The sequence below is a fragment of the Bacillus sp. SJZ110 genome, assembly GCF_006715455.1.
Lineage (GTDB): Bacteria > Bacillota > Bacilli > Bacillales > Bacillaceae > Bacillus > Bacillus subtilis.
In genome coordinates this window covers 230686-288356 of record NZ_VFNF01000006.1, presented here as the reverse complement: position 1 = coordinate 288356, position 57671 = coordinate 230686, and the positions used below count along the sequence as shown (strand labels likewise).

General features: G+C 45.0%; 54 protein-coding genes and 2 riboswitches (2 of these 56 only partly in view). Of the genes, 40 read left to right on the top strand and 14 right to left on the bottom strand.

What is annotated here, in order from left to right; translation table 11 throughout:
* A protein-coding gene (locus FB592_RS17705; protein ID WP_141949901.1) for a TPM domain-containing protein crosses the window boundary here: on the top strand, nucleotides 1-507 show its 3' portion. The gene continues 258 nt to the left of window position 1, outside the view; 507 of the gene's 765 nt are visible here — the last part of the coding sequence; its start codon lies beyond the left edge, outside the window; the stop codon is at nucleotides 505-507.
* Between the two features lie 30 nt (nucleotides 508-537).
* Entirely contained in the window at nucleotides 538-1509 is a 972-nt protein-coding gene (locus tag FB592_RS17700) for an SPFH domain-containing protein (RefSeq protein WP_077671595.1), read from the top strand.
* 46 nt (nucleotides 1510-1555) lie between these two features.
* Here FB592_RS17700 and FB592_RS17695 read toward each other — a convergent pair whose 3' ends face one another.
* The gene (locus FB592_RS17695; RefSeq protein WP_077671596.1) at nucleotides 1556-2581 is read right to left on the bottom strand and encodes a potassium channel family protein; all 1026 of its coding nucleotides are present in this window, start codon (nucleotides 2579-2581) and stop codon (nucleotides 1556-1558) included.
* A gap of 577 nt (nucleotides 2582-3158) precedes the next feature.
* Between FB592_RS17695 and iolT the strand changes: the two genes are divergently transcribed.
* On the top strand, nucleotides 3159-4580 hold the full coding sequence (iolT, locus tag FB592_RS17690; protein ID WP_085186965.1) for a myo-inositol transporter IolT: 1422 nt from the start codon (nucleotides 3159-3161) through the stop codon (nucleotides 4578-4580).
* 47 nt (nucleotides 4581-4627) lie between these two features.
* Here iolT and bdhA read toward each other — a convergent pair whose 3' ends face one another.
* Nucleotides 4628-5668 (bottom strand): (R,R)-butanediol dehydrogenase, encoded by a 1041-nt coding sequence (gene bdhA, locus FB592_RS17685; RefSeq protein ID WP_141949898.1) that lies wholly within the window; start codon nucleotides 5666-5668, stop codon nucleotides 4628-4630.
* A gap of 437 nt (nucleotides 5669-6105) precedes the next feature.
* On the opposite strand from bdhA, the gene walM reads away from it, so the two are divergent.
* Both walM and FB592_RS17675 read left to right on the top strand, forming a co-directional pair.
* Nucleotides 6106-6477, top strand: a complete 372-nt coding sequence (gene walM, locus FB592_RS17680; protein WP_003234013.1) for a cell wall metabolism protein WalM — start codon at nucleotides 6106-6108, stop codon at nucleotides 6475-6477.
* Between the two features lie 65 nt (nucleotides 6478-6542).
* Nucleotides 6543-7589 (top strand): PD40 domain-containing protein, encoded by a 1047-nt coding sequence (locus FB592_RS17675; RefSeq protein WP_141949896.1) that lies wholly within the window; start codon nucleotides 6543-6545, stop codon nucleotides 7587-7589.
* Nucleotides 7590-7622: 33 nt separating this feature from the next.
* Here FB592_RS17675 and FB592_RS17670 read toward each other — a convergent pair whose 3' ends face one another.
* The 7 genes from FB592_RS17670 to FB592_RS17640 form a co-directional block, all read right to left on the bottom strand.
* On the bottom strand, nucleotides 7623-7781 hold the full coding sequence (locus FB592_RS17670) for a hypothetical protein (protein ID WP_015382979.1): 159 nt from the start codon (nucleotides 7779-7781) through the stop codon (nucleotides 7623-7625).
* Nucleotides 7782-7970: 189 nt separating this feature from the next.
* Entirely contained in the window at nucleotides 7971-8180 is a 210-nt protein-coding gene (locus tag FB592_RS17665; protein WP_003234008.1) for a cold-shock protein, read from the bottom strand.
* Between the two features lie 82 nt (nucleotides 8181-8262).
* Nucleotides 8263-9078, bottom strand: coding sequence for an alpha/beta fold hydrolase (locus tag FB592_RS17660; protein WP_141949894.1), 816 nt, complete (start codon nucleotides 9076-9078; stop codon nucleotides 8263-8265).
* A 12-nt stretch (nucleotides 9079-9090) separates the two neighbouring features.
* Nucleotides 9091-10077 carry a DUF4003 domain-containing protein gene (locus FB592_RS17655; protein ID WP_049140829.1) on the bottom strand — a complete coding sequence of 329 codons (987 nt, stop codon included), beginning with the start codon at nucleotides 10075-10077 and terminating at the stop codon, nucleotides 9091-9093.
* Nucleotides 10078-10175: 98 nt separating this feature from the next.
* Entirely contained in the window at nucleotides 10176-11717 is a 1542-nt protein-coding gene (gene cotA, locus FB592_RS17650; RefSeq protein ID WP_029317398.1) for an outer spore coat copper-dependent laccase CotA, read from the bottom strand.
* Between the two features lie 151 nt (nucleotides 11718-11868).
* The gene (gabP, locus tag FB592_RS17645; RefSeq protein WP_014479049.1) at nucleotides 11869-13278 is read right to left on the bottom strand and encodes a GABA permease; all 1410 of its coding nucleotides are present in this window, start codon (nucleotides 13276-13278) and stop codon (nucleotides 11869-11871) included.
* A gap of 37 nt (nucleotides 13279-13315) precedes the next feature.
* Nucleotides 13316-13603, bottom strand: a complete 288-nt coding sequence (locus tag FB592_RS17640) for a hypothetical protein (protein ID WP_032726737.1) — start codon at nucleotides 13601-13603, stop codon at nucleotides 13316-13318.
* Nucleotides 13604-13676: 73 nt separating this feature from the next.
* Between FB592_RS17640 and mneS the strand changes: the two genes are divergently transcribed.
* The 24 genes from mneS to purD all read left to right on the top strand — a co-directional run bounded on the left by mneS (nucleotide 13677) and on the right by purD (nucleotide 40027).
* On the top strand, nucleotides 13677-14549 hold the full coding sequence (gene mneS / locus FB592_RS17635; protein WP_015382984.1) for a manganese transporter MneS: 873 nt from the start codon (nucleotides 13677-13679) through the stop codon (nucleotides 14547-14549).
* Between the two features lie 150 nt (nucleotides 14550-14699).
* Nucleotides 14700-15662, top strand: coding sequence for an AAA family ATPase (locus FB592_RS17630; RefSeq protein ID WP_069837334.1), 963 nt, complete (start codon nucleotides 14700-14702; stop codon nucleotides 15660-15662).
* Nucleotides 15662-16858, top strand: coding sequence for a DUF58 domain-containing protein (locus FB592_RS17625; RefSeq protein ID WP_141949892.1), 1197 nt, complete (start codon nucleotides 15662-15664; stop codon nucleotides 16856-16858). Before FB592_RS17630 ends, FB592_RS17625 begins: the two co-directional genes overlap by 1 nt.
* A gap of 21 nt (nucleotides 16859-16879) precedes the next feature.
* Nucleotides 16880-19093: a DUF4129 domain-containing transglutaminase family protein gene (locus FB592_RS17620; protein ID WP_141949889.1), complete on the top strand. Its 2214-nt coding sequence runs from the start codon at nucleotides 16880-16882 to the stop codon at nucleotides 19091-19093.
* A 162-nt stretch (nucleotides 19094-19255) separates the two neighbouring features.
* Nucleotides 19256-20797, top strand: a complete 1542-nt coding sequence (guaA, locus tag FB592_RS17615; protein ID WP_003233970.1) for a glutamine-hydrolyzing GMP synthase — start codon at nucleotides 19256-19258, stop codon at nucleotides 20795-20797.
* Between the two features lie 110 nt (nucleotides 20798-20907).
* Nucleotides 20908-21441 (top strand): sigma-70 family RNA polymerase sigma factor, encoded by a 534-nt coding sequence (locus tag FB592_RS17610; protein ID WP_017695646.1) that lies wholly within the window; start codon nucleotides 20908-20910, stop codon nucleotides 21439-21441.
* Entirely contained in the window at nucleotides 21423-22889 is a 1467-nt protein-coding gene (locus FB592_RS17605; protein WP_141949887.1) for a DUF4179 domain-containing protein, read from the top strand. Before FB592_RS17610 ends, FB592_RS17605 begins: the two co-directional genes overlap by 19 nt.
* A gap of 147 nt (nucleotides 22890-23036) precedes the next feature.
* Nucleotides 23037-23138: riboswitch (purine riboswitch) on the top strand.
* Between the two features lie 135 nt (nucleotides 23139-23273).
* On the top strand, nucleotides 23274-24596 hold the full coding sequence (pbuG, locus tag FB592_RS17600; protein ID WP_038827726.1) for a hypoxanthine/guanine permease PbuG: 1323 nt from the start codon (nucleotides 23274-23276) through the stop codon (nucleotides 24594-24596).
* 210 nt (nucleotides 24597-24806) lie between these two features.
* Entirely contained in the window at nucleotides 24807-25610 is an 804-nt protein-coding gene (locus FB592_RS17595) for a hypothetical protein (protein ID WP_070548651.1), read from the top strand.
* A gap of 158 nt (nucleotides 25611-25768) precedes the next feature.
* Nucleotides 25769-25936 (top strand): Fur-regulated basic protein FbpA, encoded by a 168-nt coding sequence (locus FB592_RS17590; RefSeq protein ID WP_003244066.1) that lies wholly within the window; start codon nucleotides 25769-25771, stop codon nucleotides 25934-25936.
* 213 nt (nucleotides 25937-26149) lie between these two features.
* Nucleotides 26150-26704: a DUF2179 domain-containing protein gene (locus tag FB592_RS17585; protein WP_015482896.1), complete on the top strand. Its 555-nt coding sequence runs from the start codon at nucleotides 26150-26152 to the stop codon at nucleotides 26702-26704.
* Entirely contained in the window at nucleotides 26704-26901 is a 198-nt protein-coding gene (locus FB592_RS17580) for an NETI motif-containing protein (RefSeq protein WP_003219403.1), read from the top strand. Before FB592_RS17585 ends, FB592_RS17580 begins: the two co-directional genes overlap by 1 nt.
* A gap of 79 nt (nucleotides 26902-26980) precedes the next feature.
* Nucleotides 26981-27082: riboswitch (purine riboswitch) on the top strand.
* A 141-nt stretch (nucleotides 27083-27223) separates the two neighbouring features.
* Nucleotides 27224-27712 (top strand): 5-(carboxyamino)imidazole ribonucleotide mutase, encoded by a 489-nt coding sequence (purE, locus tag FB592_RS17575; RefSeq protein ID WP_003244134.1) that lies wholly within the window; start codon nucleotides 27224-27226, stop codon nucleotides 27710-27712.
* Entirely contained in the window at nucleotides 27705-28847 is a 1143-nt protein-coding gene (gene purK, locus FB592_RS17570; RefSeq protein ID WP_141949885.1) for a 5-(carboxyamino)imidazole ribonucleotide synthase, read from the top strand. The genes purE and purK overlap by 8 nt, the downstream gene beginning before the upstream one ends.
* Nucleotides 28844-30139 (top strand): adenylosuccinate lyase, encoded by a 1296-nt coding sequence (gene purB / locus FB592_RS17565; RefSeq protein WP_003233955.1) that lies wholly within the window; start codon nucleotides 28844-28846, stop codon nucleotides 30137-30139. Before purK ends, purB begins: the two co-directional genes overlap by 4 nt.
* Nucleotides 30140-30212: 73 nt before the next feature.
* On the top strand, nucleotides 30213-30938 hold the full coding sequence (purC, locus tag FB592_RS17560) for a phosphoribosylaminoimidazolesuccinocarboxamide synthase (protein ID WP_141949882.1): 726 nt from the start codon (nucleotides 30213-30215) through the stop codon (nucleotides 30936-30938).
* Nucleotides 30931-31185, top strand: a complete 255-nt coding sequence (gene purS / locus FB592_RS17555) for a phosphoribosylformylglycinamidine synthase subunit PurS (RefSeq protein WP_003219409.1) — start codon at nucleotides 30931-30933, stop codon at nucleotides 31183-31185. The genes purC and purS overlap by 8 nt, the downstream gene beginning before the upstream one ends.
* Entirely contained in the window at nucleotides 31182-31865 is a 684-nt protein-coding gene (gene purQ, locus FB592_RS17550) for a phosphoribosylformylglycinamidine synthase subunit PurQ (protein WP_003243954.1), read from the top strand. Before purS ends, purQ begins: the two co-directional genes overlap by 4 nt.
* Nucleotides 31849-34077 carry a phosphoribosylformylglycinamidine synthase subunit PurL gene (gene purL, locus FB592_RS17545; RefSeq protein ID WP_141949879.1) on the top strand — a complete coding sequence of 743 codons (2229 nt, stop codon included), beginning with the start codon at nucleotides 31849-31851 and terminating at the stop codon, nucleotides 34075-34077. Before purQ ends, purL begins: the two co-directional genes overlap by 17 nt.
* Nucleotides 34053-35483 carry an amidophosphoribosyltransferase gene (gene purF, locus FB592_RS17540; RefSeq protein ID WP_003233947.1) on the top strand — a complete coding sequence of 477 codons (1431 nt, stop codon included), beginning with the start codon at nucleotides 34053-34055 and terminating at the stop codon, nucleotides 35481-35483. Before purL ends, purF begins: the two co-directional genes overlap by 25 nt.
* A gap of 100 nt (nucleotides 35484-35583) precedes the next feature.
* The gene (gene purM, locus FB592_RS17535) at nucleotides 35584-36624 is read left to right on the top strand and encodes a phosphoribosylformylglycinamidine cyclo-ligase (RefSeq protein ID WP_021481302.1); all 1041 of its coding nucleotides are present in this window, start codon (nucleotides 35584-35586) and stop codon (nucleotides 36622-36624) included.
* Nucleotides 36621-37208, top strand: coding sequence for a phosphoribosylglycinamide formyltransferase (gene purN, locus FB592_RS17530; RefSeq protein ID WP_021481301.1), 588 nt, complete (start codon nucleotides 36621-36623; stop codon nucleotides 37206-37208). Before purM ends, purN begins: the two co-directional genes overlap by 4 nt.
* Entirely contained in the window at nucleotides 37205-38743 is a 1539-nt protein-coding gene (gene purH / locus FB592_RS17525) for a bifunctional phosphoribosylaminoimidazolecarboxamide formyltransferase/IMP cyclohydrolase (RefSeq protein ID WP_003233940.1), read from the top strand. The genes purN and purH overlap by 4 nt, the downstream gene beginning before the upstream one ends.
* A 15-nt stretch (nucleotides 38744-38758) precedes the next feature.
* Nucleotides 38759-40027: a phosphoribosylamine--glycine ligase gene (gene purD / locus FB592_RS17520; RefSeq protein WP_041851230.1), complete on the top strand. Its 1269-nt coding sequence runs from the start codon at nucleotides 38759-38761 to the stop codon at nucleotides 40025-40027.
* 40 nt (nucleotides 40028-40067) lie between these two features.
* Here the strand turns inward: purD and FB592_RS17515 are convergent, their stop codons facing one another.
* Nucleotides 40068-40487: an Lrp/AsnC family transcriptional regulator gene (locus FB592_RS17515; protein ID WP_015252648.1), complete on the bottom strand. Its 420-nt coding sequence runs from the start codon at nucleotides 40485-40487 to the stop codon at nucleotides 40068-40070.
* 143 nt (nucleotides 40488-40630) lie between these two features.
* Between FB592_RS17515 and FB592_RS17510 the strand changes: the two genes are divergently transcribed.
* A complete protein-coding gene (locus FB592_RS17510; protein ID WP_141949876.1) occupies nucleotides 40631-41905 on the top strand; it encodes an APC family permease in 1275 nt (424 codons plus the stop codon).
* A gap of 14 nt (nucleotides 41906-41919) precedes the next feature.
* On the opposite strand, the gene FB592_RS17505 is transcribed toward FB592_RS17510, so the two are convergent.
* Nucleotides 41920-42147 (bottom strand): YgaP family membrane protein, encoded by a 228-nt coding sequence (locus FB592_RS17505; protein ID WP_003233931.1) that lies wholly within the window; start codon nucleotides 42145-42147, stop codon nucleotides 41920-41922.
* 128 nt (nucleotides 42148-42275) lie between these two features.
* Between FB592_RS17505 and FB592_RS17500 the strand changes: the two genes are divergently transcribed.
* From FB592_RS17500 to FB592_RS17490, 3 genes are read left to right on the top strand one after another with little or no spacing between them, the layout of a single operon-like run.
* A complete protein-coding gene (locus FB592_RS17500) occupies nucleotides 42276-44018 on the top strand; it encodes an adenine deaminase (RefSeq protein ID WP_141949874.1) in 1743 nt (580 codons plus the stop codon).
* A gap of 26 nt (nucleotides 44019-44044) precedes the next feature.
* Complete coding sequence (locus FB592_RS17495) at nucleotides 44045-45040, top strand: DUF3048 domain-containing protein (protein WP_015715446.1); 996 nt, start codon at nucleotides 44045-44047, stop codon at nucleotides 45038-45040.
* A 2-nt stretch (nucleotides 45041-45042) separates the two neighbouring features.
* On the top strand, nucleotides 45043-45357 hold the full coding sequence (locus tag FB592_RS17490; RefSeq protein ID WP_003219429.1) for a YerC/YecD family TrpR-related protein: 315 nt from the start codon (nucleotides 45043-45045) through the stop codon (nucleotides 45355-45357).
* A gap of 37 nt (nucleotides 45358-45394) precedes the next feature.
* Here FB592_RS17490 and FB592_RS17485 read toward each other — a convergent pair whose 3' ends face one another.
* Entirely contained in the window at nucleotides 45395-46972 is a 1578-nt protein-coding gene (locus FB592_RS17485; protein WP_141949872.1) for an FMN-binding glutamate synthase family protein, read from the bottom strand.
* 264 nt (nucleotides 46973-47236) lie between these two features.
* Between FB592_RS17485 and pcrB the strand changes: the two genes are divergently transcribed.
* From pcrB to FB592_RS17460, 5 genes are all read left to right on the top strand, one after another.
* Nucleotides 47237-47923: a heptaprenylglyceryl phosphate synthase gene (pcrB, locus tag FB592_RS17480; protein WP_070548660.1), complete on the top strand. Its 687-nt coding sequence runs from the start codon at nucleotides 47237-47239 to the stop codon at nucleotides 47921-47923.
* Nucleotides 47924-47984: 61 nt separating this feature from the next.
* A complete protein-coding gene (gene pcrA / locus FB592_RS17475) occupies nucleotides 47985-50204 on the top strand; it encodes a DNA helicase PcrA (RefSeq protein ID WP_003233919.1) in 2220 nt (739 codons plus the stop codon).
* Between the two features lie 23 nt (nucleotides 50205-50227).
* Nucleotides 50228-52234: an NAD-dependent DNA ligase LigA gene (gene ligA, locus FB592_RS17470; protein WP_141949869.1), complete on the top strand. Its 2007-nt coding sequence runs from the start codon at nucleotides 50228-50230 to the stop codon at nucleotides 52232-52234.
* A gap of 15 nt (nucleotides 52235-52249) precedes the next feature.
* Entirely contained in the window at nucleotides 52250-53440 is a 1191-nt protein-coding gene (locus FB592_RS17465) for a CamS family sex pheromone protein (RefSeq protein ID WP_141949867.1), read from the top strand.
* A gap of 161 nt (nucleotides 53441-53601) precedes the next feature.
* On the top strand, nucleotides 53602-54612 hold the full coding sequence (locus tag FB592_RS17460) for a phosphotransferase enzyme family protein (RefSeq protein ID WP_141949865.1): 1011 nt from the start codon (nucleotides 53602-53604) through the stop codon (nucleotides 54610-54612).
* Between the two features lie 37 nt (nucleotides 54613-54649).
* Here FB592_RS17460 and FB592_RS17455 read toward each other — a convergent pair whose 3' ends face one another.
* Both FB592_RS17455 and opuE read right to left on the bottom strand, forming a co-directional pair.
* Complete coding sequence (locus tag FB592_RS17455; RefSeq protein ID WP_010886431.1) at nucleotides 54650-55348, bottom strand: MgtC/SapB family protein; 699 nt, start codon at nucleotides 55346-55348, stop codon at nucleotides 54650-54652.
* Between the two features lie 106 nt (nucleotides 55349-55454).
* Entirely contained in the window at nucleotides 55455-56933 is a 1479-nt protein-coding gene (gene opuE, locus FB592_RS17450) for a proline transporter OpuE (protein WP_101501727.1), read from the bottom strand.
* Between the two features lie 413 nt (nucleotides 56934-57346).
* Here opuE and gatC point away from each other — a divergent pair, with 413 nt between their 5' ends.
* A complete protein-coding gene (gene gatC, locus FB592_RS17445) occupies nucleotides 57347-57637 on the top strand; it encodes an Asp-tRNA(Asn)/Glu-tRNA(Gln) amidotransferase subunit GatC (RefSeq protein WP_003219442.1) in 291 nt (96 codons plus the stop codon).
* A 15-nt stretch (nucleotides 57638-57652) separates the two neighbouring features.
* Nucleotides 57653-57671, top strand: the 5' end (the start) of a protein-coding gene (gene gatA / locus FB592_RS17440; RefSeq protein ID WP_003242878.1) for an Asp-tRNA(Asn)/Glu-tRNA(Gln) amidotransferase subunit GatA. The gene runs 1439 nt beyond the window's last position; 19 of the gene's 1458 nt are visible here — the first part of the coding sequence; its start codon is at nucleotides 57653-57655; the stop codon falls past the right edge of the window.

The following is a 57671-nucleotide window of genomic DNA, read 5'->3' as shown; positions in this document are numbered from 1 at the left end:
TATGATCGTTACGGAAAAGGCAGTACAGCTATTCTGACGATTGATATGACAAACAGAGAAGTGTTTATCGCAGGCTTCAAAAAAGCCGAACAGTATTTGGACAACAGCAGGCTCAATAGCATCAGAAATACGATTTCATCTGATTTATCCAATGAAAATTATTTTGAAGCTTTTGAGACATATATTCAGCTTTCCTATAAAGATATGGGCATAAAACCGGGAGTAAACCCCGACAACATATTCTTTACATGGTGGTTTCAGCTGATTGTTGCCATCGCAGTCGGGGGAATTGCGGTTTCAATCATGCTTTATCATGCAGGCGGCAAAGTAACGGTTAATGGAAATACATATATGGATCAGCGTACGTCTGATGTGATTGATCAATACGACACTTATATTAGAACGACTGTAACAAGAGAAAGAAAACCATCAGATAAAGACAGCGGCAGCGATGGCGGTGTTACGAAAGGCGGCACGTCATACAGTGGGAGCCGGGGCAGTTTTTAAATGTAAGAAATAGAGAAAGGGAGAGGCGTAATGTCGTTTTTCAGAAATCAATTAGCGAATGTAGTAGAGTGGGAAGAATTTAGAGATGATATGATTTTTTATAAATGGAACAATCGTGAAATCAAAAAAGGGAGCCGTTTAATCATTCGTCCCGGACAGGATGCTGTCTTTTTGAACAATGGGCGGGTTGAAGGAGTCTTTCAAGATGATGGCGATTATGATATTGAATCAGAAATTATTCCATTCCTTTCAACGTTAAAGGGCTTTAAGTTTGGCTTTAACAGCGGCATGCGAGCTGAGGTGCTGTTTGTCAATACGAAGGAATTTACCGTAAGATGGGGAACAAAACAGGCGATAAATATTCCGGCAGCGGGAATGCCAGGCGGGATGCCCATTCGCGCAAACGGCACATTTAATTTCAAGGTGCAGGACTATATCAGCCTGATTGATAAAATCGCTGGCGTGAAAGATCAATATTTTGTAGAGGATATTAAAACCCGTATCATTTCTATTCTGGATCAGCTTCTCATGAAGTGGATCACAAGAGAAGGGAAAGATATGTTTAATCTTCAAGCAAACGCTTTTGATATTGCCAAGGGAATTCAAGAGGACTTAGATATGCAATTAATAAGCGACGGGATGACGGTCACTGGTTTTCAAATCATGAGCTTTAATTATCCTCAAGAGGTTCAAGATATGATTACAAAGAACGCTTCCTACGGTATGGTTGGGGATGTGAACAGATACCAGCAAATATCAATGACGGATGGAATGGCATCCGGAAAGATGAGCGGAGGCGGAGCGGCTTCGGATATGGCTGGAATGATGATGGGGATGAATATGGCCAATCAGATGATGAACCAAATGAATCAAAATCATCAGGCACAGTCATCAGGCCCACAGTCAACTGGCAGCGGAAGCAAACCGAATTTCTGTCCAAACTGCGGAACAAAAACGGGCGAAGCCAATTTTTGTCCGAATTGCGGCCAGAAGCTTGTGTAAGACTCATACAGTGAAAAGTCCGGAGTGATCAGCGCTCGGGACTTTTTTATTTAGAAGAATAAGCGTTACCTATTGCTTGCTCCTGAACAGGCCATTTTCGAGCACCCGCTTGGATAATTCCCAGCAGCAATTGACGACGTTCCTTTATTGAATTGACGGCAATTTGAAATGTTTGCTTTGATAAAGCCGGTATGCCTGATTGTTGAAGCTTTGAGATGTCTGGTTCCGGCGGCGCTTGTTCTGCAGGATGGATATAGGCAGTATGAACGGTATCCAGATAGTTTTTGATACTTGAGCGCGCTTCTTTGATATGAAGCTGATTCGGCTGATATTGTTCAGGAATTCCGTATTTGAAAATGGTTAGAGCTTCATCCAATACAGCAACAGCTATAATGGATGATTCCTGATGCTGCGTGCTGTGGTAAAAATGAAGGATGGGGAAGGCGTTATGCTGAGCGGTCAGCTTTCCCAGTTCTGATGAGGCAGCGACAAGAAGAAAATCAATGTCGTGAAAATCTTTGCCATTCCATGCATTATGGACGATTTCTGTTCCGTCATGCCCTAGACTTAATACACTTTGGGCAAAGGAGCGTTTTTGATTAACCGCACTCAAGACGGAAATCAAATACGTGACAGAAAACGTGATGGTAAGCAGTCCTTGAGCTGTTTCAATAATCGTGACAAGCTTCCATAGGCCTCCGTTCGGAGCGAGGTCGCCATTTCCTAATGTAAACATGACATAGCCGGAAAAATAAATTCGGTCTGACCAGGAAGCCGGTTCTTTTGATTGAGTTTCCATAAGTGAGTGAGGGTCACTCGAGTAAATCAAAACCCACCCGCCCCAAAATAGACTGATCCATATCACTAACGTCAGGCATAACAGCAGAGGACCAGCCGTACTTAGAACCTTTGCGTGGTCACCGCTGATTTTGCGGCAACCCTTCCACAGCCAGGCAGACAGGCATCTTGTGATCGGGCCTGCACCGCTCTCTAACCATAACGTGGTCCATAAAAAATCAATCATCCCCGCTGTCAATAATAAAAGGCCTGCAATGATATAACCCTCATTCATTTTGGTTGCCTCCCTTAAGTCAGCCTTCTTTTATTTTCTTCTCTATTTCCTTTTATCCTGAGTCTGAAACAATTGAGCGAATGTTTGATTTTACAGAGAAAAATAGGAGGAGTTACCCAACACTTACTCATTTATCGATATGAACAAAAAATCACAGGATTTTTGACTTGAATCACACATTTTCATGAAGAAAAACGTTCGTTTTCCCCTTGAATTGGTGATTTTCCTTTTATAGAGTAAAAAATTTTCAGAAATTTATATTGACTGAAAGCGTTTTTATAATTATGATAATATCAGATATAACAAAAATATAACTATCATATCACTACAATTGAACTATCAAGTGACTAATAAATGCCAAATTAACAAGGCTATGCACAAAGAAATGACCATTGTTCTTTTAGTGAGAAATGAAATCGCTTCCAATGGGACTGACATGCTAAGAAGAAGGGAAGGTTATGAGGTTATTGGATAAAAACATGAACAACTATTTTCTGAAGCCTGCAATGTGAGGAAGGCAGCAGCCCTGGAATAAGTTTTTGACATACGCATTTTGAAAAAGACTGGGGGAAACAGTATGAATAAACAAGGCAATCAAATGTCATTTTTACGTACAATTATTTTAGTCTCCACTTTCGGCGGACTTCTTTTTGGCTATGATACCGGTGTGCTCAATGGAGCTTTGCCGTATATGGGAGAGCCGGATCAGCTTAATCTCAATGCCTTCACAGAGGGTCTTGTCACCAGTTCACTTCTTTTTGGAGCGGCACTGGGTGCTGTGTTTGGCGGCAGGATGTCTGATTTTAACGGGCGCCGCAAAAATATTTTGTTCCTCGCTGTTATATTTTTTATTTCAACGATTGGGTGTACGTTTGCACCAAATGTTACGGTCATGATTATTTCCCGTTTTGTGCTCGGTATTGCGGTTGGGGGTGCATCCGTAACGGTGCCAGCCTATTTAGCAGAGATGTCTCCTATGGAAAGCAGGGGACGGATGGTGACGCAGAACGAATTGATGATTGTATCAGGACAGCTTTTGGCCTTTGTTTTTAATGCGATCCTTGGAACAACAATGGGAGACAACTCCCATGTGTGGAGGTTTATGCTGGTCATTGCGTCACTTCCAGCCTTGTTCCTGTTTTTCGGCATGATCAGAATGCCCGAGAGTCCCCGCTGGCTTGTTTCTAAAGGAAGAAAAGAAGATGCTTTACGTGTATTGAAAAAAATCAGGGATGAAAAACGGGCAGCAGCTGAGCTGCAAGAAATTGAATTCGCTTTCAAAAAAGAAGATCAGCTTGAAAAAGCGACATTTAAAGATCTTTCAGTCCCATGGGTGCGCCGTATTGTGTTTATTGGATTAGGGATTGCGATTGTACAGCAAATTACAGGTGTGAATTCGATAATGTATTATGGGACTGAAATTCTAAGAAATTCCGGTTTCCAAACGGAAGCCGCTTTAATCGGAAATATTGCGAATGGCGTGATTTCGGTATTGGCAACATTCGTCGGAATCTGGCTGCTGGGAAGAGTGGGGCGCCGGCCGATGCTGATGACAGGCTTGATCGGTACGACAACAGCGTTATTGCTAATCGGGATATTCTCACTTGTACTTGAAGGATCTCCGGCACTTCCATATGTAGTCCTGTCATTAACGGTCACATTCCTTGCTTTTCAGCAGGGGGCCATTTCACCAGTGACTTGGCTGATGTTATCTGAAATTTTCCCGCTTCGTCTTCGCGGACTGGGAATGGGTGTCACGGTATTCTGTCTATGGATGGTGAATTTTGCAGTCAGTTTCACGTTTCCGATATTGCTGGCAGCCATTGGGCTGTCCACAACGTTCTTTATCTTCGTTGGATTAGGAATTTGCTCTGTCCTGTTTGTGAAGAGGTTTTTGCCGGAAACGAAAGGGCTTTCGCTTGAGCAGCTGGAGGAAAACTTCCGCGCTTATGATCACGGCGGGGCGAAGAAGGATTCTGGGGCTGAAGTGATTGGATAATTAAAAAAAGAATCCGCACCCGAGTGCGGATTCTTTTTGGTTCCAAATTAGTTAGGTCTGACAAGGATTTTAACTTGGTTTTTCTCTTTTATAAGAGCCCCGAAGCCTTCCTCGATCAAATCATCTAGTACGATTTTTTTCGTTACGAGTTTGTCAGCTGAGAAATAGCCTTCTTTCATTAATGACAGTACAGCCGGGAAGATGTCGCGGTATCCGATAATTCCTTTTACTGAACGTTCTTTGATCACGATATCGTTCGGATGGATTTCAGCACCTTTTTCCCAAATACTGACGATGACGGTTTCACCGGCAATTGTAGTGGACTGGATGGCTTGTCGTAACACCACTGGGACACCAGTGACTTCAAATGCTACGTCAACACCGCCTCCTGTACGTTCTGCAATCTCAGTGACTACATCGTCTGTTTTAGACGGATCAACGATGATCGCGCCAAGCTCCTCAGCTTTTTGCTGGCGTTCAGGAGAAAGCTCAACAGCGTAAATATCAGTTGCACCGGCAGCCTTCAGCGCTTCAATGACAAGAAGTCCGATCGGGCCGCAGCCGAATACAGCCGCTTTGTCGCCTGCTTTGAGTTTGCTTGAGCGGACAGCGTATAGAGCAACTGCAGAAGGTTCAACGAGCGCGCCTTGTTCATATGATAATTCATCAGGAAGTTTGAACAAAAGCTCTTCATCTACAGAGACGTATTCAGAGAAACCGCCGCCTCCGCCGGCTAAGCCGAGGAATCCCATTTGTTCATCAAGGTTGTAGGCGCCTTGGTGGCCGTGTGTAGCAAAAATCGGCTCGACTACGACGCGGTCTCCAACTTTATAATTTTCAACGCCTTCTCCGACTTCGACAACTTCACCGGAGAATTCATGCCCCATTGTGACAGGTGCCGTTTCATTTGTTAATGGGTGCGGTTTGTCAACCGGAATAAAGATCGGGCCGCCCAGATATTCGTGTAAATCACTTCCGCAGATGCCGCACCATTTGACTTTGATCTTTACTTTTCCCGGCTCCGTTTTTGGCTCTTCGATATGTTCAATACGGATATCCTTTTGGTTATGCCATCTTGCTGCCTTCATGGATTACCACTCCTATAGCTTTTGATGTGAGTAATTCCGCACCGGTCAATATGAACTGTTCACAAAATCGCCATTTTTAAAACCAAAAAAGAAATGAAATTTTTATATAATATAATCTACGTTTTTTTGAAAAAAGAAACTTTGAAGAAAAAAGGGTCTCGCACACTCTTTTTTCTTTATATGAGAGTATCAATCGTTTACATAGCTATGAATTTGGTTTGAACAATACGGTAATGGTTCGTTCATATTGAATGCGACAACTACTCTATCAATAATTATAACGCTAATACTGCTATTATAATAGGATAATCTTCCATGGTTTAATTTAACAGAGGTAACTTTTTTGACTTTGTAACATTACTGTAAGGATATTGAAATAAAAAATAGCTGGTTGATCGTGTATAATCTTCCTAGATGTTAACAAACAGGGGGACGAAATGTTGAAGAAAGTCATTTTAGCCGCTTTTATCTTAGTAGGAAGTACTTTGGGAGCTTTTAGTTTTTCATCAGATGCCAGTGCGAAACATGTGAACGGAAATATTACTTGGTATAATGGAGTCGGGAAAAAAGGCTCTTCAGGTAAGAAACTTGGACATTGGGATTGTGCGACCAAAATCGGATTTGATGTTCCTAGAAACGGGACAAAAATCAGAGCTTATGCAAAAGCGAAGCCTAAAAAAGTGATTACGGTTTATAAAAATGATGTTGGCAGAATGCCTAATGCAGTGCTGGATGTTAGCCCTAAAGCGTTTAAAGCGCTTGGATATCCATTAAGCAAAGGTAAAGTAGCGGGGCATTACAGCTATTAATGTACATATATAATCTGGAAAGCAAGAAGTCACATTCTTGCTTTTTCTATTGGTGGAGATAAAAGATGAAAAAAAGAATCATATTATTGTTAGCAGTGATAATAGCGGCAGCTGGCGCGGGGGTTGCGTTTTATGTTGCAAAGGATAAAGGCCATGAGAAGGCTGCTGATGTTTCAGTCAATACCGAAAGCGGTGATGAGCTGCTGGTTTCAATTACAGATACGGATCTGCTGACAAAGTATTATGAAAATGACAAGGTGATCCATGAGGGGAAGCTGACCAGCTATCCGGCATTTGCCTTGGATCAAAAACAGCAGGTGCTCTATTATACGGGCAATAATGAACAGAATGAAATGAGGCTTTTTAAACTGGATCTAAAGTCTAATAAAAAGACGGTGCTTTATAAAGGCGCGGAGAGTGCGGACAGTTTGTTTTTATCAAAGGACCGTTCAACCATCTATTTCCGCTTAGGAAAAGCGGACGAAAGCAATTTTCGGATCGCCGCTTTTGATCTGAAAACGAAAAAGTACAAAAATCTTTATCCTGCCGCTAATGATCAGGATAACACCGTCAGCAGCTTCTTTTATAACCAAAAAAACGATTCATTTGCATTGCTTCATTATTCTGTAGAAGAAGACTACAAGAAAACAGATGAAGCAAACGAAAAGGGTATCGACCCTGAACCGACAACGATTCATTTTGCGGAAGGCCGTCAACATAAATTTAATGAGCTGAAAAGCCTGAACCAATTTATCAGCGATATTGCTGTTTCTGATGATGATAAACGTATTTTATTCACATCATATACGCAAAAAGGAACGGAGCAAACCGCTTCTATTCAAATGCTCAATGCGGATACGAAAAAATATGAAAGCATCATCTCAAATCAGAAATTATTTAAGCTGTTAATTGACGCACAGCCTCAGTTTTCTAAGGATGGGAAGAACATTTATTTTCTTGCCGAAGCCAAGGGGGCTAAAAAGCTGAAGGACGAAACAGGGCGTGAAGCTAAGGTGCGGACGATTTATTCCTATAGCCTTGAAAATAAGACCTTCAAAAAAGTATGGGAAAATCCGAACGGCATCATCAACAGCTTTTCTGTGATTAACTAATAAAGACCACTCGGCATGAGCTGAGTGGCTTTTTTAATGGATGAGGTGCAGGGCTAATGATCCGAGCCATTTAAAGATATGAATCAGAGGGACCGACAAAAACAGAAGTTCAACATAGAAGTTCATTGCAACATTCAGCTTTTTGAACGCAGCTCTTTTTTTCAAGTCTTTTTGCTGCTGGTTTGAGATCACGTTATCCCTCCTCTTATATCCATATTATACCATCAAAACAGACAAAAAAGCCCTAAACGTTTACAGTTTTGGGCTTCTTTCTTCGTATTTGGCCTCTTGCAATAAGAGGCTTTTATTCTGAAATATAGAATTTTGTCTCCGTTCGGGGTTTGTTTGCTTGCAGGAGACTGCATTTGTTATAGGGAAGAACTAGCTTGTTTTCGTTTGGCTGTTGTTTTGGAGATTCACTAATGAACGGATGCCGTCGACCATTTTACTTCCGCACAAAGGGCACAATGGCGTATCACTGCTGGCGAAGTTTTTTCGGGTCCAGCCATTACAGTCTTCTTTTGTGCATTCCCAAGTACTCACATCTTCTTTTGGCAGCGGTTCTTGATTTCGTTTGTTATAGTAAGACATAAAGTCACTTCTTCCCTCATGTATTTTACTGCACATTTCTTATTGTCTCATACTTTTCCCTAATCTCCTAATTCCTTTTTCTTTATGACTTTCCAATAACCCCATCTAAAAAGGAGAGGAGTGTGCTGTTAAAAGCATCTGGCTCTTCTAAAAACGGGCAATGGCTGCTTTTAGAAAAGGTAACGAGTGTCGCGTTTGGAATATTGCTGCGCAAGTGTTCTCCAGCTGCTGTAGAGAAAAATTTCTTGTCTTCCCCGAAGCACAGCAATGTCGGCACATTGATGTTTTGGAGGGTGCCCCGGTAATCAGCGGCCGTTTGGTTAAATAAAATCGTGCTAGAAATGGCAGCCGGCTGTTTGAGGATTTCTGCCAGCATCCATTCTGTTTCGGTCTCGGCAGGCGGTTCTGCGAACATATTCTGGATGAAGCTTTCGTAGAAAGGCAGCGGGTCAGTTTGAATGGCGTGCATCGCTGTTTTTAAGCCGTTAAAATCAAATGGACCGTGTTCCCAGCCCTCCCATTGATAGTCGGAAGCGGATTGATCGATGATCACAGCGGCTTGAATGTTATCATTCCCAAATTGATTGAGATAATCCCATACGACAAAAGCGCCCATTGACCAGCCGACAAGAACGACATGATCAAGCTCCATTACATTTAGAAATTCCCTTATGTCACGGGCATATTGGGAAATGGTGTGGCCGTGAAGCACTTTGTCAGATTCGCCGTGTCCTCTAAGATCAAGACGAATACATTGATAATTGGCAGAAAGCGCCGAAAATTGTTTGTGGAAAAATTGTCCGCTCATCAGCACCCCATGTATAAACAGGATCGGCGTCCCTCTCCCGTGTGTTTCATAGTAAAGGCGTGTCTGATCTTCTAATGTGATGTATGGCATGTTTCTCCTCCTTTAGTTTCCATCATGAGTATGGCTGGCTGCTGTTGAGCTGATGATGGCAGCTGTCGCGGCTGCCTGCTGCGCTTGAATGACTGTTTCGATAGCGGTGTATAGTCCTGATTCCATCAGCAGATTTTTCTCCATATGCTCACTGAGATAGAGGCTGACAGCAATTTTAAAATTCATTTCCTTTTGCCATTTAAAAGCTTTTTCCTGGTTTAATTCGTCAGTGATGCACAAAACGGTTTTGATATCTGGCTCTTCCAGAAATGTGAGGAGAGCAAGGTCTGGATAATGATAATCCTTTGGTTTTTTGACATCAGTGATTGATTGATATATCTGTTTGCAAGCGGAAACAAGCATTTCGGGCTCTTTTTCACTTTGCAAGGCCAGAATATGGCTGACCTGATGTAAGTACTGTCCTTTTTTAAAGCCGTTGGCTGCCAGCAGCTGATAGCATGTTTCCGCCTTCTGTAGCGCCTGCAAACCTTCTCCGTTTTCTCCAAGCAGTACGGCAAGCGGAACATTCTGAGTTGAAGTGAGGAAATAATGATTTTTCTTCATCTGCTGATAAACTGCTAGCCCCATGTTCATCTGTTCTTTTTGGTTTGTCGTTTCAGATTTGCCGGTGAGCAAGATCAGAGCGGAAAGGTATGTGAACATATCCCGCTTGTATCCTAGCTTCACCATTTCATTGTATACATCGATAAAAGTATGAAATGTTTGTTTTGCCTCATGCTGAAAATGAATGTCCAGAATAGATGCAATAGTAAAGCGGTGGTGTGAATTGAGTGTTGAGAAGCTGCCGATGTTTGATTTGATATAGCTGCTCAAATCATAAAAGCGCTGAAAATCAAACTCTCTTTTATTCACAATATATGCAGAAGAAATAAGCATTAATATCTGATCGTGTGAAACTTTCCATTTTAATTTTGGTTTTAATTCAGCATAAATGGAAATGTATTGCTTTATTTTTTCATGTAGGTTGTGTGTCAGCATAAAAAGCAGCTCCTTTTTGCTGTTTTTACGTAATACGATAAATAGGGCCAAAGGTTTCATAAAGAAAAAACTTGCCTGCTAGAGGCAAGTTTGTCGGGTTATTTATGGGGATCTGTTATATCCATCGGTCTCATCATGTCATAGTCTTCATGCTCTAGAATATGGCAATGCCATACGTATCGTCCGCTGTACGGACCGAATGTCGCCGCGATTCTCAGGACTTCACCTGCATGCGCTTGAATGGTGTCTTTCCAGCCCTTTTCACTTGGCGGCGGCGGGACAGCCGGACCGGTATAGGACAATTCCCCGCTTTCTTGATAACGGGCGATATCAAACGGCCTCCGGTCTAATACACGGAAGGAGACTAGATGCAGGTGGATCGGATGTGTTCCGCGTGTCGGGTTGATAATGGACCATATTTCAGTAGTGCCGACTTTTGGTGCTTCTGTGACGGGATCGTGCCAGCGTTTGTTATTAAGCAGAAGGACGGGTCTGCCGTATTCGTCCTGGGTGCCTGCCAGTTTTAACGTTCTGATGTTTTGTATTCTTTCATGCTGTACCGAAGGGTATGAGGCGAGGTACTTCGGCTTTCTGCTTTCGTCTTTTTGTGCCAATGGTTTTGTGACTCTGAATTGCATGATATTCGCATCTGTTTCAGGATTGACGTCACCGCCGCAGCCCGCGCTGTTTGCCAAAATGATCGATTCTCCTTCATATGCTGTGAAGTCAATGATGATATCATAACGTTCAGCAGGCGCAAGGCTGAAAGAATTCAGTTTAACAGATCGCGGCAGGAGCCCTCCATCTGAACCAACCTGAATAAACTCTCCGCCATTATCGAGTGACAGGTTATAGGTTCTTGTATTGGAGGCGTTGATGACACGGAATCGGTATTTCCTTGGCTCGACTTCCAAGTATGGCCATACCTTCCCGTTGACGAGTATGGTTTCTCCGCAAAAAGCCGGAACGATTGAGGGATTAGGCAGTGACGGAGAAGGGTTTTCCGGTGCGCTCGGATAAAACAAAGAACCGTCCTCATTGATCGTGCGGTCTGTGATAAGAAGCGGCACATCGTATTCGTCTGAAGGCAGTTTTAAGCGTTTTTCCTTTGGGTCATGAATGATATAAGCACCGACAAGTCCGGCATAGACATTTAGCCTGGTGAGCGCCATGGCGTGATCGTGATACCACAATATAGCCCCGCGCTGCTGGTTTGGATAATGATAAACCTCTCTTTTGAAATAAGGTCCTGTTTGTTCAAAGTCTTTGGAAAACCAAGCCTCCGGATACCCGTCACTATCATCTGGCGTGACGCCGCCGTGTAAATGAACAACTGTCTTTACCTCGGGCTCTTCATGCTGGCTGTCACTGTGATGAATGGTGTGATCAATCGGAAGGAAATGCGTGGAAGGTAGGTTATTCATCCATTTTACATATACGTTTTCATTTCTTTTAACCTCAATGGTCGGCCCCGGAAATAAGCCGTTGTAGCCCCACAGGCGGGTTGGAGGGAGATCGCGATGGAGCTGATGGGTGCATTCCTCCATGGTGACTTCGTAGTATGTTTTTTCTTTTGATTGCTGTACTGGCTTTAGTGTATCTGGGATTGGGAGAGCATCCACAAATTTTTCAAGTGTCATTTTCATCTGTCCTTATCTAAATTTTCCAAATTGGTATTATAGTTAATGACAATAAGGACGTGATGGTTACAAAAAATCTTCGTGCTGCAGACCGTCCGAAGAAGAAAATAACAAAATCCTAAACGGCAGGCCGTTTAGGATTTGATCAGCATTAAGGCAGGATATCGGGCTGCTGCTGTGTGACTGGGTTGGCAGCCGCTTTCTCGCTCACCTTGCGTTTTCTGAACACAAGGTAAGAAATCAGAACGATTCCCGTGATGACGCCTGTCAGCAGCAGCTCGTCTCTCATGGAATCAATAAACGCCATGGACACTAAAATTCCGCAAATGGCGAGGATGGTCAAGTAGGTTAGGAAAGGGAAGAGCCACATTTTGATCTTCAATGCTTCTGGGTTTGTTTTTTCGAGTTTTTTCCGCATTTTCAGCTGGGAAACTGCGATGACAAGATAGACGAGTAAAGCGATTGCGCCTGATGAGTTGACTAAGAATAAAAAGACGGTATCCGGTGAAAAATAGTTCATTACGACCGCGATATAAGAGAAAAATGTCCCGGCCACAATGGCTTGTACGGGAACGCCTTTTTTGCTCAATTTCATAAAACGGCGCGGCGCTTCGTTTCTTTCTGCAAGTGAATACAGCATTCTGGATGTGGTGTACAAACCTGAATTCAGGCAAGAGAGTACGGCTGTGAGGACGATAAAGTTCATAATCTGTGCGGCTGCGGGCACTCCTATATGCTCAAGTACAGCGACGAAAGGGCTTTCTAAAATATTTGCTGAATTCCATGGCAACAGCGCTACGACAATGGCGATTGAGCCCACGTAAAAGACTATGATGCGCCATACAACGGATCTGGTGGCTTTTGTCACAGATTCGATCGGGTTGGATGTTTCCCCTGCTGCAATGGCAACGATTTCAGTTCCCATAAAAGAGAAGATGACAACGACAATGCCGAGCAATACGGAGCTGATGCCCTCCGGGAAAAATCCGCCTTTGCCTGTAAGATTCGAAAAACCGACTGGCTCACTGCCCGGTGCAAAGCCAAAAATAAAGGCAAAACCAACGATTAGAAAAGCAATGATAGTCACAACTTTAATGAGGGAGAACCAATATTCAAACTCACCGAAAGACTTAACGGAGTAGACGTTTGTCAGGGTGAGCACAATGGTCAAGATCAAACTTGTCAGCCACAGCGGAATATCATGGAACCAGTATTGAATAATGCCAGCACCGGCAATGGCTTCGATCGCGATGACGATCACCCAGAAAAACCAGTACAGCCAGCCGATTGTAAATCCTGCCCACGGTCCGATGGCGTCGTGAGCGTATTGAGAAAACGATCCGCTCGTCGGGTTTACGGCAGACATCTCACCGAGCATTCTCATAATAAAAATCACCAATAATCCGGCTAACGCGTAAGAAACAACGGCACCCGGACCGGTCGAGTGAATCACTGAACCGCTGCCTACAAATAGGCCGGCTCCGATTACACCGGCAATCGAAATCATTGTCATATGGCGGGTCTTTAATTCCTTTTTTAATCCTGATTGAGATTGGTTCATAAGTTACCTCCTTTTAAAATGCAATCATTACTGAATATTATGATAATTGAAACTCTATCATAAATATACAGTTTGTCGAAAATTCGTGTAAGAAAATATACCAGCTTATTTCAAATTTGTAGTGTTTTGTTTGCGCTTTCAGCGAATGTGTGGAAAAAATGTTTCGTTTTTTATTTGCTGTGTGATTTTGTGTACTATTTACAATTCGATAGAATGCGAGAAGCGCTGGTGTCATTGGATCTGATGGGCTTTTTGGCGGAGCAAATAAATTGGATGAGAGAAAAAGTGTTCCATCGTCACTATTTTTCTGTGGCGGGTGAATCATGTTTCTGTAGACTCACTGCGGATCAGCTTTGTAAGATAATAATAGGAAAATGTGAGCGGGGAGGAGGTTTTGTATGGAGAGATATGATGAACTGAAAAAGGGAGAATCCGGAGCGCTGGTCAGCATTGCCGCGTATCTAGTTCTTTCCGCAATTAAACTGATCATCGGTTATCTTTTTCACTCGGAAGCACTTACGGCAGACGGGTTAAATAACACAACTGACATTATTGCTTCTGTTGCTGTGCTGATTGGCCTGCGCATCTCTCAAAAGCCTCCTGACGAAGATCATCCATACGGCCACTTTCGAGCGGAAACGATTGCATCGCTTATCGCATCGTTTATTATGATGGTTGTCGGCCTGCAAGTGCTGTTCAGCGCCGGAGAATCTATTTTTTCTGCTAAACAAGAGACGCCGGATATGATTGCGGCTTGGACGGCAGCGGGCGGGGCAGTCCTGATGCTGATCGTTTACCGGTACAATAAAAGGCTGGCCAAAAAGGTGAAGAGCCAGGCGCTCCTTGCTGCGGCTGCTGATAATAAATCAGACGCATTCGTCAGTATCGGCACATTTATCGGCATTGTGGCTGCTCAATTCCATCTTGCTTGGATTGATACGGTCACTGCGTTTGTGATCGGTCTGCTTATTTGCAAGACCGCATGGGATATCTTTAAAGAGTCATCTCACTCTTTGACAGATGGATTCGACATAAAGGACATTTCCGCTTATAAACAGACAATCGAAAAAATCTCCGGTGTGAGCCGTTTAAAAGACATAAAAGCAAGATACTTGGGCAGTACGGTTCATGTTGATGTGGTGGTTGAGGTATCGGCAGATTTAAATATTACGGAAAGCCACGATATAGCCAATGAAATTGAGCGGAGAATGAAGGAGGAGCATGCGATTGATTATTCGCATGTTCATATGGAGCCTTTAGAACACAAATAATTGAGCTTCCTGCCACAGGAAGCTTTTTTGTGTGTTTTGGCCAGCTTTATTGGAAACAATTTGCTAGAATCGTTTTTTTATACAGATTGCTTTTTGTGGTAAAGTTAGGTTACATTATGATGAATTTTGTAGATGATTAGGAGGAAAAGAATGGCATATCAAGAAGACCTGCATCCTTTGCTGGGGAAAGCAGTTGAACATATTAATAGAGTAATGGTTGGAAAACGAGACATCGCCATACTCAGCTTAGCAGCCCTTCTTGCCAAAGGGCATGTGCTGCTTGAGGATGTACCCGGAGTCGGAAAAACGATGATGGTCCGCGCGCTGGCAAAGTCAATCGGCGCTGATTTCAAAAGAATCCAATTCACTCCGGATTTGCTGCCATCTGATGTAACAGGGGTATCTATCTATAATGCGAAAACGATGGAATTTGAATATCGTCCCGGCCCGATTATGGGAAATATCGTGCTGGCCGATGAAATCAACCGTACCTCTCCGAAGACACAGTCGGCTTTGCTCGAAGCGATGGAAGAGGGGAGCGTCACGGTAGATGGCCATACGATGCAGCTTGCCGATCCGTTTTTTGTGATGGCAACGCAAAACCCGGTCGAATATGAAGGAACCTATCCTTTGCCGGAAGCCCAGCTTGACAGGTTTTTATTCAAACTTCGGATGGGTTATCCGTCCTTTAATGAAGAGCTTGACGTCTTATCTCTTCAGGAAAAAAGCCATCCGATTGAGACGCTTGAGCCGATTATTGCAAAAGAAGACTTCATCCGTTTACAGCGGGAAGTGCAAAATGTCCGTGCTGATGACAGCATTAAGGAATATATCGTTGAAATCGTGCAGAAAACGAGACAGCATCCTTCTGTTCAATTAGGCGTCAGTCCGCGCGGCTCAATCGCCCTCATGAAAGCGGCACAGGCATACGCACTGCTGCATCATCGCGACTATGTCATACCGGATGATATTCAATATTTAGCTCCTTTCACGCTGCCGCACCGGATGATGCTTCATCCTGAGGCAAAATTTGAAGGGATTCAGGCAGAAGCGATCGTAAGGGAGATCATGTCAGCTGTGAAGGTGCCGGTTCAAAGGTCGTCGGTCCGCTGATGAATAAGAAATGGCAATGGCTCGTATATGGTTGGAAGCTGATTATATTAACTTTATTGACGGCTGCTGTTTTTTCTTATGCGATGTTTCAGGGCGGCTTTGTCAGCTGGTTTTTGTTTTACGCGTTTCTCCCTTTTGTCTTGTATGCCGGGCTGCTGGCCTTGTATCCGCTCCGTTCTTTTCAGGCTTCAAGGCAAATGGATAAAACACAATTGCATGCGGGGGACAGGCTGGGTGTAACGGTTACGCTGAGAAGAAAGCTGCCATTTCCCCTGATGTATATGGTGATTGAAGATTGCCTGCCAGAAGGTATCGAGTCATTAAATCGAGACGGAGCCGCGGCCAAACGGCTCGTTTTTCCTTGGTTTAAACGGAGCATGACGATGTCGTATGAATTAGCTCGGGTACCGCGCGGAGAGCATCACTTTCATTCTGTCAGGGTGCGAACCGGGGATGTTCTTGGCTTGATTGAAAAAACTGCATTTTTTGAGCTGGATGATACCCTGTTTGTTTATCCATTCTATCAGCGTTTTTCCTATCAGGTGAATGAGAGGCATCAGGAAGACGGTGTAAGTGGTTCTTCTCCTATTCATCAGCACCATTCCTCAGTCGCAGCAAGTGTGCGGAATTATCAGCCGGGAGACCGGTTTGCTGCGTTAGATTGGAAGACATCTGCACGGCGGAGCCAGCTGATGACGAAGGAATTTGAGCCTTCTCGCAGCAAAAATCTGTTTCTGCTGATGGACCGTTTTTCCTTAGACGCATTCGAAGAGGTCGTTTCAGTGACAGCTTCGATTCTTCATTCTGTTTTAAAAAACGGCGCGGGCGCTGGCCTGGCTTCCATCGGGAAGGAAAAAAACATTTTCCCTATTCAGGAAGGGGATCAGCATTTTAAGCACATGCTTCGGCATTTAGCCATCGCTCATTGTGATGCGGCAGACCCGATAAGCCGATATGCACGGGAAGAGCTGGGAAAGCCATCTGTTCGCCAAGCTGATCAAGTTGTTGTCACGGGACAGTTAACGGAAGATATGCTGCACCTCGCAGAAATAGGAGGCGGCCGGGTTACGGTGATACTGGCAAAAGAGAAAGATGCTGAGCTCTCTCAAGCTGAAAATGCCATGATTGAACGCATGATGAAACGCCAAATCAGAGTTCGGGTCATGAGGGGCGGGCGAGTTTCGCGTGTTGTTTAGAAAGAGAGGTGACTGGTTCACATGCCGCACGATGATCACAAGGGAAGCCGTTTGAGCTTGCTGTTATTTTATTTTCTGGCTTTTTTATTGCTGTGGGAGTGGCTCAGACCGCTTGACAGTTTTACTGAAACGAAACATACAGGCTTTTTTAGTGTCTTTATCGGTTTGACGTTTCTGCTGACTTTTTTCAGGATGAGGTGGTTTGTCACCGTTCCTTTTTGTGTCATATTTACATTGATCTCGATACACATCCTGTTTTATCAAGGATCTATATTCGACTTGAGCTGGGTCAGCTCTTTTTTGCAGGATGTCTATCTGAATATCACGCTGATTCAATCTGGGCAATGGAATGACATGATTCCTTCATTTCGGACCCTGCTGTTTTTTGTGCTGCTGTGGCTGCTGGTCTATCTCCTGCATTATTGGGTGATTTACCAGAGAAGAATTTTGTTTTTCTTTTTGATGACAGTAGCGTATATTACGATTCTTGATACCTTTACGCCATATGATGCCACTTTTGCCGTCATCCGTATCGTGCTGATCGGCTTCTTTATGCTGGGCCTTTTATACTTGGAACGCATTAAGCTGATGGAAAGAATCACACTGCCAAAAACATCTGTCCTGAAATGGTTTCTTCCTTTATCTGTATTGGTTTTGGCTGCAACGGGATTCGGACTCGCCGCTCCAAAATCAGAGCCGGCCTGGCCTGATCCGGTGCCTTTTCTTAAAAAAATCACTCATCAAGACCGCGTGTCTGCAGGGGAAAGCAAAATCGGATACGGGAATCATGATGAATCACTCGGCGGCCCGTTCCAGCAGGATGCTACACCTGTTTTTACATGGCAGGGAAAAGAGCGTACGTATTTCCGTGTGGAAACGAAGGACACGTATACCGGAAAAGGCTGGATTGAAACAGACACAGGCATGTCGTATCAGCTTAGCAATGGAAAAGTTGAAAATCTGTGGTTTGACCATAAGGTTGCGACAGAGCGCCGCACCGTCCGTGTAAAAGTCGATAAGCACTACGGGTATAATCATCTGATGTATCCGATTGGTGCGGAAACCATTCAGCCAAAGCAGGCTGTCTCACTTGAAATGAACGGCAACACGGAGCAAATTTCTCCGATCAGTGAACAAGCCGGTGAAATCAGAAATATGGGGAATTATACAGTAACGTACAATTCCCCGGTCTATAAGCTGGATGAACTGAGAAAGGTAAAAGTGAGAAAAAACAGTGAGGAGTACACATTCAGCGATCGCTACATGCAGCTTCCAGATTCACTGCCAGAGCGGGTGAGAACCCTTGCGATCAAACTGACTCAGGATCACGACAATATGTTTGATAAGGTGAAAGCGGTTGAGGACTATTTAGGGTCAAATGCGTTCACCTATGAAACAGAAAACGTGACCATTCCTAAGAATGATGAAGATTATGTCGATCAATTTCTCTTTGAAACGAAAATGGGTTATTGTGATAACTTTTCTTCCGCCATGGTGGTGCTCTTGCGCTCGGCCGGCATTCCGGCCCGCTGGGTAAAGGGTTATACGTCCGGCGAATACAAAGAAGCAGGGAACAAAAATGGCAGCATTTACGAAGTGACAAATAACAATGCCCATTCCTGGGTAGAGGTGTATTTCCCGGAACAGGGCTGGGTTACATTTGAGCCGACTAAAGGGTTTACAAATCCGGCTGAATTTACTTCTTCTGACACAAAGGACTCCGGCAGCGATAACAGCAGCTCGCCGAAGAAAGCAAAAGAGAAACAGAAAGAAGAGAAAAAACAGCCGCAAAAAGAAGAAAAACAAAAGGAAAAACGGGAGCCAGCTGTTTCTAAAAAGCCGTCCGCTTCACATACTAATGCAGGTGCGGGCTTGTATGCAGCGCTTGCGGTTCTTGCAGTCCTCCTGGTGGCAGCTGTATTGCTGTATGTTTTCCGCTCGTTATGGATTCCTGTTTTCGCCGTGAGGAAATTGAAGCGGCGCAGCGATCAGCACGCGTTTTTTGAGGCATATGACGCGCTGCTGAAACAACTGAAGAGAAAAGGGCTGCCGAAACGAGGCAGTGAAACGCTGCGTGATTATGCAAAACGAATCGATGAAAAATACGACATAGAAGACATGTCAAAGCTGACATTAAGCTATGAAAGGGCGCTTTACAGAAATGAAGATTCTTCAGCGCTTTGGAATGATTCCAGAGAGTTATGGGAAAATTTAATTAAAAGAAGATGGTCTTGACCGCTTATCAACGTGTTGTTAGAATTAGTGAATATTATCGGAGTCTGGGAGCGAGTTGGCCTGACTCCGGCAAACGGCCTTGCCAAAGAGGGCGGAGCGAGCTTCATATCTGTCCTCGTTTTTTTCTGTGTCAAAAAACTTAGAGGAGATTAGGTGACAACCATGACAAAGTTAGTGAATGAAATGATTCTTGTCCTTGATTTCGGCAGTCAGTATAACCAGCTGATTACACGCCGTATCCGTGAATTCGGTGTTTACAGCGAGCTGCATCCACATACATTGACGGCTGAAGAAATTAAAAAAATGAATCCAAAAGGAATTATTTTATCCGGCGGTCCAAACAGTGTGTATGATGAAAACTCTTTCCGCTGTGACGAGAAAATCTTCGAGCTTGATATTCCTGTTTTGGGAATTTGCTACGGCATGCAGTTGATGACTCATTACCTTGGCGGTAAAGTTGAAGCAGCAAGCCAGCGTGAATACGGAAAAGCAAATATCCGCATCGAAGGCACACCTGATTTGTTCAAAGATCTTCCAAATGAACAAGTGGTTTGGATGAGCCACGGTGATTTGGTTGTAGAAGTTCCTGAAGGCTTCACTGTTGACGCGACAAGCCATCACTGCCCGAACTCAGCAATGAGCAAAGCGGACAAAAAATGGTACGGCGTTCAGTTCCACCCGGAAGTGCGCCACTCTGAATACGGCAATGATCTTCTGAAAAACTTTGTATTCGGTGTTTGCGAATGCGAAGGCGAATGGTCAATGGAGAACTTTATCGAAATCGAAATGCAAAAAATCCGTGAAACGGTCGGAGACAAACAGGTTCTTTGCGCGCTAAGCGGCGGCGTTGATTCCTCTGTTGTTGCTGTTTTGATTCATAAAGCGATCGGCGACCAGCTGACTTGTATCTTTGTAGACCATGGTCTTCTCCGTAAAGGCGAAGCTGAGGGTGTTATGAAAACATTCAGCGAAGGCTTTAACATGAATGTGATTAAAGTAGACGCAAAAGATCGATTCTTAAACAAACTAAAAGGCGTTTCTGATCCTGAACAAAAACGCAAAATCATCGGTAATGAATTCATTTACGTGTTTGATGATGAAGCGGACAAGCTCAAAGGCATCGACTACCTTGCACAAGGTACGCTTTACACAGATATCATCGAGAGCGGTACAGCAACGGCGCAAACGATCAAATCTCACCACAATGTCGGCGGACTTCCTGAAGACATGCAGTTTGAGCTGATCGAGCCGTTAAACACGCTCTTCAAAGACGAAGTGCGCGCGCTTGGCACAGAGCTCGGCATTCCGGATGAAATCGTATGGCGTCAGCCGTTCCCAGGACCGGGCCTCGGAATCCGTGTTCTTGGCGAAGTAACAGAAGAAAAACTGGAAATCGTTCGTGAATCAGATGCAATCTTGCGTGAAGAAATTGCAAATCACGGCTTAGAGCGTGATATCTGGCAATACTTCACTGTTCTTCCTGACATCCGCAGCGTTGGTGTTATGGGTGACGCAAGAACATATGATTACACAATCGGAATCCGTGCCGTTACATCAATCGACGGCATGACATCTGACTGGGCGCGTATCCCGTGGGATGTGCTTGAAGTCATTTCGACACGTATCGTAAACGAAGTGAAGCACATTAACCGCGTGGTGTACGATATTACAAGTAAGCCGCCTGCGACGATTGAGTGGGAATAAGTAAATAACAATGAGAAAAACGTCCCTTTTTCAAAAGGGGCGTTTTTTTTGTTAACTTTTTGAAACCGTTTCGACAATTTTTGTATCTAACAACATAGGAGGTGGATAAGGTGAAGGAAGAAAGATTGATTACAAAGGCGAGAAAAGGAAATGCTCGGGCCTTTGAAAAGCTTATGCTGGCACATCAGGAGACTTTATATAAAACCGCTTATCTCTATTTAAGAAATAAAGAAGATGCACTTGATGCTGTACAGGAAACAGCTTATAAAGCTTTTATCAGTATAGAAAAACTAAAAGAGCCAAAGTATTTTTTAACGTGGCTTACTCGAATATTGATTCATACCATTTTTGCCATGAATAAAAAGAAAGGAGATTTGGTTCCGTTTGAGAAACATCATGATGCTGGAACTAATCAAGCAAATATTGAGGAATACATAGACTTGCGAAATGCGATTGATTTACTTGATGAACATGTTCAGCTCACGATTCAGCTCTATTATTTTCAAGATTATTCAATATCAATGATAGCTGAACAAACAGGTATGGCAGAAGGCACAATTAAAACACATTTACATAGAGCGAGAAAAGCATTGAAACAGGAGCTGGAAAAGGAGGATCAAAACAAATGGACAAACACCAAGTGAAGCAGATGTATGATGACATAGCAGTGCCAAAGAAAGCACTCAAAAAGGCAATACATCAAGCTGTCGTTCGGGCTGAAAATGAAAGTAACACAAGGCGCCGTTTTAAATGGGCACGAACTATTACAAATGGAATGGCTATTGCTGCTGTGGTAGGTATACTGTATTTAACGTCCGGTCTTTTTCTGCCTTCTGTAAACAAAGCGATGGGGAGCATACCCATTGTCGGCCAAATTTATAAGGAGTTTCAAGATAAAGTTGGTCTATCATTGTTTAAAAGCAATCTGGTCACAGCTTTGAATGAAAAAGCTGAGTCAAGGGGAATCACTGTTTCGGTAAACAGCTCGTATTACGATGCCGGGCAGCTTGTGTATAACTTTACTGTTGATAACCTCCAGTCTGATGAAAAAGAGCTCAGTTATAATGTGAGTAAAGCGAGTTTTAACAATAATTTTTCAATCAACTACGATTCCTTAATGCTCAAAAAATTAAATAACAAACAATATGCTGGTCAATTAAGGCTTTATACAAAAGGGACAGAAATAAAAAATGGGGATACCGTGCCTTTTGTGATTACTCATATCAATGAAATACAGGGAAATTGGAGATTCAAACTGCCTATTACCAAAAAGAATGCGAGTTATTTAGAAAGCTCAAAAGTGGTATCAGTGCTTAACAATCATTATCAATTTTCCAATATTCAATTGGAGAACGGAAAGCTCGGATCTGTCCTTCAATTTACAATCGATTATCAAGGCGTAGCAAAGCATGATACGGTTGAAATTAACGAAGTCAAAGATGATTTAGGAAACACATATGAGATGACAGCGTCAAACATCCAACTTGGAGACCGCAAAAAAGTAAACGAGAGAACGGTTAGAGCAAAAGGACAAACACAGTTAGAATCACCAATTAATCCAAAAGCGAAAAAGCTAACATTAATAGCTGATATTAAATCTGAGGCAGAGGGCAGTGAAATTGTCCCGTTAAATGCAGAGATGCCATTTCATGTTTCAGAAACAAACCATCAAAACATAGGGATTGAAATCAACAACATTAACCAAAAAGGAAAGAAAGTATTGGTTCATTACCATTTCACTGGAATTGATACCTCAAGCGTGGACGAAAATAAATTAGTGAATATCGGTGAAACGATTGGCCTTGGTGATATAAAAAAAATGCAATCTTGGCCTGATCCAGTAGGTGATTATGAAGAAGGTTATTATTTGAAAGGAAATATTGCTAAAGTGAAAAATATGAAAACAGCCGAAATGGTATCTACTTTTGAGCTGGATGATGATTATAATGATAAGCTGTCTTTAAAGCATTTTGAGTTTAATGAATACGGTCTGTATATTGATAACGGTGTTTTAAATCACCTGATTCAACTAAAGCCAATCTCGTTTACTGTACCAGTGCATCAGGTGAGTCAGCCTACCGAAAAAAAATAATCATAAGTTGAAAAGCCGTATGTTGCCATACATACGGTTTTTATCATTGTTACCAATTTAGTCAATAGACGAATAAACCAATTTTTTTAATAAGTAATGTTCGTTGTTTATATTGTCAATTCAAAATGAACTTGGTACAATAGACACAGAAATCAAATAAGATGAATTCGTATAATCGCGGGAATATGGCTCGCAAGTCTCTACCAAGCTACCGTAAATGGCTTGACTACGTAAACATTTCTTTCGTTTGATATAAATAAAACACGTTTATTTATTCGAACTGAAATCCGTCTGTAGTCAAGCGTCCCAAAATGTATTGGGGCGTTTTTTATTTGGCGTTTTCAGGACAGAATAAATAGCAAAGAGTGAAGGGAGTCAAATAGCTTGAAAACGTTTTTTCAGTTTGATGAGCTGGGCACCAGCTATCGCAATGAAATCATTGGCGGATTAACGACTTTTTTATCTATGGCATATATTTTGTTCGTCAATCCGATTACGCTTGCTTTGGACAGCGTGAAAGATTTTCCGGAGGCGTTGAGAATTGACCAGGGTGCGGTCTTTACGGCGACAGCGCTGGCGTCTGCAGCAGGCTGTATCTTAATGGGATTAATAGCGAGATATCCGATTGCCATCGCGCCGGGTATGGGGCTGAACGCGTTTTTTGCGTTTTCTGTTGTCCTTGGTATGGGTATTTCATGGCAGGCAGCTTTGTCTGGTGTTTTTATTTCAGGTCTTATTTTCGTTGCTCTTTCTTTAACAGGTTTTCGTGAAAAAATCATCAACGCCATTCCGCCTGAGCTGAAATTGGCAGTCGGTGCGGGGATCGGCCTGTTTATTACATTCGTTGGTTTGCAAGGCTCAGGAATCATTACTGCAAATCCTTCTACGCTCGTCACGATCGGAAACATTCACAGCGGTCCTGTGCTGTTAACGATTTTCGGTGTGATTGTCACGGTTATTTTAATGGTGCTTCGCGTGAACGCAGGCGTGTTTATCGGGATGTTATTAACAGCGGTAGCCGGCATGATTTTCGGTTTGGTTCCGGTTCCGACTCAAATTGTCGGCAGTGTGCCAAGCCTTGCGCCGACTTTCGGACAAGCGTGGATTCACCTCCCGGATATTTTCTCTGTACAAATGCTGATCGTTATTTTAACATTCTTGTTTGTCGGATTTTTTGATACAGCTGGTACACTTGTTGCTGTGGCGACACAAGCTGGTTTAATGAAGGAAAATAAATTGCCGCGTGCGGGCCGTGCGCTTTTAGCTGATTCATCTTCTATTGTGATCGGTGCCGTGCTTGGTACGTCTACAACAACTTCTTATGTGGAATCAAGCTCAGGTGTCGCTGCTGGTGCCCGTTCAGGGTTTGCCGCAATTGTAACAGGGATTCTCTTTTTACTGGCTACGTTTTTCTCGCCGCTCCTATCAGTCGTTACATCAAATGTAACAGCGCCGGCGCTTATTATTGTTGGTGCATTGATGGTGGCGCCGCTTGGCAAAATCGCTTGGGATAAGTTCGAAGTGGCCGTTCCTGCTTTCCTTACCATGATCATGATGCCGTTAACGTACAGCATCGCGACTGGTATTGCCATCGGATTTATTTTCTATCCGATTACAATGGTGTGCAAAGGAAAAGCAAAAGAGGTTCATCCAATCATGTACGGGCTGTTTGTCGTATTTATCCTGTACTTTATCTTCTTAAAATAAGAATTGAAAAACCAGCTGCACCGGCAGCTGGTTTTTTTGTTGCAAAAGATAAAACCATTTCATACGATATACCGTCATGTAGATGTGCCGCCATGCTTTACTTAAATGGAAATGACTTGACTGTTCAGGAAGGCTTCGGTACCTTATATAAGTGTTTTATTTTCTTGCTGAATGGTATTCCGCCGTATTTTTTTGATAGGAGTTGCTGACATGACGGAAGAAAGAAAAGAAACGTTTGAAGAAGAAATTAACCAGAGTGAAAGAATAGATGCAGATGAAGAACCGCTATCGAGAATGTCCAGAAAGGCGAGCCGGCAAAGCAAGCAGAAGCAAAAACAAAAGCAGAAACCGCGCCAGGAACGCGGTGAATCAACTGTTAAAGACAAGCTTGCGTCTGTTTGGGCAGCCATCAACAGATATTGCGGATTTGCGTTCTCGATTTTAAAATCTCCGGCGAAAACTGTCGTAACGGATGGTTTTTCTCATTATAAGTACGGTCTGATTTCAATGCTTATATTCAGTATCATTTTTTCAATTGGGAATTGGTTTCAGTTAAAGGCAAGCTGGAATCGGCCGCTCGGTTTCGGAGAACGCCATCATGCTTTCTATGACGGGTTTTTAGTTGTTCTTGTGTATTTGCTGATCTTTTTCGCGGTAATGGTCTTTGCTATATGGGCTGTCTCCCGCTATATGATGAAGCATAAGGTGACGTTCAGAGAAGCGGCTGCCGTATTGGGTTCATTGCTTGTACCGGTAATTGCTGTTTCAATCCTTTGGCTGATCTTTGCGATCGTAAATATCCCAATGCTGACAGTACTGTTTACGGTGCTGATCTTGTTTTCCATCTTTTTTATCATCGCGCTGTATGTACAGCGTGTGTACCAGGCGGCACAAGATGCACCAATTGATTATATCTATTGTGTATTTGCAGTGGTTGCGATAGCGCTGCTGTTTACGGCAGTGACTTGGCCGTTTATTTCTGAATATTTTACGGCGTCGCTGATTCCGCTTTAATAAAAAAACCGGCTAATCCTAGCCGGTTTTTTTATGTCACACTTTTTACAAATATATCTAAAAAACATAGTTGATTTGTAGGATTAACCCGTGTATGATGGGGAAAATGCTGAAAACGTCCAGCGCAAAAACCTTTATGTTTAAGGAGGATGATGGACATGGCTGATGTACTTCGCCGAGCAATTAACCAAAAGAAGCAATTTTTAAAAACCAAATTACTGCTCTCGGAATTTTATCAAGGAAGAGGGGAACAGCTTGCTGACTACACGCTGAGTGAGCTTGAGAAAGAATACAAGTCCCTTCAGAAAATGAAAAAAGAGATCTGACAATAGATATAAAGAGGTGAGTCTGCTGAAAAGCGGGCTTTTTTGTTTTGATTTTGAAAAGGCGAGAAAGAGGGTAAACTACTACTGTTCAATTCATAAAAGCATGTCGAAATATTTTGCTTAAACTTACGGGCGAAGCTGATTGTAAACGGCTCATTTCTCTAGTAGAATATGAATGCTTTGTGCAAGCTGAAGAGTAGGGGGATGAATAAAATGATGCAAACCATCTTATCAAATGGGATAGCCATGGTTCTCATAATTCTCATTATTAATATTGTCTATGTGTCATTTTTTACGATAAGAATGATTTTAACGCTGAAAGGACAGCGTTATTTAGCGGCCGGCATCAGTACGATTGAAATACTGGTTTATGTGACGGGGCTGAGTCTGGTGCTCGATAACTTAGACCAGATTCAAAATGTGATCGCGTACGCGCTCGGTTACGGTCTTGGCGTAATTGTCGGCATGAAAATAGAAGAAAAATTGGCGCTTGGCTATATTATGGTCAATGTGATTACGAAGGAGCTCGATCTTGATCTTCCGAAGCAGCTCCGTGAAAAAGGCTACGGCGTGACAAATTGGGTGGCAGGCGGACTTGAAGGCGACCGCACAGCCCTTCAGATCCTGACGCCGAGAAAATATGAACTCCAGCTATATGATACGATTAAAACACTTGATTCAAAAGCCTTTATTATTGCGTACGAACCAAAAACAATCCACGGCGGCTTCTGGGTCAAAGCGGTAAAGAAGAGGAGAATTAAAGAATAATGGCAAAGCCGAAGAAGAAAAAGTTTGAAGTGACAGAGCAGCAAACGATCGATGCGGTGCTTCAGCAAATGAAAGAAGAAGGATATCTGCCTGTAAGGCGAATGGAAGAGCCTATTTTTATGGAAAAAAAGGAAAATGGGTCAATTCAGATCGTTCCGTGCGGGAAAAAAATCGTATTTGAAGGGAAATTGATCTAAAACACGAACATTAGTAGAATGAATTTTTGTATCGTTCGATAATATCGTTGACATTATCCATGTCCGTTGTTAAGATAAACATGAAATCAAAACACGACCTCATATAATCTTGGGAATATGGCCCATAAGTTTCTACCCGGCAACCGTAAATTGCCGGACTATGCAGGAAAGTGATCGATAAAACTGACATGGATATATCGCAGAAGCGAACGACTGACGATACATGTACCATGCCCGGTTTGTATTGCTTCCTCATAAGTGCAATGCAGAGCGGGTATTTTTTATTTTCTGAAAACAAAAGCATTAGAAGGTGGGGAACAGAATGCAGCCGCTAGTAGGAATCATCATGGGAAGCACTTCCGATTGGGAGACAATGAAACACGCATGCGACATACTTGACGAACTCAATGTTCCGTACGAAAAAAAGGTCGTTTCCGCTCACCGGACGCCTGATTTCATGTTTGAATATGCTGAAACTGCTAGAGAAAGAGGCATCAAGGTGATTATTGCCGGTGCCGGAGGAGCGGCGCATCTGCCAGGGATGACGGCTGCGAAAACAACACTGCCAGTCATTGGAGTTCCGGTTCAGTCCAAGGCGCTGAACGGAATGGATTCACTTCTTTCCATCGTCCAAATGCCTGGAGGCGTGCCTGTTGCGACAACATCCATCGGCAAAGCGGGTGCTGTGAACGCAGGCCTGTTAGCGGCGCAAATTTTGTCAGCATTTGACGAAGACCTTGCCCGTAAGCTGGATGAGAGAAGAGAAAATACAAAACAGACAGTGTTAGAAAGCAGTGATCAGCTTGTCTAAACAAATCATCTATCCGGGAGCTGTAATCGGCATTATCGGCGGCGGCCAGCTTGGGAAAATGATGGCTGTGTCCGCCAAACAAATGGGGTATAAAGTCGCGGTCGTTGATCCGGTGAAAGATTCGCCGTGCGGGCAGGTTGCGGATGTCGAAATTACCGCTCATTATAATGACCGTGAAGCGATTCGAACATTGGCTGAAATCAGCGATATCATCACATATGAGTTTGAAAACATCGACTATGATGCGCTGCATTGGCTGAAAGATCATGCGTATCTCCCGCAAGGAAGTGAGCTGCTGCTCATTACCCAAAACCGTGAAACAGAGAAAAAAGCAATTCAATCCGCGGGCTGTGAAGTCGCACCGTACAGCATCGTCAAAACAAAGAATGAATTGACACAGGCGGTACAGGAGCTCGGGTTGCCCGCAGTTCTGAAGACATGCCGCGGCGGGTACGACGGCAAAGGCCAATTTGTGATAAAAGAAGAGGCGCAAATGGAGCAGGCAGCTAGTCTGTTAGAACACGGAACTTGCATTCTTGAAAGCTGGGTTTCTTTTAAAATGGAACTGTCGGTGATCGTCGTCAGATCGGTAAACGGTGAAATTTCAACATTTCCGACAGCTGAAAACATTCACCACAACAATATTCTTTTCCAAAGCATCGTGCCCGCACGGGTAGAGAAAGGGATTCAGCAGAAGGCTGCTGATCTCTCGGTTAAGCTTGCAGATGAGCTTAACCTTGTTGGACCGCTTGCTGTTGAGATGTTCCTGACAGAGGACGGAGAGCTTTTGGTCAATGAACTGGCGCCAAGACCGCACAATTCTGGGCATTATACGCTGGACCTTTGCGAGACGAGCCAGTTTGAGCAGCATATCAGAGCGGTATGCGGGCTTCCGCTTGGGAAGACAGATTTGCTGAAGCCGGGCATGATGGTGAACCTTCTCGGCGATGAAGTGAAGCTTGTTGAGGAAGACCCGGAGCTTTTAAAAGAGGCAAAGCTATATATATACGGAAAACATGAAATCAAAAAAGGCCGCAAAATGGGGCATATTACATTTATGAAGCAGCCTGAAGACGAATGGATTCAGGAGATCACAAATAAATGGATGAATAGAGACGGAGGACAAGCAGAATGATCGAACGTTATTCAAGACCTGAGATGTCCGCGATTTGGACGGATGAAAACAGATTTCAAGCATGGCTGGAGGTAGAGATTCTTGCCTGTGAAGCGTGGGCGGAGCTTGGCGTCATTCCGAAAGAAGATGTAAAGGTTATGCGCGAAAACGCATCATTTGACATCAACCGCATTTTAGAAATTGAAAAGGATACGCGCCATGACGTTGTCGCTTTTACACGCGCCGTTTCCGAATCACTGGGCGAAGAAAGAAAATGGGTGCATTACGGCTTAACGTCAACTGACGTTGTTGATACGGCTCTTTCCTACTTATTAAAACAGGCAAACGATATTTTGCTCAAGGATCTTGAGAGATTTGTTGACATTATAAAAGAAAAAGCGAAAGAACATAAATACACAGTCATGATGGGGCGCACGCACGGCGTACACGCTGAGCCTACAACTTTCGGCTTAAAACTTGCGCTTTGGCATGAAGAAATGAAACGTAATCTTGAGCGTTTCAAACAAGCGAAAGCAGGCATCGAGGTTGGAAAGATTTCCGGCGCTGTCGGCACATATGCGAACATTGATCCATTTGTTGAACAATATGTCTGTGAGAAGCTCGGATTGAAAGCAGCACCAATTTCCACTCAAACCCTTCAGCGTGACCGCCATGCTGACTATATGGCAACACTTGCTTTGATCGCGACAAGCATCGAGAAATTTGCTGTGGAAATCCGCGGACTGCAAAAGAGTGAAACACGTGAAGTTGAGGAATTTTTCGCGAAAGGGCAAAAGGGTTCATCTGCAATGCCGCATAAACGAAATCCGATTGGCTCTGAAAACATGACAGGCATGGCGCGCGTGATCCGCGGCTACATGATGACAGCTTACGAAAATGTTCCATTATGGCATGAGCGCGATATTTCTCACTCTTCAGCAGAACGGATTATTCTTCCGGATGCGACAATTGCGCTGAACTACATGCTGAACCGCTTCTCCAACATCGTGAAGAACTTAACGGTCTTCCCGGAAAACATGAAGCGCAACATGGACCGCACACTCGGCCTTATCTACTCTCAGCGCGTGCTGCTTGCTTTGATTGACACAGGCCTGACTCGTGAAGAAGCCTATGATACAGTGCAGCCGAAGGCAATGGAAGCGTGGGAAAAACAAGTGCCGTTCCGCGAGCTTGTGGAAGCGGAAGAGAAAATCACGTCACGTCTTTCTCCGGAAAAAATTGCTGACTGCTTTGATTACAATTACCATCTGAAAAATGTTGATCTGATCTTTGAACGTTTAGGTTTGGCATAGAAGAAGCTTTTAGCGGCTTCTTCTAAGCCGCCGCAGTTTGAAAATTCCCAACATTCGGGTTAGGAGGCCTTCCGTGAATATTGTGAAGAATGAACTTTTATACGAAGGAAAAGCAAAAAAGATCTACAAAACCGATGACGAAAACACGCTGTATGTCGTGTATAAAGACTCCGCCACTGCCTTTAACGGCGAGAAAAAAGCAGAAATCAGCGGGAAAGGGCGCTTAAATAACGAGATTTCAAGCTTGATTTTCAAACATCTTCATACAAAGGGCATTAACAATCACTTTATCGAGCGCATTTCTGAAACAGAACAGCTCATTAAAAAGGTAACGATCGTGCCGCTTGAAGTCGTGGTCAGAAATGTTGTGGCAGGAAGCATGTCCAAACGTCTCGGCATTCCAGAAGGCACGGAGCTTGAGCAGCCGATTATCGAGTTTTACTACAAGGATGACGCGCTGGGTGATCCGCTCATCACAGAAGATCATATTTGGCTTTTGAAAGCGGCGACTCCTGAGCAGGTAGAAACCATTAAGTCCATTACAAAAATAGTAAATGAAGAGCTTCAAAGTATCTTCGACGATTGTCATGTCAGATTAATAGATTTCAAGCTTGAATTCGGTTTAGATGCAGAAGGGCAAGTGCTTTTGGCGGATGAAATTTCTCCTGACACATGCCGCTTGTGGGATAAAGAAACGAACGAAAAGCTGGATAAAGATTTATTCAGACGCAATCTGGGGAGCTTAACCGACGCATACGAAGAGATTTTCAAAAGACTGGGAGGCATTCATCATGTATAAAGTAAAAGTTTATGTCAGCTTAAAAGAAAGTGTACTAGATCCACAAGGGAGCGCTGTCCAGCATGCCTTGCACAGTATGACTTATAACGAAGTTCAAGATGTGCGCATCGGGAAATACATGGAGCTTACCATTGAAAAATCTGACCGTGATCTTGACGTGCTAGTGAAAGAAATGTGCGAAAAACTTCTTGCGAACACAGTGATTGAAGATTACAGATACGAGGTTGAGGAGGTAGTCGCACAGTGAAATTTGCGGTGATTGTGTTACCCGGCTCCAACTGTGATATCGATATGTATCATGCTGTAAAGGATGAGCTCGGCCATGAAGTGGAATACGTCTGGCATGAGGAAACAAGTCTTGACGGCTTCGACGGCGTGTTAATTCCGGGAGGATTTTCTTACGGCGATTACTTAAGATGCGGCGCCATCGCCCGATTTGCGAATATTATGCCAGCTGTCAAACAAGCAGCGGCTGAAGGAAAACCTGTTCTTGGCGTCTGTAACGGATTCCAGATTTTACAGGAGCTTGGGCTGCTGCCAGGCGCAATGAGACGCAACAAAGATCTGAAGTTTATTTGCCGTCCGGTTGAATTGATTGTTCAGAACGACGAAACCTTATTCACAGCTTCCTACGAAAAGGGAGAATCGATTACAATCCCGGTTGCCCATGGTGAAGGGAATTTCTACTGTGATGACGAGACGCTTGCTACATTAAAGGAAAACAATCAAATTGCTTTCACATACGGCTCTAATATTAATGGAAGTGTCAGCGACATTGCCGGTGTCGTGAATGAGAAAGGCAATGTATTAGGCATGATGCCTCACCCTGAGCGCGCGGTCGATGAACTGCTTGGAAGCGCCGACGGTCTTAAATTGTTCCAGTCTATCGTGAAAAATTGGAGGGAAACTCATGTCACTACTGCTTGAACCAAGTAAAGAACAAATAAAAGAAGAGAAACTGTATCAGCAAATGGGTGTCAGTGATGATGAGTTTGCATTGATAGAATCCATTCTTGGAAGATTGCCGAACTACACAGAAATCGGAATTTTTTCTGTCATGTGGTCTGAGCATTGCAGCTATAAAAACTCAAAGCCGATTCTGCGTAAATTCCCGACAAGCGGTGAGCGTGTGCTGCAGGGGCCGGGGGAAGGCGCCGGAATCGTTGATATCGGTGATAACCAAGCGGTTGTGTTCAAAATTGAATCCCATAACCACCCATCAGCTCTCGAGCCTTACCAAGGCGCTGCGACTGGCGTAGGCGGAATTATCCGTGATGTATTCTCAATGGGTGCACGCCCAATCGCTGTATTGAACTCTCTTCGATTTGGTGAACTGACTTCACCACGCGTGAAGTACTTGTTTGAAGAAGTAGTAGCGGGTATCGCCGGATACGGCAACTGTATCGGTATCCCGACAGTCGGCGGAGAGGTGCAGTTTGACAGCAGCTATGAAGGAAATCCGCTCGTCAACGCCATGTGCGTCGGTTTAATCAACCATGAAGACATCAAAAAAGGCCAGGCGAAGGGTGTCGGCAACACAGTAATGTACGTAGGAGCGAAAACAGGGCGTGACGGCATCCACGGCGCTACGTTTGCTTCTGAAGAAATGTCAGACTCGTCTGAAGAAAAGCGTTCTGCTGTCCAAGTCGGCGATCCGTTTATGGAGAAGCTTTTGCTTGAAGCATGTCTGGAAGTCATCCAATGCGACGCCTTAGTCGGCATTCAGGATATGGGAGCTGCCGGTTTAACAAGCTCAAGTGCAGAAATGGCAAGTAAAGCCGGTTCTGGCATTGAAATGAACCTTGACCTGATTCCTCAGCGAGAAACAGGCATGACCGCGTATGAAATGATGCTTTCTGAATCACAAGAACGGATGCTTTTGGTTATTGAGCGCGGACGTGAGCAGGAAATCATCGATATTTTTGACAAGTATGATCTTGAAGCGGTTTCTGTCGGACATGTGACAGATGATAAAATGCTTCGCCTGACACACAAAGGAGAGGTTGTGTGCGAGCTGCCTGTTGATGCCTTGGCAGAAGAAGCACCGGTTTACCATAAGCCTTCTCAAGAGCCTGCTTATTATCGCGAGTTTTTGGAAACGGACGTTCCGGCTCCGCAAATTGAAGATGCGAATGAAACGCTGAAGGCCCTTCTTCAGCAGCCGACGATCGCGAGTAAAGAGTGGGTGTATGATCAGTATGACTACATGGTGCGCACGAATACAGTTGTCGCTCCTGGGTCTGATGCTGGTGTTCTCAGAATCCGCGGAACGAAAAAGGCGCTGGCGATGACGACAGACTGTAACGCGCGTTATCTCTATCTTGATCCTGAAGTCGGAGGGAAAATTGCTGTCGCTGAAGCAGCGCGCAACATCATTTGCTCAGGCGCAGAACCGCTTGCGGTCACAGATAACCTTAACTTCGGAAACCCGGAGAAGCCGGAAATCTTCTGGCAGATCGAAAAAGCGGCAGACGGCATAAGCGAAGCGTGCAATGTTCTCAGCACACCGGTTATCGGCGGTAACGTATCGCTTTATAACGAATCAAACGGCACGGCGATCTATCCGACACCAGTTATCGGCATGGTTGGCTTAATTGAAGATACAGCACACATTACAACACAGCATTTCAAACAAGCGGGAGATCTCGTATATGTGATCGGTGAAACAAAACCAGAGTTTGCCGGAAGCGAGCTGCAAAAAATGACAGAAGGCCGTATTTACGGCAAAGCGCCGCAAATCGATCTTGATGTCGAGCTGTCTCGTCAAAAAGCACTGCTTGACGTGATTAAAAAAGGCTTCGTTCAATCTGCGCATGATGTGTCTGAAGGCGGCTTAGGCGTAGCGATTGCGGAAAGTGTCATGACGACGGAAAACCTTGGCGCTAATGTGACTGTAGAAGGGGAAGCGGCATTATTATTCTCTGAATCTCAATCCCGCTTCGTCGTTTCAGTGAAAAAAGAACATCAAGCTGCGTTTGAAGCAACTGTCAAAGATGCGGTTCATATTGGTGAGGTAACGGCTGACGGAATTCTGGCGGTTCAAAACCAAGATGGACAACAAATGATTCATGCGCAAACGAAAGAGCTTGAACGCGTATGGAAAGGAGCTATCCCATGCTTGCTGAAATCAAAGGCTTAAATGAAGAATGCGGCGTTTTTGGGATTTGGGGACATGAAGAAGCCCCGCAGATCACGTATTACGGTCTCCACAGCCTTCAGCACAGAGGACAGGAGGGTGCGGGCATCGTAGCGACTGACGGTGAAAAGCTGACGGCTCACAAAGGCCAAGGTCTGATCACTGAAGTATTTCAAAACGGCGAACTCAGCAAAGTAAAGGGAAAAGGCGCTATCGGGCACGTTCGGTACGCAACGGCTGGAGGCGGCGGATACGAAAATGTTCAGCCGCTCCTCTTCCGTTCCCAAAACAACGGCAGCCTGGCGCTTGCTCATAACGGAAATCTTGTCAACGCCACTCAGCTGAAGCAGCAGCTTGAAAATCAAGGGAGCATCTTTCAAACCTCTTCGGATACAGAGGTTTTGGCTCACCTGATCAAAAGAAGCGGACACTTCACGCTGAAGGATCAAATTAAAAACTCGCTTTCTATGCTGAAAGGCGCCTACGCGTTCCTGATCATGACCGAAACAGAAATGATTGTCGCACTTGATCCGAACGGGCTGAGACCGCTATCCATCGGCATGATGGGCGACGCTTATGTGGTCGCATCAGAAACATGCGCATTTGACGTCGTCGGCGCAACGTACCTTCGCGAGGTAGAGCCGGGAGAAATGCTGATCATTAATGATGAAGGCATGAAATCAGAGCGTTTTTCCATGAATATCAATCGTTCCATTTGCAGCATGGAGTACATTTATTTCTCCAGACCAGACAGCAATATTGACGGTATTAACGTACACAGTGCCCGTAAAAACCTTGGAAAAATGCTGGCTCAGGAATCCGCAGTTGAAGCTGACGTCGTAACCGGGGTTCCGGATTCCAGTATTTCTGCGGCGATCGGCTATGCAGAGGCAACAGGCATTCCGTATGAGCTCGGTTTAATCAAAAACCGCTATGTTGGCAGAACGTTTATTCAGCCGTCCCAGGCTCTGCGTGAGCAAGGCGTCAGAATGAAGCTGTCTGCGGTGCGCGGGGTTGTAGAAGGCAAACGCGTCGTGATGGTGGATGACTCTATCGTACGCGGAACAACTAGCCGCCGGATTGTCACGATGCTTAGAGAAGCGGGTGCGACAGAGGTGCATGTGAAAATCAGTTCACCGCCGATCGCTCATCCGTGCTTTTACGGCATTGATACTTCCACACATGAAGAATTAATCGCGTCTTCGCATTCTGTTGAAGAAATCCGTCAGGAAATCGGAGCCGATACCCTCTCATTTTTGAGTGTGGAAGGGCTGCTGAAAGGCATCGGCAGAAAATACGATGACTCGAATTGCGGACAGTGTCTCGCTTGCTTTACAGGAAAATATCCGACTGAAATTTACCAGGATACAGTGCTTCCTCACGTAAAAGAAGCAGTATTAACCAAATAAAACTTGAAAATGACATAAAGGCAGCGCAGTTCGGCTGCCTTTCTCTTTCTGCCCTCTTTCGGGGAGATATTTTGAAAAGCGCCTTAAAGGAGTGAATAGGATGTCTGAAGCATATAAAAACGCAGGAGTTGACATCGAAGCCGGATATGAAGCTGTAAAACGAATGAAAAAACACGTGGAGCGCACGAAACGGCTTGGCGTTATGGGCAGCCTTGGCGGTTTTGGCGGCATGTTTGACCTGTCTGAGCTTTCTTATCAAAAACCAGTTCTCATTTCGGGAACGGACGGTGTCGGCACAAAATTAAAGCTCGCTTTTTCTATGGATAAGCATGACACGATTGGCGTGGACGCTGTTGCAATGTGTGTCAATGACGTGCTGGCACAAGGTGCAGAGCCGCTGTTTTTCCTCGATTATTTAGCGGTCGGCAAAGCGGACCCAGTGAAAATTGAACAGATTGTACAAGGTGTTGCGGAAGGCTGTGAGCAGTCAGGTTCAGCCTTAGTCGGCGGTGAAACGGCTGAAATGCCAGGACTCTATACAGCTGATGAATACGATATTGCCGGTTTCTCAGTCGGAGTGGCAGAAAAGGACGAAATCGTGACTGGAGAAAACATCGAAGAGGGCCATCTGTTGATCGGCCTCAGCTCCAGCGGCCTTCACAGCAACGGCTTTTCCCTTGTCAGAAAAGTGCTTCTGGATGATGCGGAGCTGGACCTTGATACAACATATGAGCCGTTTGAACGCCCGCTTGGCGAGGAATTGCTTGAACCGACGAGGATTTACGTGAAGCCTGTGCTTGCCGCGGTCAAAAGCGGAAAAATCGACGGCATGGCGCACGTGACAGGCGGAGGATTTATTGAAAATATTCCGCGTATGCTTCCGGAAGGCTTAAGTGCGGAAATTGATCATGGCTCATGGCCGATCCCGCCGATTTTTTCTTTCTTGCAAGAGTACGGCCAGCTAAAGGAAGAAGACATGTTCAACGTCTTTAATATGGGTATCGGTTTTGTTTTGGCTGTCAAAGAAGAGCATCTGACAGATGTGATCGGAACGCTTGAAAGCCATGGCGAAAAAGCCTATTTAATCGGGCGTGTGAAAAAAGGTGAAGGCGTCACATTCGGCGGTGCGGCACTTTCATGAAAAAGTTTGCGGTATTTGCATCAGGAAACGGTTCAAACTTCGAAGCCATCGTCACGCGTTTGAAGGAGGAGAACTGGGATGCGTCAGCAGCGCTCCTCGTTTGCGACAAACCGCAGGCGAAAGTCATCGAACGGGCGGAAGCATTCCACATTCCATCCTTTGCATTTGAGCCGAAGTCTTATGAAAACAAGGCTGCATTTGAAAAAGCCATTATTGAACAGCTTCGTCTTCACGAGGTTGAATTGATTGTTCTTGCCGGCTATATGAGGCTGATCGGTGATACGCTCCTTCAAGCATATGGAGGAAAAATCATTAACATTCACCCGTCGCTTCTTCCGGCGTTTCCTGGAATCGACGCAGTCGGACAGGCATACCGGGCGGGTGTGAAGGTGGCCGGAATCACCGTGCATTATGTCGATGAAGGAATGGATACAGGTCCGATCATCGCTCAAAAGGCAATCGAAATTGATGAACATGATACATTGGAAACAATCGAACAGCGGATTCACAAGCTTGAGCATAAATGGTATCCGAGTGTGATTAAACAGCTATTAGGATTAAATAACAGAGGTGAAAAGGCATGACCATTAAACGTGCGTTAATCAGTGTTTCAGATAAAACAAATCTCGTTCCTTTCGTAAAAGAACTGACAGAGCTTGGCGTTGAAGTCATCTCCACAGGCGGAACGAAAAAGCTTCTTCAAGAAAACGGTGTGGATGTGATCGGAATTTCGGAAGTGACAGGCTTCCCTGAAATTATGGACGGCCGGTTAAAAACCCTTCACCCGAATATTCACGGCGGCCTTCTGGCGGTTCGCGGCAATGAAGAGCATATGGCGCAGATCAATGAACACGGGATTCAGCCGATTGACCTCGTTGTCGTCAACCTCTATCCATTTAAAGAAACGATTTCTAAGGAAGACGTCACATATGAAGAAGCGATCGAAAATATCGACATCGGCGGACCTGGCATGCTGCGTGCGGCATCAAAGAACCATCAGGATGTCACGGTTATCGTCGATCCGGCCGATTACAGCCCAGTGCTGAATCAAATCAAAGAAGAAGGCAGCGTATCTCTTCAGAAAAAACGCGAGCTCGCGGCAAAGGTATTCCGTCATACTGCGGCATATGATGCACTGATCGCTGACTATCTGACAAATGTTGTCGGTGAAAAAGAACCAGAGCAATTCACTGTGACATTTGAGAAAAAACAATCGCTTCGCTATGGAGAAAACCCGCATCAGGAAGCAACTTTCTATCAAACAGCTCTTCCTGTCAAAGGCTCCATTGCGCAAGCAGAACAGCTTCACGGAAAAGAGCTTTCTTACAACAACATTAAAGACGCGGATGCGGCAGTTCAAATCGTTCGTGAATTCACTGAACCTGCTGCTGTTGCTGTAAAGCATATGAATCCGTGCGGTGTGGGAACAGGAAAAACGATCGCTGAAGCGTTTGACAGAGCGTTTGAAGCGGATAAAACATCTATCTTCGGCGGCATTATCGCGCTGAACCGTGAAGTGGACAAGACAACTGCCGAAGCGCTTCACAACATTTTCTTAGAAATCATCATTGCGCCTTCATTCAGCCAAGAAGCGCTCGACGTCCTGACTGCGAAGAAAAATCTCCGTCTGCTGACGCTTGACGTATCCGCCGCTGTTCAAAAAGAAAAACAGCTGACATCTGTTCAAGGCGGGCTGCTGATTCAAGATTTAGATATGCACGGCTTTGATGATGCGGAGATCAGCATCCCGACAAAAAGAGAGCCGAATGAGCAAGAGTGGGAAGACTTGAAGCTTGCTTGGAAAGTCGTGAAGCATGTGAAATCAAATGCGATCGTTCTCGCAAAGGACAACATGACAGTCGGCGTGGGAGCAGGCCAAATGAACCGCGTCGGATCGGCAAAAATCGCAATCGAGCAAGCAGGGGAAAAAGCGAAAGGCAGCGCGCTCGGATCTGATGCATTTTTCCCAATGCCGGATACTGTTGAAGAAGCGGCAAAAGCGGGCGTTACGGCTATCATTCAGCCGGGGGGATCTGTGCGTGACGAGGATTCCATCAAAAAAGCGGATGAATACGGCATTGCCATGGTATTCACCGGCATCAGACACTTCAAACATTAAGGGGATGAAAACGACGTGAATGTATTAATTATCGGTAAAGGCGGAAGAGAACATACGCTGGCGTGGAAGGCAGCGCAAAGCAGCCTCGTCGAGAATGTATTTGCAGCTCCTGGAAATGACGGCATGGAAGCTTCCGCACAGCTTGTAAACATTGAGGAAAGCGACCACGCAGGGCTTGTCTCGTTTGCAAAAGAAAACCAGGTCGGCCTAACCATTGTCGGCCCTGAGGTTCCTTTAATTGAAGGTCTGGTGGATGAATTCGAAAAAGCGGGTCTGCGCGTGTTCGGCCCGTCAAAAGCCGCGGCGATCATCGAAGGAAGCAAACAGTTCGCTAAGGACTTAATGAAGAAATACGACATTCCGACCGCAGAATACGACACGTTTACATCCTTTGATGAGGCGAAGGCATATGTACAGGAAAAAGGTGCTCCGATTGTGATAAAAGCAGATGGACTTGCAGCTGGAAAAGGCGTTACTGTGGCTATGACAGAGGAAGAAGCAATTGCATGTCTGCATGACTTTCTTGAGGATGAAAAGTTCGGTGATGCGAGCGCGTCCGTTGTCATTGAAGAATACCTTTCTGGTGAAGAATTTTCTCTAATGGCCTTTGTCAAAGGAGAAAAAGTGTATCCAATGGTGATTGCCCAGGATCACAAGCGTGCGTTTGACGGAGACAAAGGCCCGAATACGGGCGGAATGGGCGCTTACTCTCCAGTTCCGCAAATTTCGGAAGAAACGGTTCGCCATGCTGTAGAAACGATCGTGAAGCCGGCCGCAAAAGCAATGGTACAAGAAGGCCGTTCCTTCACTGGCGTTTTGTACGCTGGATTGATGCTTACTGAAAACGGCTCGAAGGTCATTGAATTTAATGCCCGTTTCGGCGATCCGGAAACACAGGTCGTGCTTCCGCGCATGGAATCTGATCTGGTACAGGTGCTTCTTGATCTTTTAGATGATAAGGAAGTTGACTTAAGATGGAAGGATACCGCTGCTGTTAGTGTGGTGCTTGCTTCTGAAGGATATCCGGAAAGCTACGCAAAAGGCACGCCGATCGGCAGCCTTGCTGCGGAAACTGAGCAGGTCGTGGTCTTCCATGCCGGAACGAAAGCAGAAGGCGGAGAGTTCGTTACAAACGGGGGGCGCGTCGCCAATGTGACAGCTTTTGATGAATCGTTTGAAGCGGCTAGAGACCGAGTGTACAAAGCGGTTGATGAAATTTTCAAACCGGGACTCTTTTTCAGAAAAGACATTGGGGCACGCGCTTTAAAGGCTGCTCAAAAATAACTGAGGAAAACCCGCAGATTAGCTGCGGGTTTTTTTGTTATCAAAAAGCGGGATGGCAGCTGGAAGAAGAAAGCACAACGAGTGTGGTTGGTTTTCCATGGGCCATCGAGGCGTCAATAAAATCCTCAAGCGTATGTACCGATTCAGTCACGACCTTTGTCACATAGCTGTACATCCCTGTGATGCGGTGATTTTCTGCTACATCAGGATGCGATGTTGCAAAGGCGGCGTAGTGCTTACAGCTTTTTGGCTCCATGAGAATAAAAGCGGTGACATGCTTGTTTAGTTTTTCGTAACAGATATTCGCGCTGTAGCCGGTAATCACTCCTTTGTCTTCAAGCTTCCTGACACGCTCCGCCGCGCTTGGCGAACTGAGTCCGACAAGCTTTCCCAGCTCAACCATCGTTAATCTGCCGTTTCGCTGCAAATGCGAGAGAATCTGAAGGTCTGTATCGTCCATTTGTCCGGCTCCTTTACATATTTAGGCGAATGAATGAAAATTCCTTTGATCATAAGGCAATGCTGTTGACTTACCTTCATTGTAGCATATGGATGCCGTCTTATTTTTTCTATAATAAAGCCATCAATCAGAGAGGAGGCATCATGTTGCCAGAATTACAGCGCTCTATTACTTGGATACAAGGGACGGCGTTAACGATTGGGGCGGTTTTAGGATGCGGGATATTAATTTTGCCGTCTGTTACCGCGGATACGGCCGGTCCGGCTTCTTTATTTGTCTGGGTATTCATGTCTTTTTTATCTTTTCTTCTCGTCGGCACGCTGGCACGGCTTGTGAAAATTGCGCCTAGTGCGGGAGGAATCACTGCTTATGTGCAGCTGGCCTTTCGAAAAAAAGCCGGAGCGATTTTGGGCTGGATCATGTTAGGGTCCGTTCCGATCGGCGTTCCCATCATCGCTTTGACTGGCGCGCATTACGTCAGTTACGTCACAGAGGCGGCGGATTGGCAGGTTACATCGATTGCTGGTTGTATGCTGGCTATATCTATTTTGCTTCATATGAAAGGGATTCAACTATCAGCAAACATCAGTACACTCGTCATATGTGTCATCGTATTTCTGCTTGTCACTTCTATTGCTGTGTCATTGCCACACGTCACGATAGCAGAATTCAAGCCGTTTCTTCCGCATGGCTGGTCTGTTGCTGGATCTGTTTCTGTTATGATTTTTTTCTCTTTTGTAGGCTGGGAAATGATTACTCCATTGGCTGAGGAATTTCATCGCCCTGAAAAAGATGTCCCAATCAGCTTGTTTTTGGGAGCGTCTTGTGTGGCGGGGCTGTATATCTTGCTGTCATTTGTGACGGTGGGAACTCATTCATACGGAGAGAATGGAGAAATTGCCTCGCTTGCCATGCTCATCTCAAAAGGAGCAGGGGAAAGCGGTGTATATGTTACGGTATGTTTAGCGCTGTTTATTACATTCGCCACCATCCATGCCAATATTGCTGGTTTTTCAAGAATGGTGTATGCATTGGCGAGAGAGGGGCACATTCCTGTATATTTTGGAAAACTCAGTGCGACAAAACGTACGCCTATTCGCGTTTTGACAGCGATGGCCGCAGTGTTTGGCTTAGTGCTTGCGGCGCATGGCCTGTTTCAAATCGATTTGACGACTCTGTTGAAAGGGCCGAGCGCGGCTTTTATCGCATCTTACATATGTACAATGGCGGCAGCACTGAAACTGCTGGGCAGGAGAGATATAGGCTGGTGGATGGCGCTCGGGGCATTTACGGCGTGCGCGGTGATTTATTCATTCAGCGGCTGGGCACTGCTTTATCCGGCAGTGCTGGCAGCTGCAGGATATTTCTATATGAAAACAAAGGGTGGGCATAAAAAAAAGCTTGATCACGTTTTGTGATCAAGCTTTTCCATTTATCCGTTTTGATGCTCGTTATTTCCAGAATCACTGTGTTGAAACATGTAGGTCACAGGACAGAAGCGCAAGATTCCCGAACCCGCTTTCATGGCCCCCATAAAGATGTAAAAGAGATGCATTCTGCACCAAGGTTTTTTCGTAAACTTTGCACTGGCGGCTGACATAATCGTCAATCCGCAGGCGATTCTGAACACGGCATTGATGAGACTGATGTTTGGCTTCAAGGAAATCCGCTCCTTTTACTTAAAAAAGTTTTTTAACCGAACCTTCAAAAATTTGTAACGTTTTTATCGTGCGTGATGAGGAAGGATGTGATACCATGAGTCTAATACATGTAAAGGAGAGTATGTGAATGTCCGAACGCACCTTTAACTGGAAAAACAAAGACATCAGGGCACAGGTTGATGTTGTAGACTCAAAGCTGCTTCCAACGCTCCTTTTACGGAATGCTCTCGTCTTAAATCCATATGTAAAACAATGGCTGAAAAAAAACATTTGGATTTATCAGGACCGCATTGTTTATGTGGGTCATGAACTTCCGAATAGAGCCGAAGAAATTCATACGATTGATTGTGAAGGAAAATACATTGTGCCAGGTTATATTGAACCGCACGCACATCCTTTTCAAATATATAATCCCCAAACACTGGCGGAATATGTGTCTCAATACGGAACAACGACATTCGTGAACGATAACTTATTCTTGCTTTTGCAAAGCGGAAAAAAGAAAGCGCTTACGATTTTGAATGAACTCAAAAAGCAGCCTGTCCAGTATTTTTGGTGGTCACGCTATGATCTCCAGACCGAGGTTCTGAACGAGGACCACGTCCTTCCATTTGACGTCAGAAAACAGTGGATTGAACATCCGGATGTGATTCAAGGCGGAGAAATGACCGGATGGCCTCGCTTGGTAGATGGTGATGATTTAATGCTCCACTGCATGCAAGCTACAAAGAAACAGCGAAAACGCATTGAAGGGCATTTTCCCGGCGCATCTGATAAAACGCTTACAAAAATGAAGCTGTTCGGTGCGGATTGTGATCATGAAGCGATGACAGGTGATGAAGTGATGAGAAGGCTGGAACTGGGCTATTATGTTTCCCTTCGGAACTCTTCCATTCGCCCCGATGTAAGAAAAATCTTGCAAGAGCTGCATGAGAAGGGCTTCCGCTATTATGACCACTTCTTTTACACGACAGATGGCGCAACCCCGAATTTCTATAAAGGCGGCATGACAAACGAGCTGATTCGCATCGCTTTAGAAGAAGGCGTACCTGCAATCGACGCCTACAATATGGCATCATTTAATATCGCAAAGTATTACCAAATGGATGATTATTTAGGAGTTGTCGGACCGGGCAGACTGGCATCGCTCAACATACTGGAAGATCCGTTAAATCCGAATCCCGTGACTGTTCTGTCAAAAGGGACCATTCTGCGTGAAGACGGCTGTAATTTGAAGGCGTTTACAAAAACGGACTGGCACAAAGGCGGTCTTGTCCCGCTTGAGCTTTCATATGATATGACGATGGATGACTTGCAGTTTTCTATGCCGATGGGCGTGAAAATGCGGAATGCGGTTATTATGGAGCCATATATGATTGAGATCGACAATTCGATGGAACAGCTCTCGTTTGACCATGATGAAAGTTATTTGACGATGCTCGACAGACACGGGAAATGGCGCGTCAATACGATGATAAAAGGGTTTGCCTCAAGCGTGCAGGGATTTGTAAGCTCCTTTACGACGACGGGCGACATTGTCGCGATTGGAAAAAATAAAGCGGATATGCTACTCGCTTTCGCCCGCATGAAAGAAATCGGAGGAGGAATTGTTCTGGCGGAAAATGGCAGAATTCTGTATGAAATTCCGCTTGCGCTGTGCGGCTGCGCCTCTTCGGAAGCATATGAAGTCGTGCTTGAGAAGGAACAAAAGCTGAGAGATCTTTTGACTGAAAGAGGCTATGAGTTTTGCGATCCTATCTATACGCTGCTCTTTTTGCAAAGTACGCACCTTCCGTATATACGCATTACGCCAAGAGGAATCTTCGACGTCATGAAAAAAACTGTACTCTTTCCATCGATAATGCGTTAAAATATAAAAGAGCAGGGAGCCGACATATGAAAAAATGGATGACAGTTTGCGCGCTGTGTTTCGTGTTTTTTCTGCTGGTATCCTGCCAGCAGAAGGATGCTGTCCCGGATACTGCAAAGAAGCTGAAAGCTCCTTTAACGGGGCTAAAGACTGAACAGAAGGTGACTGAACGCCGGCCTGTTGCTGTTGTGGTGAACAATCACCCGAAGGCGAGGCCGCAGTCGGGTCTGTCTAAAGCCGACATTGTCATAGAAGCGCTAGCCGAAGGGCAAATCACAAGATTTCTGGCCATTTTCCAAAGCCAGATGCCTGAAACTGTCGGACCTGTGCGGAGCGCGCGGGAATATTTCGTCACTCTCAGCAATGGCTTTGACAGCATATTTGTCCATCACGGCTGGAGTCCCGGCGCCAAAGAGCAGCTGGAATCCGGAGCTGCTGATTATATGAACGGATTAGATTTTGACGGAAGCTTATTTTGGAGAGCTGATTTCAGCAAACCGCCCCACAATTCCTATACGTCTTATGATTACATAAAAAAGGCGGCAGAACAAAAGGGTTATAAGCTGAAGCAGGAAACAAATCCGCTGCTGTTTCAAACATCAGATGCAAAACCTGCAAATGAATCTTACAATGTTCGGGTAGATTATGGAACAAATAACGTTACAAATCTTGTCGAATACAACTATGATAAAAAAGCTGAATCTTATACAAGAAGCTCTGATGGTGTCATAACGACAGACCGGGAAACCGGAAAGCCGGTTGCAATGCAAAATATTTTCATTGTTGAAGCCAGCCATCATATTATTGATCAAGATGGAAGGCGGGACATCGACTTGGAATCAGGGGGAAAAGGTCTGTTGTTTCAGCACGGAAACGTCATTGAAACAGACTGGAAACAAGTGAATGGCAGAATTGTGCCGGTAAAAGACGGCAAGTGGCTTCCGTTTGTGCCAGGAAAGACTTGGATCAATATCGTACCTGATCTTGATGCGGCTTCCATTAGTAAAGGAGAAGGTGTGTAACGATGCAAATCGATAAATTACGCGGCAAAGAGCTGGACCAGTTATTTAACTCGATCTTATCGCTGAAAGACCTGGAGGAATGTTACCGATTCTTCGATGATCTATGCACAATTAACGAAATTCAATCGCTGGCTCAGCGCCTTGAAGTGGCGCGCATGCTTCGCGAAGGAAACACGTATCATAAGATTGAAACAGAAACAGGCGCTTCCACGGCTACGATTTCCCGTGTGAAACGCTGCTTAAATTACGGAAATGACGCTTATGAAATGGCGCTTGACCGTGTGAAGGAGACTGAAACTGAGTCTTCTTCAAAATAATAAACAACCGCCCTGCCGTCTGGCAAGGGCGGTTTCTTTATGAAACAAATTGATGGATCAGGTTGTCGATATCGATGATACTGCCATCCTCTTTCCGATAGACAACATGCTCCTTGGAAAAGTGAATCGGCGAATTAATCCCTGCTGCGGCTGCGAGGTTAAATAGCCCCTCGCGCAGGGAAATGACGTAGTTGCAGACACGATGCTGTTTTTCCTCAACGCTCAATGCTTTTTGCAATTTCGGATCTGTCGTCGCCACACCTGCCGGACAGGTGTTGGTGTGGCAGACGAGAGCGCGGATGCAGCCAACGGAAAACATCATGCCGCGTGCGATGTTGACAAAGTCAGCGCCGAGGGCTAAGGCGACCGCGATTTTATCAGGAGTCAGGAGCTTTCCGGAAGCAAAGATTTTCAGCTGGCTGCGCAAGCCGTATTGTTTAAGAAGCGTGTCAACAATAGGCAGCGCTGTCATAATCGGAAGACCGACTGTATCCGCGAGCTCGTAAAAGGAAGCTCCGGTACCGCCTTCACTTCCGTCGATCGTGATAAAATCCGGCTGCTTTCCGCTTTTCTGCATATGAGAGAAAAGCTCATGCAATTCTTCAGAATGCCCTGCGACCAGTTTGATGCCGACTGGCTTTTGTCCGACATCTCTAAGTTTTTCAATAAAGTCGAGCATTTCAGGAGGGTTTGAGAATTCATAAAAGCGGTTCGGGCTGTCAATCGACTTTCCAGGTTCGACATTCCGAATGTCTGCCACTTCCTCTGATACTTTGGCGCCGTCCACATGGCCGCCGCGGGTTTTCGCTCCTTGTGCCAGCTTTAGCTCAAACGCTTTAATCTGGTCAATCCTGCTTTTTCTTTTAAATTCCTCCCACGAAAATTCCCCGTTTCTTTTGCGCACGCCGAATAGGCCCGGTCCGATTTGGCAAATGATATCGGCGCCGCCCTTTAAGTGATACTCAGACAATCCTCCTTCACCTGTATTCATCCAGGTGCCGCCTGCCTGATGGAGCCCTTTTGAGAGCGCCGTAACAGCCCGTTCTCCAAGAGAACCGTAGCTCATGGCGGACTGGCCGACTAAGCCCTTCACATAAAATGGCTTCTCGCATGTATGCTCGCCAATCACCTGTACATCATCAGGATGGAGAAAATACGGGTCTGCCTTGATATGTTCGGCATGCTCCTTGCGTTTGAATAGATTGTCAGCATCCATTTTATAGATTTGGGTTTCAATTTTTGGCGTTTGATTTACGTGCATTTCTTCCCTTTGTTTTGGAAACATAGCGTTACGGATATAATAGCCAGGTTTATCAAAATCTCTTACAGATCCAAAGCCCATCATTCTGCTTTTGTATTTGCCGGAGATGACGGTTTGCTCATATTCCTTTCGTGAAAATGGCTGCTCTTCATTGTCATTGCTGTATAAATACTGTCTGAGCTCCGGCCCGATTTTTTCAAGGATATACCGAAACCTTCCGATGACGGGATAGTTGCGAAGAATTGAGTGCTCCTGCTGTTTTTCATCCTTTATGTAGATCCAGGCAAACAAGACGATCGGGATAGCGATGATCCCAATGATAAATGCGATGAGTGCTATTATGATGGTTTCCATCTCTCAGCCTCCCTTTTTATGTAACCATTTCCACAGTAGAACACTTTCCAAACAATAGCAGAAGGAATCTGGTGAAAAATGTGTGCTCCTGCCGATACAGGACTCACCATGCAGGTACTGCCATATGCTCTCTTTTTTTATGAAAATAGAATCAAAACACCTTTTTCAGTGAATAACGAGATTAACGGCTTTTTCCGTTTTTCCGCGCTATGTGAATTTGTTATAATGTTTAAATGGTAACAAACGAATGGAGGAACGTATGACGTGTACGATGTAACAGAGTGGAAGCATGTCTTTAAACTCGATCCAAATAAAGATTTGCCTGACGAACAGCTGGAGATTCTTTGCGAATCAGGAACGGATGCGGTCATTATCGGAGGCAGTGATGGTGTGACAGAGGATAATGTCCTGCGGATGATGTCTAAGGTAAGACGGTTTTTGGTACCGTGTGTCCTTGAGGTATCAGCGATTGAAGCGATCGTTCCCGGCTTTGACTTATATTTTATTCCGAGTGTATTAAACAGCAAAAACGCGGATTGGATTGTCGGAATGCACCAGAAAGCCATGAAGGAATACGGAGAACTGATGTCTATGGAAGAAATCGTGGCGGAGGGCTACTGCATCGCAAATCCAGATTGCAAAGCCGCGGCACTGACTGAAGCGGACGCCGATCTGAATATGGATGATATTGTCGCCTATGCGCGTGTGTCGGAGCTGCTGCAACTGCCGATTTTTTATTTAGAATACAGCGGCGTGCTTGGAGACATAGAAGCTGTCAAGAAAACGAAGGCTGTATTGGAAACGTCCACCTTGTTTTACGGCGGCGGCATCAAGGATGCGGAAACGGCCAAGCAGTACGCAGAGCATGCGGACGTGATCGTTATAGGCAATGCTGTGTATGAAGATTTTGACAGGGCTTTGAAAACAGTAGCGGCTGTGAAAGGCGAGTAGTAAATTGTACGGATTTGGTTTATGATAGAACATATGTTTTGTATAGGCGGGTGAACAAATTTTGAATTATATTAGCAATCAATTACTAAGCGGTTTAAACCCCGTTCAGCAGGAAGCAGTCAAAACAACGGACGGGCCTCTTTTGCTGATGGCGGGAGCGGGAAGCGGAAAGACGCGTGTCCTGACACACAGAATTGCTTATTTAATGGCAGAAAAGCATGTGGCGCCGTGGAACATTCTGGCGATCACATTTACAAATAAAGCGGCACGCGAAATGAAAGAACGTGTGGAAAGCATCCTTGGACCCGGCGCGGACGATATCTGGATTTCCACATTCCATAGCATGTGCGTGCGGATCTTGCGCAGAGATATCGACCGGATTGGGATCAACCGAAATTTCTCCATCCTTGATACGGCTGACCAGCTTTCAGTGATCAAGGGGATTTTGAAGGAGCGCAATCTTGATCCGAAGAAGTTTGACCCGAGAAGCATCCTCGGTACGATCAGCAGTGCAAAAAACGAATTGACCGAACCGGAGGAATTCTCTAAAGTTGCCGGCGGCTACTACGATCAGGTGGTCAGCGATGTATATGCTGATTATCAGAAGAAGCTATTGAAAAACCAGTCGCTCGATTTTGACGATTTGATTATGACGACGATTAAACTGTTTGACCGAGTGCCGGAAGTGCTTGAATTTTATCAGCGCAAGTTCCAGTACATTCACGTTGATGAGTATCAGGATACGAACAGGGCGCAATACATGCTCGTTAAGCAGCTTGCCGAGCGTTTCCAGAACCTTTGCGTTGTGGGGGATTCTGATCAGTCAATCTACAGATGGCGCGGCGCGGATATCACCAACATCCTTTCATTTGAAAAAGATTATCCGAATGCAAGCGTGATTTTGCTAGAACAAAACTATCGTTCAACGAAACGGATTTTGCGCGCGGCTAACGAGGTCATTAAAAACAACTCTAACCGCAAACCGAAAAATTTGTGGACGGAAAACGATGAAGGCATCAAGATTTCCTATTATCGCGGTGATAATGAGTTCGGTGAAGGACAGTTTGTGGCCGGCAAAATTCATCAGCTTCACAGCACAGGCAAGCGGAAGCTGTCGGATATCGCCATTTTATACCGGACAAACGCGCAGTCCCGTGTGATTGAGGAAACGCTTCTCAAAGCGGGTTTGAACTATAACATTGTCGGCGGCACAAAGTTCTATGACAGAAAAGAAATTAAAGACATTCTTGCGTACCTGCGCCTCGTATCCAATCCGGATGACGATATCAGTTTCACGCGCATTGTCAATGTGCCGAAGCGCGGAGTCGGCGCGACATCACTTGAAAAAATCGCTTCGTATGCGGCCATAAACGGCTTGTCCTTTTTCCAAGCGATTCAGCAGGTTGATTTTATCGGCGTCAGTGCCAAAGCGGCAAACGCGCTTGACAGCTTTAGACAGATGATTGAAAACCTGACCAATATGCAGGATTACTTATCCATTACAGAGCTGACAGAAGAAATTCTTGATAAGACGGAATACAGAGAAATGCTGAAGGCTGAGAAATCGATCGAAGCCCAAAGCCGTTTAGAAAATATCGACGAGTTCCTGTCTGTAACGAAAAACTTTGAACAGAAAAGTGAAGACAAGACACTCGTTGCGTTCCTGACAGACTTGGCGTTAATCGCAGATATTGATCAGCTCGATCAGAAGGAGGAAGAGTCAGGCGGCAAGGATGCGATCACCCTGATGACACTGCACGCCGCGAAAGGACTGGAGTTCCCGGTTGTTTTCTTGATGGGGCTTGAAGAAGGCGTCTTCCCGCATAGCCGTTCACTCATGGAGGAAGCGGAAATGGAAGAAGAACGCCGCCTTGCGTACGTTGGGATTACAAGGGCTGAACAGGAGCTTTATCTGACCAATGCTAAAATGCGCACCTTGTTTGGCCGGACAAATATGAACCCGGAATCTCGCTTCATTGCTGAAATACCGGATGATTTATTGGAAAACCTAAATGAGAAAAAAGAAACGAGAGCGACGTCTGCGAGAAAAATGCAGCCGAGACGCGGCCCTGTTTCACGCCCCGTATCCTACGCCAGCAAAACAGGCGGCGACACCTTGAACTGGGCAGTCGGAGATAAGGCGGGCCATAAAAAATGGGGAACAGGAACTGTCGTCAGCGTAAAAGGCGAAGGAGAAGGGACGGAGCTCGATATTGCCTTCCCGAGCCCTGTCGGCGTGAAACGCCTGTTAGCAGCATTTGCTCCTATTGAAAAGCAGTAATTGAAGAGGAAAGGAAGAAGCAGATGGACAAAGAAACAGCGAAGCAGCGGGCAGAAGAACTGCGCCGCACCATCAACAAGTATAGCTATGAATATTACACCTTAGATGAACCGAGCGTCCCAGATGCCGAATACGACAGATTGATGCAGGAGCTGATTGCGATCGAGGATGAGCACCCAGACCTCAGAACGCCTGACTCTCCTACGCAGCGCGTCGGCGGAGCCGTGCTTGAAGCGTTTCAAAAAGTCACCCACGGCACACCGATGCTCAGTCTGGGCAACGCCTTTAATGCTGATGATCTTCGTGATTTCGACCGCCGTGTGCGCCAAGCCGTCGGTGACGATGTGGCGTATAATGTGGAGCTGAAAATAGACGGTCTTGCTGTTTCTCTCCGTTATGAAGACGGCTATTTTGTCAGAGGGGCCACAAGAGGTGACGGGACGACGGGAGAGGATATCACGGAGAATCTGAAGACGATCCGCAATATCCCCCTTAAAATGAACCGTGAGCTGTCAATCGAAGTGCGCGGCGAGGCGTATATGCCGAAGCGTTCGTTTGAAGCACTCAATGAGGAACGGATTAAAAATGAGGAAGAACCGTTCGCCAATCCGCGAAATGCCGCGGCGGGATCACTTAGGCAGCTCGATCCGAAAATTGCAGCGAAACGAAACCTCGATATCTTCGTCTACAGTATAGCGGAGCTTGACGAGATGGGTGTAGAGACGCAAAGCCAAGGGCTTGATTTTCTCGACGAACTCGGATTTAAAACGAATCAGGAACGAAAAAAATGCGGCGACATAGAAGAAGTCATTACGCTAATCGATGAGCTTCAGGCGAAGCGCGCGGACCTGCCGTACGAAATAGACGGCATTGTCATTAAAGTCGATTCCCTCGATCAGCAGGAGGAGCTCGGTTTTACGGCGAAAAGCCCGCGCTGGGCCATCGCGTATAAGTTTCCTGCTGAAGAGGTCGTGACGAAACTTCTCGATATCGAATTAAATGTCGGCAGAACGGGTGTGATCACGCCGACCGCGATTCTTGAGCCGGTAAAAGTTGCCGGCACAACGGTCTCAAGAGCATCCCTTCATAACGAAGATTTAATTAAAGAGAAGGACATTCGGATTTTGGATAAGGTTGTCGTCAAAAAAGCGGGCGATATCATCCCGGAAGTTGTGAATGTCCTCGTTGAACAGCGCACAGGAGAAGAAAAGGAATTCAGTATGCCGACGGAATGTCCTGAATGCGGCAGTGAGCTCGTCCGGATCGAAGGAGAAGTGGCGCTTCGCTGCATTAACCCTGAATGTCCGGCGCAAATCCGGGAAGGGCTGATCCATTTCGTTTCCCGCAATGCCATGAACATTGATGGGCTCGGCGAACGAGTGATCACACAGCTGTTTGAGGAAAACCTTGTCCGCAATGTGGCAGATTTATATAAGCTGACGAAGGAACGAGTCATCCAGCTCGAGCGCATGGGCGAAAAGTCCACTGAAAACCTGATCAGCTCCATCCAAAAATCAAAAGAAAATTCGTTAGAGCGCCTGCTGTTTGGGCTTGGCATCCGTTTTATCGGATCAAAGGCCGCAAAGACGCTTGCCATGCATTTTGAAAGCTTGGAGAATCTGAAAAAAGCCTCTAAAGAGGAACTTCTCGCGGTAGATGAAGTCGGTGAAAAAATGGCTGATGCTGTGATCACCTATTTTCATAAAGAAGAAATGCTTGAACTCTTGAATGAACTTCAGGAGCTGGGCGTAAACACGCTCTACAAAGGCCCGAAAAAAGTAAAAGCAGAGGACAGCGACTCTTACTTTGCCGGTAAAACAATTGTTCTGACAGGAAAGCTGGAAGAGCTGTCAAGAAACGAAGCCAAAGCGCAAATCGAAGCGCTGGGCGGAAAGCTGACTGGAAGCGTCAGCAAAAACACAGACTTAGTCATCGCCGGAGAAGCGGCGGGAAGCAAGCTGACAAAAGCACAAGAGCTGAACATTGAAGTGTGGAATGAAGAACAGTTAATGGGAGAGCTAAAGAAATAAGAGGAGTGTTTTCTATTGAAAAAGACGTTGGCATTGGCGGCAACGGCGGCAGTATTAATGCTGTCTGCCTGCTCGTCAGGTTTCGGGGGGGAGAAGGAGGAAGAGATTACGCAAAAGACGGCGAAATCGTCAGAAAAAGCGATTGTCCCGAAATATAATATCTCTGACTCCTATTACAAAATGGTGCTGCCGTTTAAGGCAGGCAAAGCGCGCGGCTTAACAACGGAACAGCTGAATACTAGGCTGGACATTGACGAGTTTGAAACAGGGCTGATGCGTCTTGCCCAAGATTCTTTCTCGACTGACGATTATCTGTTCCAAGAAGGACAATACTTAGATGAGGATACAGTATTAAGCTGGCTGGCACGGAAAAAAACGGGCTCTGATTTGAAAAAAGCCGAAAAAGATGATAAAAACTTCAAAAATGAAGGCTTGAATCCAGCGCTCCCGAGTTCTGGTTCAACAGAAGAAAAGAACGAAAGCAGCCCGATTTATTTAGCATCCATGCTTGAGCACGATTATTTAGTCAGAAAAGACAAGAATTCTATCCAGCTTGGCGGCGTAATGATCGGACTGGCATTAAACTCCGTGTATTACTATCGTGAAAAAACAGGCGATCCGCAAAAAGAAGTGGAGATTAAGGACAGCACGCTTCGCCAGCAGGGAGAAAAAATTGCACAGGAGGTTATTAACCGCCTCCGCAAAAAAGATAACTTGAAGAATGTGCCGATTACCGTCGCGCTCTACAAGCAGGCGTCAAAAACATCGATTGTGCCGGGGAACTTCATCGCCAAAACAGAGGTCAAAGCAGGCTCTACTGATATCTCAAATTGGGATGACATCAATGAAAAATATGTATTCTATCCGGCAGATACAACCACAGCAGAAAAGTACCCGGATGACACCGAGGTCTTTAAGCGGTTCAAAAATTCAATTGAAGAATATTTCCCGAACTATACAGGCGTTGTCGGTACAGCGCTGTATGATAATGATGAAATGAAGAAAATGAAGATTGACATACCAATGCAATTCTACGGAAAAAGTGAAGTTGTCGCGTTTACCCAGTTTTTAACGGGTGAAGTGATGGACTACTACTCTAAAGGCTCAGTTGATGTCGAAGTCAATATTACGTCCTCAGACGGACAGGAAGCGGTTATTATCCGCAATGCCGGAGATAAAGAGCCGACTGTTCACATTTATGACTGATAGAAAACCCTTGTGCCATATTGGCACAAGGGTTTTTATGTTACAATTAACAGGAAAAGGGAAATTATTTTCGCTTCTGCCGAAACACAAATCAAGGGGAGGTATGTTGATGCTGGAAATCGTGTGAAAACAATCATTATCAAATCTATAGCAATGAAAGGATGTTAGACGTGCATAAAGATATCAAAAAAATATTTCATGAAGAGCAGGTTTTGGCAGAAGCTGCAGCGAAATACGGTTTCTCAAAAGATCAGGTGCGTTTTCTGGCTGATGCGGAAAACTATGTATATGAATGCATGAAAGACAATCAACCTTATATTTTAAAGATTACCCATACGATTCGGAGATCTTCTGATTATATAATGGGAGAGATGGAATGGCTCCGTCACCTTGCAATAGGGGGAATTTCAGTAGCCAAACCGCTCCCATCGCTGAACGGAAAAGACGTAGAAGCAGTGCCGGACGGAAACGGCGGGTCATTTTTATTGAGAGTGTATGAGAAAGCGCCGGGGCAAAAAGTGGATGAATCGGACTGGAATGAAACGCTATTTTATGAGCTTGGCAGATACACAGGCAGCATGCACAGCCTGACAAAAAGCTACAAATTGAGCAATCCCGCTTTCAAAAGACAGGAATGGGATGAAGAGGAGCAATTAAAGCTGAGAAAATATGTGCCTGAAGATCAGATAAAGGTGTTTCAGCAAGCCGATTCTTTGATGAATGAACTGCGGAGGCTCCCGAAAAGCCAGGACAGCTACGGCTTGGTGCATGCGGATCTGCACCATGGCAATTTTAACTGGGATCATGGCAAAATCACGGCATTTGATTTTGATGATATCGGCTACAACTGGTTTGTTAACGATATTAGCATTCTTCTCTACAATGTCCTGTGGTATCCTGTTGTGCCATATGAGGATAAAGCTGCGTTTACAGCAGAATTTATGACGCATTTTATGAAAGGGTACTGGGAGGAAAATGAGCTTGACCCTGCATGGCTGATGATAATACCTGATTTCCTCCGCCTTCGCCATATGCTGATTTACGGATTGCTGCATCAGATGTTTGACCTTAACACAATAGGAGAAGAAGAAAAAGAAATGCTGGCCGGTTTCAGAAGAGATATAGAGAATGGCACGCCGATTACAGCATTTGATTTTTCAGCACTGGTGTAGATAGAAGAAGCCAATGGGATTCCAGTCCCATTGGCTTTTATAATGTATCACACTTCACGCCGACTACGCCTTCAATGGCTTTAATGTCATAGTAGACATCGGTCGTGTATCTGTTTTTATGGACGCGGACCTTCACTTCCATAATTGGAAAATCCTTTTCGCCCAGGTCGTCGATCCGAACGGAGTGTGCTTTGATATCTCTTCTTTTCATTTCTTTTAAAATCTCTGTCATTTTGTCTTTATCAGAAAGCGACATTCTGATGCGGATGTCTTTTTCCTGCAGGCGGTCGGGGCCGATTTTTCTGACCACCCATGGGAGAAATTCCACGCTGATCAGGATGAACAGAAGACTGGCAAACGCTTCTTTATAAAAACCGGCTCCCGTAGCAAGCCCGAGCCCCGCTGCCCCCCAGATCATGGCCGATGTCGTCAGGCCGGAAATGACATCATTGCTTTTTCGCAGGATGACACCGGCGCCGATAAACCCGACGCCGGAGATGATTTGTGCCGGCAGACGAAGCGGATCCATCATGATGCGGTAGTATTTAGGGAAATGATATGCCGCATTAATACTGACGATCGTCAGCATGCATGAGCTGACTGCGATGACAATACAGGTTTTTAATCCGAGCGGCTTATTTTTTAATTCGCGTTCAAGCCCGATGACCATGCCAATCAATGTGGCAATGCCCAATTTCAATAAAATATCAGGATCAATATACCAGCTCAACAGCAAACTTCCCCCTTCTCTATGGTGTTTTTAAATAAATATGATTTTCTCACAGTATTTATAGCAAAACAAGGGCACAAAAGCCACCAAGCTGCGCTTGATGGCTTATTGCTTACTTTTTGCGTTTTAACAGCTTTTCCATGACACCGAATAATCGGTAAGAGGCTTTTGCAGGACGTTTTGTGATCATGCTGACAATGATGCCGGCAATCATACTGAGAATAAACCCAGGGATGATTTCGTACACACCGGTTGATTTTGCCAGGCCGGTTGTAATCCAGATCAACACGGTCGCAGCCCCGACAATCATGGCAGCAAGCGCGCCCCATTCGTTCATTCGCTTCCAATACAGACTGAGCAGAATCGCAGGTCCGAAAGCTGAACCGAAGCCGGCCCAAGCGTATCCGACCAAATCAAGAATGGTGCTGTTCGGGTTCAATGACAAGAGTACCGCGATAACGGCAATGATTAAGACGGACAATCGCCCGATCATGACCAATTCTTTATCAGAAGCTTTTCGTCTGAAAAATGACCGGTATAAATCCTCTGTAACAGCACTTGCTGTGACCAAGAGCTGTGAGGAAATCGAACTCATGATGGCAGCCAAAATAGCTGACAATAAGAACCCTGTAATTAATGGGTGGAACAAGATTTTAGAGAAGATAATGAAAATCATCTCCGGATCTTTTACAGCAACTCCGAATTTATGGGCGTATGCAACACCGATTAAACCCGTCAGCACGGAACCTAGAACTGTAATGATCATCCAGCTCATGCCGATTCGGCGTGCAGGCTTCAAATCTTTAATGTTTTTAATCGCCATAAAGCGGACGATGATATGAGGCTGGCCGTAGTAGCCCAAGCCCCAGGCTAAATAGGAAATAATGCTAATGACGCTCGCGCCTTTAAAAATATCCAATAAGTGTGGGTTAACAGCGCCGATTTCATGGAGAGTCGGAGCAACGCCGCCCACGTGGGTAAAAGCAACGATCGGCACAAGCACTAGTGCTGCAAACATGATCGCACCCTGCACGAAGTCAGTCAGACTGACAGCAAGGAAACCGCCAAACAGTGTGTATAATACGACAACTGCGGTGGTCAGAAACAAGCCTAATTTGTAATCCGCACCAAAAGCAGATTCAAACAGCCGTCCGCCAGATACCATACCAGAAGAGGTATACAATGTGAAAAAGATCATGATGATCAATGCAGATACGATTTTCAGCAGTGATGAAGAATGCTGGAATCGTTTATCAAAGAAATCAGGAATCGTAATCGCATCATCCGCCGCTTCTGTATAAGCACGCAGCCTTGGAGCCAGCAGCAAGTAATTTGAGTACGCCCCGATTGTAAGACCTAAAGCAAGCCATAAGGTGGACAGCCCTGTCGCAAACATCGCGCCGGGAACACCCATCAGCATCCATCCGCTCATATCGGCCGCGCCGGCAGACAAAGCAGTAACGAATGGTCCGAGGCCTCTTCCTCCAAGCATGTAATCATTGATGTCAGTGGTTTTCTTGAATGCATACCAGCCGATTAACAGCATGGCAATAAAGTAAATTCCTAAAGATATAATAATTTCAATACTCACGTTTTACCCTCTCTTCATTTCTAATAATGTTGCATCACCTCTCAAATTGATGGTGCCAGTTAAGCAGCCTGGCGTAAGTGCAAAACAAAAGAAATTCTTTTGCGGGTGCACTTGGTAACTTAACCTAACAAAGTATTCCCGGCCATTCAAGCGATGAAACATTGATCATAAGCTGGAAATACCGTTGCAAACCTAGAAGGGAATAAAGAATAAAACGCTTTCAAAAAATAATTAAAGTAAAAATATTCAGAAAAATATTTCGTTTCTCCTTCTCCTCATTTTAGTATAAAATATATAGGGTATTGTTTCGAAAACACAGGCCTGTCTCAAGGCGTTTTGTTGCTTTAAAGGGCTTGTTTTTGATATGATCAGTATTATATGACTTAACGGAGAAATATGTGGAGGTGGATCATATGTCACGAATTTCAATAGAAGAAGTAAAGCACGTTGCGCACCTTGCAAGACTTGCGATTACTGAAGAAGAAGCAAAAATGTTCACTGAACAGCTCGACAGTATCATTTCATTTGCCGAGGAGCTTAATGAGGTTAACACAGACAATGTGGAGCCTACAACTCACGTGCTGAAAATGAAAAATGTCATGAGAGAAGATGAAGCGGGTAAAGGTCTTCCGGTTGAGGATGTCATGAAAAATGCGCCTGACCATAAAGACGGCTATATTCGTGTGCCATCAATTCTGGACTAAAGGAGGGACACAAGAATGTCATTATTTGATCATA

What these genes read in the sequence shown, in the direction of transcription:
- purB (WP_003233955.1), top strand. Translation starts at nt 28,844, where the DNA reads ATGATCGAACGTTATTCAAGACCTGAGATGTCCGCGATTTGGACGGAT.
- FB592_RS17700 (WP_077671595.1), top strand. Translation starts at nt 538, where the DNA reads ATGTCGTTTTTCAGAAATCAATTAGCGAATGTAGTAGAGTGGGAAGAA.
- mneS (WP_015382984.1), top strand. Translation starts at nt 13,677, where the DNA reads ATGGAGAGATATGATGAACTGAAAAAGGGAGAATCCGGAGCGCTGGTC.
- FB592_RS17580 (WP_003219403.1), top strand. Translation starts at nt 26,704, where the DNA reads ATGGCAAAGCCGAAGAAGAAAAAGTTTGAAGTGACAGAGCAGCAAACG.
- cotA (WP_029317398.1), bottom strand. Translation starts at nt 11,717, where the DNA reads ATGACACTTGAAAAATTTGTGGATGCTCTCCCAATCCCAGATACACTA.
- FB592_RS17640 (WP_032726737.1), bottom strand. Translation starts at nt 13,603, where the DNA reads ATGATTCACCCGCCACAGAAAAATAGTGACGATGGAACACTTTTTCTC.
- FB592_RS17460 (WP_141949865.1), top strand. Translation starts at nt 53,602, where the DNA reads ATGTTAGACGTGCATAAAGATATCAAAAAAATATTTCATGAAGAGCAG.
- purF (WP_003233947.1), top strand. Translation starts at nt 34,053, where the DNA reads ATGCTTGCTGAAATCAAAGGCTTAAATGAAGAATGCGGCGTTTTTGGG.
- walM (WP_003234013.1), top strand. Translation starts at nt 6,106, where the DNA reads ATGTTGAAGAAAGTCATTTTAGCCGCTTTTATCTTAGTAGGAAGTACT.
- gatC (WP_003219442.1), top strand. Translation starts at nt 57,347, where the DNA reads ATGTCACGAATTTCAATAGAAGAAGTAAAGCACGTTGCGCACCTTGCA.
- purM (WP_021481302.1), top strand. Translation starts at nt 35,584, where the DNA reads ATGTCTGAAGCATATAAAAACGCAGGAGTTGACATCGAAGCCGGATAT.
- FB592_RS17590 (WP_003244066.1), top strand. Translation starts at nt 25,769, where the DNA reads ATGGCTGATGTACTTCGCCGAGCAATTAACCAAAAGAAGCAATTTTTA.
- FB592_RS17695 (WP_077671596.1), bottom strand. Translation starts at nt 2,581, where the DNA reads ATGAATGAGGGTTATATCATTGCAGGCCTTTTATTATTGACAGCGGGG.
- FB592_RS17485 (WP_141949872.1), bottom strand. Translation starts at nt 46,972, where the DNA reads ATGGAAACCATCATAATAGCACTCATCGCATTTATCATTGGGATCATC.
- FB592_RS17595 (WP_070548651.1), top strand. Translation starts at nt 24,807, where the DNA reads ATGACGGAAGAAAGAAAAGAAACGTTTGAAGAAGAAATTAACCAGAGT.
- purE (WP_003244134.1), top strand. Translation starts at nt 27,224, where the DNA reads ATGCAGCCGCTAGTAGGAATCATCATGGGAAGCACTTCCGATTGGGAG.
- FB592_RS17660 (WP_141949894.1), bottom strand. Translation starts at nt 9,078, where the DNA reads ATGCCATACATCACATTAGAAGATCAGACACGCCTTTACTATGAAACA.
- ligA (WP_141949869.1), top strand. Translation starts at nt 50,228, where the DNA reads ATGGACAAAGAAACAGCGAAGCAGCGGGCAGAAGAACTGCGCCGCACC.
- FB592_RS17675 (WP_141949896.1), top strand. Translation starts at nt 6,543, where the DNA reads ATGAAAAAAAGAATCATATTATTGTTAGCAGTGATAATAGCGGCAGCT.
- FB592_RS17490 (WP_003219429.1), top strand. Translation starts at nt 45,043, where the DNA reads ATGCAAATCGATAAATTACGCGGCAAAGAGCTGGACCAGTTATTTAAC.
- purL (WP_141949879.1), top strand. Translation starts at nt 31,849, where the DNA reads ATGTCACTACTGCTTGAACCAAGTAAAGAACAAATAAAAGAAGAGAAA.
- FB592_RS17515 (WP_015252648.1), bottom strand. Translation starts at nt 40,487, where the DNA reads ATGGACGATACAGACCTTCAGATTCTCTCGCATTTGCAGCGAAACGGC.
- FB592_RS17585 (WP_015482896.1), top strand. Translation starts at nt 26,150, where the DNA reads ATGATGCAAACCATCTTATCAAATGGGATAGCCATGGTTCTCATAATT.
- FB592_RS17605 (WP_141949887.1), top strand. Translation starts at nt 21,423, where the DNA reads ATGGACAAACACCAAGTGAAGCAGATGTATGATGACATAGCAGTGCCA.
- bdhA (WP_141949898.1), bottom strand. Translation starts at nt 5,668, where the DNA reads ATGAAGGCAGCAAGATGGCATAACCAAAAGGATATCCGTATTGAACAT.
- guaA (WP_003233970.1), top strand. Translation starts at nt 19,256, where the DNA reads ATGACAAAGTTAGTGAATGAAATGATTCTTGTCCTTGATTTCGGCAGT.
- gabP (WP_014479049.1), bottom strand. Translation starts at nt 13,278, where the DNA reads ATGAACCAATCTCAATCAGGATTAAAAAAGGAATTAAAGACCCGCCAT.
- FB592_RS17655 (WP_049140829.1), bottom strand. Translation starts at nt 10,077, where the DNA reads ATGCTGACACACAACCTACATGAAAAAATAAAGCAATACATTTCCATT.
- FB592_RS17630 (WP_069837334.1), top strand. Translation starts at nt 14,700, where the DNA reads ATGGCATATCAAGAAGACCTGCATCCTTTGCTGGGGAAAGCAGTTGAA.
- purH (WP_003233940.1), top strand. Translation starts at nt 37,205, where the DNA reads ATGACCATTAAACGTGCGTTAATCAGTGTTTCAGATAAAACAAATCTC.
- purN (WP_021481301.1), top strand. Translation starts at nt 36,621, where the DNA reads ATGAAAAAGTTTGCGGTATTTGCATCAGGAAACGGTTCAAACTTCGAA.
- iolT (WP_085186965.1), top strand. Translation starts at nt 3,159, where the DNA reads ATGAATAAACAAGGCAATCAAATGTCATTTTTACGTACAATTATTTTA.
- FB592_RS17665 (WP_003234008.1), bottom strand. Translation starts at nt 8,180, where the DNA reads ATGTCTTACTATAACAAACGAAATCAAGAACCGCTGCCAAAAGAAGAT.
- FB592_RS17620 (WP_141949889.1), top strand. Translation starts at nt 16,880, where the DNA reads ATGCCGCACGATGATCACAAGGGAAGCCGTTTGAGCTTGCTGTTATTT.
- FB592_RS17510 (WP_141949876.1), top strand. Translation starts at nt 40,631, where the DNA reads ATGTTGCCAGAATTACAGCGCTCTATTACTTGGATACAAGGGACGGCG.
- purS (WP_003219409.1), top strand. Translation starts at nt 30,931, where the DNA reads ATGTATAAAGTAAAAGTTTATGTCAGCTTAAAAGAAAGTGTACTAGAT.
- FB592_RS17625 (WP_141949892.1), top strand. Translation starts at nt 15,662, where the DNA reads ATGAATAAGAAATGGCAATGGCTCGTATATGGTTGGAAGCTGATTATA.
- FB592_RS17500 (WP_141949874.1), top strand. Translation starts at nt 42,276, where the DNA reads ATGTCCGAACGCACCTTTAACTGGAAAAACAAAGACATCAGGGCACAG.
- FB592_RS17495 (WP_015715446.1), top strand. Translation starts at nt 44,045, where the DNA reads ATGAAAAAATGGATGACAGTTTGCGCGCTGTGTTTCGTGTTTTTTCTG.